The organism is Nonomuraea sp. NPDC049725, assembly GCF_040674795.1.
Lineage (GTDB): Bacteria > Actinomycetota > Actinomycetes > Streptosporangiales > Streptosporangiaceae > Nonomuraea > Nonomuraea ceibae.
This window is the reverse complement of record NZ_JBFANJ010000016.1, coordinates 161,649-209,790: the sequence shown is the minus strand read 5'-3', so window position 1 is coordinate 209,790 and position 48,142 is coordinate 161,649. Positions and strand designations below refer to the sequence as shown.

52 protein-coding genes and 3 pseudogenes (1 of these 55 running past the window's edge) are annotated in these 48,142 nt (G+C 73.7%); 29 read left to right on the top strand and 26 right to left on the bottom strand.

Annotated features, from left to right (window positions below; all coding sequences use genetic code 11):
* Positions 1-388 precede the first annotated feature (388 nt).
* A complete protein-coding gene (locus AB0J53_RS34825) occupies positions 389-1,249 on the top strand; it encodes a lytic polysaccharide monooxygenase (protein ID WP_219507713.1) in 861 nt (286 codons plus the stop codon).
* A 3-nt stretch (positions 1,250-1,252) separates the two neighbouring features.
* Positions 1,253-1,810 (top strand): DUF305 domain-containing protein, encoded by a 558-nt coding sequence (locus tag AB0J53_RS34820; RefSeq protein WP_357588026.1) that lies wholly within the window; start codon positions 1,253-1,255, stop codon positions 1,808-1,810.
* A 25-nt stretch (positions 1,811-1,835) separates the two neighbouring features.
* Here AB0J53_RS34820 and AB0J53_RS34815 read toward each other — a convergent pair whose 3' ends face one another.
* Positions 1,836-2,843 (bottom strand): TerC family protein, encoded by a 1,008-nt coding sequence (locus AB0J53_RS34815; RefSeq protein WP_219507710.1) that lies wholly within the window; start codon positions 2,841-2,843, stop codon positions 1,836-1,838.
* 342 nt (positions 2,844-3,185) lie between these two features.
* Between AB0J53_RS34815 and AB0J53_RS34810 the strand changes: the two genes are divergently transcribed.
* The 4 genes and pseudogenes from AB0J53_RS34810 (at position 3,186) to AB0J53_RS34795 (ending at position 5,929) form a co-directional block, all read left to right on the top strand.
* Positions 3,186-3,341, top strand: coding sequence for a hypothetical protein (locus AB0J53_RS34810; protein WP_364180205.1), 156 nt, complete (start codon positions 3,186-3,188; stop codon positions 3,339-3,341).
* 219 nt (positions 3,342-3,560) lie between these two features.
* Positions 3,561-4,643, top strand: coding sequence for a ribosome small subunit-dependent GTPase A (gene rsgA, locus AB0J53_RS34805; protein WP_364180203.1), 1,083 nt, complete (start codon positions 3,561-3,563; stop codon positions 4,641-4,643).
* Positions 4,640-5,197, top strand: a pseudogene (locus AB0J53_RS34800) (class I SAM-dependent methyltransferase); the annotation flags it as partial. The gene rsgA and the pseudogene AB0J53_RS34800, both read left to right, overlap by 4 nt.
* A 219-nt stretch (positions 5,198-5,416) precedes the next feature.
* On the top strand, positions 5,417-5,929 hold the full coding sequence (locus tag AB0J53_RS34795) for an N-acetyltransferase (protein ID WP_364180221.1): 513 nt from the start codon (positions 5,417-5,419) through the stop codon (positions 5,927-5,929).
* 132 nt (positions 5,930-6,061) lie between these two features.
* On the opposite strand, the pseudogene AB0J53_RS34790 reads toward AB0J53_RS34795, so the two are convergent.
* The 4 genes and pseudogenes from AB0J53_RS34790 to AB0J53_RS34775 form a co-directional block, all read right to left on the bottom strand.
* A pseudogene (locus AB0J53_RS34790) lies at positions 6,062-6,563 on the bottom strand (alcohol dehydrogenase catalytic domain-containing protein).
* Positions 6,564-6,681: 118 nt separating this feature from the next.
* Entirely contained in the window at positions 6,682-7,077 is a 396-nt protein-coding gene (locus AB0J53_RS34785; RefSeq protein WP_364180201.1) for a DUF6463 family protein, read from the bottom strand.
* Positions 7,074-7,631: a TetR/AcrR family transcriptional regulator gene (locus AB0J53_RS34780; protein ID WP_364180199.1), complete on the bottom strand. Its 558-nt coding sequence runs from the start codon at positions 7,629-7,631 to the stop codon at positions 7,074-7,076. The genes AB0J53_RS34785 and AB0J53_RS34780 overlap by 4 nt, the downstream gene beginning before the upstream one ends.
* Before the next feature lie 44 nt (positions 7,632-7,675).
* Positions 7,676-8,575, bottom strand: a complete 900-nt coding sequence (locus tag AB0J53_RS34775; RefSeq protein WP_364180197.1) for an alpha/beta hydrolase — start codon at positions 8,573-8,575, stop codon at positions 7,676-7,678.
* 77 nt (positions 8,576-8,652) lie between these two features.
* Between AB0J53_RS34775 and AB0J53_RS34770 the strand changes: the two genes are divergently transcribed.
* The 6 genes from AB0J53_RS34770 (at position 8,653) to AB0J53_RS34745 (ending at position 15,077) form a co-directional block, all read left to right on the top strand.
* Entirely contained in the window at positions 8,653-9,423 is a 771-nt protein-coding gene (locus tag AB0J53_RS34770; RefSeq protein ID WP_364180195.1) for a TetR family transcriptional regulator, read from the top strand.
* A gap of 97 nt (positions 9,424-9,520) precedes the next feature.
* Entirely contained in the window at positions 9,521-11,125 is a 1,605-nt protein-coding gene (locus AB0J53_RS34765) for an FAD-dependent oxidoreductase (RefSeq protein ID WP_364180193.1), read from the top strand.
* Between the two features lie 50 nt (positions 11,126-11,175).
* Positions 11,176-12,228: a pyridoxal-phosphate dependent enzyme gene (locus tag AB0J53_RS34760; RefSeq protein ID WP_364180191.1), complete on the top strand. Its 1,053-nt coding sequence runs from the start codon at positions 11,176-11,178 to the stop codon at positions 12,226-12,228.
* Positions 12,229-12,318: 90 nt separating this feature from the next.
* Complete coding sequence (locus tag AB0J53_RS34755; protein WP_219507699.1) at positions 12,319-12,834, top strand: DinB family protein; 516 nt, start codon at positions 12,319-12,321, stop codon at positions 12,832-12,834.
* Between the two features lie 117 nt (positions 12,835-12,951).
* Positions 12,952-14,280, top strand: a complete 1,329-nt coding sequence (locus tag AB0J53_RS34750; RefSeq protein WP_364180188.1) for a hypothetical protein — start codon at positions 12,952-12,954, stop codon at positions 14,278-14,280.
* On the top strand, positions 14,277-15,077 hold the full coding sequence (locus AB0J53_RS34745) for a transporter substrate-binding domain-containing protein (RefSeq protein ID WP_364180186.1): 801 nt from the start codon (positions 14,277-14,279) through the stop codon (positions 15,075-15,077). The genes AB0J53_RS34750 and AB0J53_RS34745 overlap by 4 nt, the downstream gene beginning before the upstream one ends.
* A 5-nt stretch (positions 15,078-15,082) precedes the next feature.
* Here AB0J53_RS34745 and AB0J53_RS34740 read toward each other — a convergent pair whose 3' ends face one another.
* Both AB0J53_RS34740 and AB0J53_RS34735 read right to left on the bottom strand, forming a co-directional pair.
* On the bottom strand, positions 15,083-16,093 hold the full coding sequence (locus AB0J53_RS34740; protein ID WP_364180184.1) for an ABC transporter substrate-binding protein: 1,011 nt from the start codon (positions 16,091-16,093) through the stop codon (positions 15,083-15,085).
* A gap of 80 nt (positions 16,094-16,173) precedes the next feature.
* Positions 16,174-16,506, bottom strand: coding sequence for a YnfA family protein (locus tag AB0J53_RS34735; RefSeq protein WP_219507693.1), 333 nt, complete (start codon positions 16,504-16,506; stop codon positions 16,174-16,176).
* A gap of 106 nt (positions 16,507-16,612) precedes the next feature.
* On the opposite strand from AB0J53_RS34735, the gene AB0J53_RS34730 reads away from it, so the two are divergent.
* Both AB0J53_RS34730 and AB0J53_RS34725 read left to right on the top strand, forming a co-directional pair.
* Positions 16,613-17,356, top strand: a complete 744-nt coding sequence (locus tag AB0J53_RS34730; protein WP_364180181.1) for a siderophore-interacting protein — start codon at positions 16,613-16,615, stop codon at positions 17,354-17,356.
* A 31-nt stretch (positions 17,357-17,387) separates the two neighbouring features.
* Positions 17,388-18,491: an FAD-dependent monooxygenase gene (locus AB0J53_RS34725; protein WP_364180179.1), complete on the top strand. Its 1,104-nt coding sequence runs from the start codon at positions 17,388-17,390 to the stop codon at positions 18,489-18,491.
* Here AB0J53_RS34725 and AB0J53_RS34720 read toward each other — a convergent pair.
* Positions 18,473-18,907: a DUF6463 family protein gene (locus AB0J53_RS34720; RefSeq protein WP_219507688.1), complete on the bottom strand. Its 435-nt coding sequence runs from the start codon at positions 18,905-18,907 to the stop codon at positions 18,473-18,475. The two genes, AB0J53_RS34725 and AB0J53_RS34720, sit on opposite strands and share 19 nt — an antisense overlap.
* Before the next feature lie 91 nt (positions 18,908-18,998).
* Here AB0J53_RS34720 and AB0J53_RS34715 point away from each other — a divergent pair, with 91 nt between their 5' ends.
* Positions 18,999-19,565 carry a TetR/AcrR family transcriptional regulator gene (locus AB0J53_RS34715; RefSeq protein WP_308125861.1) on the top strand — a complete coding sequence of 189 codons (567 nt, stop codon included), beginning with the start codon at positions 18,999-19,001 and terminating at the stop codon, positions 19,563-19,565.
* Between the two features lie 9 nt (positions 19,566-19,574).
* Here AB0J53_RS34715 and AB0J53_RS34710 read toward each other — a convergent pair whose 3' ends face one another.
* Entirely contained in the window at positions 19,575-20,213 is a 639-nt protein-coding gene (locus AB0J53_RS34710) for a TetR family transcriptional regulator (RefSeq protein WP_364180176.1), read from the bottom strand.
* 96 nt (positions 20,214-20,309) lie between these two features.
* Here AB0J53_RS34710 and AB0J53_RS34705 point away from each other — a divergent pair, with 96 nt between their 5' ends.
* The 5 genes from AB0J53_RS34705 to AB0J53_RS34685 all read left to right on the top strand — a co-directional run bounded on the left by AB0J53_RS34705 (position 20,310) and on the right by AB0J53_RS34685 (position 24,724).
* Positions 20,310-20,669: an SgcJ/EcaC family oxidoreductase gene (locus tag AB0J53_RS34705; RefSeq protein ID WP_364180174.1), complete on the top strand. Its 360-nt coding sequence runs from the start codon at positions 20,310-20,312 to the stop codon at positions 20,667-20,669.
* 78 nt (positions 20,670-20,747) lie between these two features.
* Complete coding sequence (locus AB0J53_RS34700) at positions 20,748-22,304, top strand: carboxylesterase family protein (RefSeq protein WP_364180172.1); 1,557 nt, start codon at positions 20,748-20,750, stop codon at positions 22,302-22,304.
* Between the two features lie 29 nt (positions 22,305-22,333).
* Positions 22,334-22,948: a hypothetical protein gene (locus tag AB0J53_RS34695; protein WP_364180170.1), complete on the top strand. Its 615-nt coding sequence runs from the start codon at positions 22,334-22,336 to the stop codon at positions 22,946-22,948.
* Positions 22,949-23,013: 65 nt separating this feature from the next.
* Positions 23,014-23,664 (top strand): HEAT repeat domain-containing protein, encoded by a 651-nt coding sequence (locus AB0J53_RS34690; RefSeq protein ID WP_364180168.1) that lies wholly within the window; start codon positions 23,014-23,016, stop codon positions 23,662-23,664.
* Between the two features lie 55 nt (positions 23,665-23,719).
* On the top strand, positions 23,720-24,724 hold the full coding sequence (locus AB0J53_RS34685; RefSeq protein WP_364180166.1) for a MerR family transcriptional regulator: 1,005 nt from the start codon (positions 23,720-23,722) through the stop codon (positions 24,722-24,724).
* A gap of 3 nt (positions 24,725-24,727) precedes the next feature.
* Here AB0J53_RS34685 and AB0J53_RS34680 read toward each other — a convergent pair whose 3' ends face one another.
* From AB0J53_RS34680 to AB0J53_RS34670, 3 genes are all read right to left on the bottom strand, one after another.
* On the bottom strand, positions 24,728-26,632 hold the full coding sequence (locus AB0J53_RS34680; protein ID WP_364180164.1) for a hypothetical protein: 1,905 nt from the start codon (positions 26,630-26,632) through the stop codon (positions 24,728-24,730).
* Positions 26,617-27,381 carry an ABC transporter ATP-binding protein gene (locus tag AB0J53_RS34675; RefSeq protein WP_357587994.1) on the bottom strand — a complete coding sequence of 255 codons (765 nt, stop codon included), beginning with the start codon at positions 27,379-27,381 and terminating at the stop codon, positions 26,617-26,619. The genes AB0J53_RS34680 and AB0J53_RS34675 overlap by 16 nt, the downstream gene beginning before the upstream one ends.
* Before the next feature lie 109 nt (positions 27,382-27,490).
* Complete coding sequence (locus AB0J53_RS34670) at positions 27,491-28,411, bottom strand: hypothetical protein (RefSeq protein WP_219507669.1); 921 nt, start codon at positions 28,409-28,411, stop codon at positions 27,491-27,493.
* Between the two features lie 101 nt (positions 28,412-28,512).
* Between AB0J53_RS34670 and AB0J53_RS34665 the strand changes: the two genes are divergently transcribed.
* The gene (locus AB0J53_RS34665) at positions 28,513-28,974 is read left to right on the top strand and encodes a TipAS antibiotic-recognition domain-containing protein (protein ID WP_357587992.1); all 462 of its coding nucleotides are present in this window, start codon (positions 28,513-28,515) and stop codon (positions 28,972-28,974) included.
* Here AB0J53_RS34665 and AB0J53_RS34660 read toward each other — a convergent pair.
* Positions 28,961-29,551 (bottom strand): TetR/AcrR family transcriptional regulator, encoded by a 591-nt coding sequence (locus AB0J53_RS34660; protein ID WP_219507666.1) that lies wholly within the window; start codon positions 29,549-29,551, stop codon positions 28,961-28,963. The two genes, AB0J53_RS34665 and AB0J53_RS34660, sit on opposite strands and share 14 nt — an antisense overlap.
* A 47-nt stretch (positions 29,552-29,598) precedes the next feature.
* Between AB0J53_RS34660 and AB0J53_RS34655 the strand changes: the two genes are divergently transcribed.
* Positions 29,599-30,402 (top strand): class I SAM-dependent methyltransferase, encoded by an 804-nt coding sequence (locus AB0J53_RS34655; RefSeq protein WP_364180157.1) that lies wholly within the window; start codon positions 29,599-29,601, stop codon positions 30,400-30,402.
* A 9-nt stretch (positions 30,403-30,411) separates the two neighbouring features.
* On the opposite strand, the gene AB0J53_RS34650 is transcribed toward AB0J53_RS34655, so the two are convergent.
* The 3 genes from AB0J53_RS34650 to AB0J53_RS34640 all read right to left on the bottom strand — a co-directional run bounded on the left by AB0J53_RS34650 (position 30,412) and on the right by AB0J53_RS34640 (position 33,696).
* Positions 30,412-31,554 carry a DUF6596 domain-containing protein gene (locus tag AB0J53_RS34650; RefSeq protein ID WP_364180220.1) on the bottom strand — a complete coding sequence of 381 codons (1,143 nt, stop codon included), beginning with the start codon at positions 31,552-31,554 and terminating at the stop codon, positions 30,412-30,414.
* Between the two features lie 6 nt (positions 31,555-31,560).
* Positions 31,561-31,968 (bottom strand): YciI family protein, encoded by a 408-nt coding sequence (locus AB0J53_RS34645; protein WP_364180218.1) that lies wholly within the window; start codon positions 31,966-31,968, stop codon positions 31,561-31,563.
* A 123-nt stretch (positions 31,969-32,091) separates the two neighbouring features.
* A complete protein-coding gene (locus AB0J53_RS34640) occupies positions 32,092-33,696 on the bottom strand; it encodes a ubiquinol-cytochrome c reductase cytochrome b subunit (RefSeq protein ID WP_364180155.1) in 1,605 nt (534 codons plus the stop codon).
* A 162-nt stretch (positions 33,697-33,858) separates the two neighbouring features.
* Here AB0J53_RS34640 and AB0J53_RS34635 point away from each other — a divergent pair, with 162 nt between their 5' ends.
* The gene (locus AB0J53_RS34635; RefSeq protein ID WP_364180153.1) at positions 33,859-34,299 is read left to right on the top strand and encodes a hypothetical protein; all 441 of its coding nucleotides are present in this window, start codon (positions 33,859-33,861) and stop codon (positions 34,297-34,299) included.
* Between the two features lie 13 nt (positions 34,300-34,312).
* Here the strand turns inward: AB0J53_RS34635 and AB0J53_RS34630 are convergent, their stop codons facing one another.
* Positions 34,313-35,053, bottom strand: a complete 741-nt coding sequence (locus tag AB0J53_RS34630; RefSeq protein ID WP_364180151.1) for an SDR family NAD(P)-dependent oxidoreductase — start codon at positions 35,051-35,053, stop codon at positions 34,313-34,315.
* Between the two features lie 150 nt (positions 35,054-35,203).
* Between AB0J53_RS34630 and AB0J53_RS34625 the strand changes: the two genes are divergently transcribed.
* Positions 35,204-36,094 carry an RNA polymerase sigma-70 factor gene (locus AB0J53_RS34625; RefSeq protein WP_364180149.1) on the top strand — a complete coding sequence of 297 codons (891 nt, stop codon included), beginning with the start codon at positions 35,204-35,206 and terminating at the stop codon, positions 36,092-36,094.
* Positions 36,095-36,106: 12 nt separating this feature from the next.
* Here AB0J53_RS34625 and AB0J53_RS34620 read toward each other — a convergent pair whose 3' ends face one another.
* The 3 genes from AB0J53_RS34620 to AB0J53_RS34610 are packed head-to-tail and all read right to left on the bottom strand — an operon-like array spanning position 36,107 to position 39,017.
* The gene (locus AB0J53_RS34620) at positions 36,107-36,865 is read right to left on the bottom strand and encodes an ABC transporter permease (RefSeq protein WP_364180147.1); all 759 of its coding nucleotides are present in this window, start codon (positions 36,863-36,865) and stop codon (positions 36,107-36,109) included.
* Positions 36,862-37,794, bottom strand: coding sequence for an ATP-binding cassette domain-containing protein (locus AB0J53_RS34615; protein WP_364180145.1), 933 nt, complete (start codon positions 37,792-37,794; stop codon positions 36,862-36,864). Before AB0J53_RS34615 ends, AB0J53_RS34620 begins: the two co-directional genes overlap by 4 nt.
* A 5-nt stretch (positions 37,795-37,799) precedes the next feature.
* Positions 37,800-39,017, bottom strand: a complete 1,218-nt coding sequence (locus AB0J53_RS34610) for a cytochrome P450 (protein WP_364180143.1) — start codon at positions 39,015-39,017, stop codon at positions 37,800-37,802.
* Between the two features lie 117 nt (positions 39,018-39,134).
* On the opposite strand from AB0J53_RS34610, the pseudogene AB0J53_RS34605 reads away from it, so the two are divergent.
* Positions 39,135-39,362, top strand: a pseudogene (locus AB0J53_RS34605) (helix-turn-helix domain-containing protein); the annotation flags it as partial.
* An 84-nt stretch (positions 39,363-39,446) separates the two neighbouring features.
* Complete coding sequence (locus AB0J53_RS34600; RefSeq protein WP_364180216.1) at positions 39,447-39,857, top strand: helix-turn-helix domain-containing protein; 411 nt, start codon at positions 39,447-39,449, stop codon at positions 39,855-39,857.
* 23 nt (positions 39,858-39,880) lie between these two features.
* Here AB0J53_RS34600 and AB0J53_RS34595 read toward each other — a convergent pair whose 3' ends face one another.
* The 5 genes from AB0J53_RS34595 to AB0J53_RS34575 are packed head-to-tail and all read right to left on the bottom strand — an operon-like array spanning position 39,881 to position 44,760.
* Positions 39,881-41,008 carry an alpha/beta hydrolase gene (locus AB0J53_RS34595; protein ID WP_364180141.1) on the bottom strand — a complete coding sequence of 376 codons (1,128 nt, stop codon included), beginning with the start codon at positions 41,006-41,008 and terminating at the stop codon, positions 39,881-39,883.
* The gene (locus AB0J53_RS34590; RefSeq protein WP_364180139.1) at positions 41,005-42,438 is read right to left on the bottom strand and encodes a S41 family peptidase; all 1,434 of its coding nucleotides are present in this window, start codon (positions 42,436-42,438) and stop codon (positions 41,005-41,007) included. The genes AB0J53_RS34595 and AB0J53_RS34590 overlap by 4 nt, the downstream gene beginning before the upstream one ends.
* A complete protein-coding gene (locus AB0J53_RS34585; RefSeq protein ID WP_364180137.1) occupies positions 42,435-43,484 on the bottom strand; it encodes an ABC transporter permease in 1,050 nt (349 codons plus the stop codon). The genes AB0J53_RS34590 and AB0J53_RS34585 overlap by 4 nt, the downstream gene beginning before the upstream one ends.
* Positions 43,481-44,371, bottom strand: a complete 891-nt coding sequence (locus AB0J53_RS34580) for an ABC transporter ATP-binding protein (protein WP_364180135.1) — start codon at positions 44,369-44,371, stop codon at positions 43,481-43,483. The genes AB0J53_RS34585 and AB0J53_RS34580 overlap by 4 nt, the downstream gene beginning before the upstream one ends.
* Positions 44,368-44,760 carry a GntR family transcriptional regulator gene (locus AB0J53_RS34575; RefSeq protein WP_357587968.1) on the bottom strand — a complete coding sequence of 131 codons (393 nt, stop codon included), beginning with the start codon at positions 44,758-44,760 and terminating at the stop codon, positions 44,368-44,370. The genes AB0J53_RS34580 and AB0J53_RS34575 overlap by 4 nt, the downstream gene beginning before the upstream one ends.
* Before the next feature lie 174 nt (positions 44,761-44,934).
* On the opposite strand from AB0J53_RS34575, the gene AB0J53_RS34570 reads away from it, so the two are divergent.
* Genes AB0J53_RS34570 through AB0J53_RS34560 form a run of 3 tightly spaced genes read left to right on the top strand, consistent with a single transcriptional unit; the run spans position 44,935 to position 47,569 of the window.
* Complete coding sequence (locus AB0J53_RS34570) at positions 44,935-45,792, top strand: hypothetical protein (protein ID WP_364180133.1); 858 nt, start codon at positions 44,935-44,937, stop codon at positions 45,790-45,792.
* Positions 45,789-46,727 carry an ABC transporter ATP-binding protein gene (locus AB0J53_RS34565; protein WP_364180131.1) on the top strand — a complete coding sequence of 313 codons (939 nt, stop codon included), beginning with the start codon at positions 45,789-45,791 and terminating at the stop codon, positions 46,725-46,727. Before AB0J53_RS34570 ends, AB0J53_RS34565 begins: the two co-directional genes overlap by 4 nt.
* Positions 46,724-47,569 carry an ABC transporter permease subunit gene (locus AB0J53_RS34560; protein WP_364180129.1) on the top strand — a complete coding sequence of 282 codons (846 nt, stop codon included), beginning with the start codon at positions 46,724-46,726 and terminating at the stop codon, positions 47,567-47,569. The genes AB0J53_RS34565 and AB0J53_RS34560 overlap by 4 nt, the downstream gene beginning before the upstream one ends.
* Positions 47,570-47,716: 147 nt before the next feature.
* Here the strand turns inward: AB0J53_RS34560 and AB0J53_RS34555 are convergent, their stop codons facing one another.
* On the bottom strand, positions 47,717-48,142 hold the final stretch of the coding sequence (locus AB0J53_RS34555; protein ID WP_364180127.1) for a SpoIIE family protein phosphatase. It continues 1,644 nt past the right edge of the window; only the last 426 of its 2,070 coding nucleotides appear in the window; the start codon falls outside the window, past its right edge — the gene reads right to left on this strand; it ends in the stop codon at positions 47,717-47,719.

The following is a 48,142-nucleotide window of genomic DNA, read 5'->3' as shown; positions in this document are numbered from 1 at the left end:
TTCGAGGGGCTCCTGGATGCGCGAAAAAGAGACGCGACGGGGACCGGCGGGTACGGCGGAGGCGTTGCGCGAGGCTGCCAACAGATGTCCTTCCGGAAGGCACGGACGGAATCGGACTGCGCGCATGCCGAACGCCCCGGCAGGAGCCAGGGCGTGGAAGGGCAGCGCGAGGGAGCAGCATAACGCAAACAGGAAACGAATGTCCACACGTACTATAAGCGTCAACCTCGGTGCCGCCTTCAGGATGACACAGCGGGGTGAACTCGTCAACTTTCCCGCCGATCCGAAGCCCCGCGCCTTGACCTGGACAGGTTGCCTGCCCGTCAAATATCGTTAACTCTTAGGAAGGTTTCCTTTTTATTCCTGTCTCATCCCCCCAGGAGCACAGGTGCGCAAGAGCACAGTCGCCGCCATGACCGCCGCCACAGGAATGCTGGTCCTGCTGCCGGCCTCCGCGGCCCACGCCCACGGAACCATGTCCAACCCGCCCAGCCGCGTCTACGTCTGCAAGAACGAAGGCCCCGAGGCGCCGAAGTCCGACGCCTGCAAGGCCGCCGTGGCCGCCAGCGGGCCCCAGGCGTTCTACGACTGGAACGAGGTCTCGCTGCTCGAAGCGGGCGGGCGGCACCGCCAGCTCATCCCCGACGGCAAGCTCTGCAGCGCGGGCCGCGAGAAGTATCGCGGGCTCGACCTGCAGCGCGCCGACTGGCCCGCGACCCAGGTGCGGCCGGGCAACTTCACGCTGACCTACCACGCGTCCGCGCCGCACGGCAACAGCAACTTCGAGTTCTACATCACGCGCGACGGCTGGAACCCGACCATGCCGCTCAAGTGGTCGGACCTCGTCCACATCAAGACGTTCAACGGCCAGAACCCGACCACGTTCACGAACTGGACCATCAACCTGCCCCAGCGCAGCGGCAGGCACATCCTCTACTCGATCTGGCAGCGCGTGGTCGGCAGCAACGAGGCCTTCTACACCTGCTCGGACGTCGACTTCGGCGGCGGCAGCACGCCCACCCCCACCCCGACGCCCACGCCGACCCCCACGCCCACCCCGACCCCGACCCCGACTCCCACCCCCACGCCGACGTCGACGCAGCCCGGCGGCACGTGGAGCGCGGGCACGGCCTACCGGACGGGTGACCGGGTCACCTACGGCGGCGCGACCTACGAGTGCCTGCAGCCGCACACCGCCCTCACCGGCTGGGAGCCGCCGAACGTGGCCGCCCTCTGGAAGCGGATCTAGGAATTGGCCGGAACAGCGGCACGCTGGACCGCCACAGTCCTGAGTCTGCTGCTGGTCGTCGCCTGCGGACCCACCCGGTCCGCAGGCGATCCGGTCAACGCCGAGGACGTGATGTTCGTCCAGATGATGGTCCAGCATCATCGCCAGGGCATCGAGATCGCCGAAGTGGGCGCCGCCAGGGCGAAGACGCCGGAGCTGAAGACGCTGGCGTCGGCCATCGCGCTCACCCAGCAGGACGAGGTCGAGATGATGCTGCGCTGGCTGCACGCCTGGTCGCAGCCCCTGACCGCCGCCTCGGACTCCCACGACCACCACGGCGGCATGCCGGAGACCGACCGGAAGCAGATCGCCGACCTGAAGAAGTCCAAGAGCTTCGAACGTGACTTCCTCAACTTGCTGATCGCCCACCAGGACGACGCCGTCCAGATGGCCGGCGCCGAAACGGCAGGCGGCGCCAACCCGGAGGTGAAGCAGTGGGCGACCCGCGTCGAGGCGTCCCGCAAGGAGCAGATCCAGCAGATGCTGGCCCTGCTCAAGCGCGAACCCGCCAAGCGGACCTAGCCGGCGAACGGACCTGACCGGCAGGTCACCTCTCCACGGGTGGGGCGGTGACGCGCCGGTTGGCGTACAGGCTGGTGAGCGTGACGGTCGTCAGGACCGCGACGATCACCCCCAGCGAGGCGAGCGTGGGGATCTCCGGCACCGCCGGCCAGATGCCGTGCGCCCAGTGCAGCACGAGCTTGAGGCCGATGAAGCCGAGGATGACGCCGAGCCCGTGGTTCAGGTGCCGCAGCTTCTCCAGCACGCCCTGCAGCACGAAGTACAGTGCGCGCAGCCCCAGCAGGGCGAAGGCGTTGGTGACGAAGACCAGGAACGGGTCCTCGGTCACGCCGTACACCGCGGGCACCGAGTCGACGGCGAAGACGATGTCCGTGGCGAAGACGGCCACGATGGCGAGCGCGAGCGGGGTCAGGGCGCGCCGGCCCCCCTCGCGGACCGTCAGGCGGGAGCCCCGGTAGTCGCCGGTGACCGGCATGAACCGCCGCAGCAGGCGCACCGAGCGCATCGAGTCGATGTCGACCTGCTGCTCCCGGCCGCTCAGCGCCTCCTTGAGGATTTTCCAGGCGGTGACGACCAGGATGCCGCCGAACAGCAGGAACGCCCACGTGCCGCTCTGCAGCACCGCGGCGCCCAGCGCGATGAACACCGCGCGCAACACCAGCGCCCCGATGATCCCGTACAGCAGCACCCGCTGGGCCAGCTCACGCGGCACCGCGAACGCGGACAGCAGCAGCATGAACACGAACAGGTTGTCCACCGACAGCGACTTCTCCACCACGTAGCCGGTGTAGAACTCCACCGCCACGCCGCCGCCGAACGCGCTCCACACGTAGACGCCGAACAGCAGCGGGAGCGCCAGGTAGAACACCGACCAGCCGACCGCCTCGCGCATCCGCACCTCGTGCGGGCGCCGCGTCAGGACGAAGTCGACGCCCAGCAGCAGGACCAGGCCGGCGATCGTGACCGCCCACAGGCCGGGTGAGCCGATCGTCTCCAGCTGGGCAGCCGTCATCGAACCGGGTGGAGCGAGCATGGAACCTCCTCGAACGAGAGCCGTTCGAGGTCTCCTTCACCCGCGGCGCGCGGGCGGCCGCCCGGGGACGAGGTCACGTCCGTACTGACCGGGCCGGCGCTTGGGAAGTACTCCCCTCGCCCCCCAAGGGTAGGCGAACCCGCCGGTACGAGCCACCGCAGGGAGACCGATTGACCGGTGCGGGGCCCCGGGACGATAGTGGAGGAAGCACGGAGGGGAGTACCCGCCGTCCGACGTCCCGGCCGTCATCACGGCCTCCGCAGGCCCGGCGGGACGGCCCTTCCCGGCGCGGGAGGGTGCGGGAAGACCTTCGTCCTCGCAGTCGAGGCCGAAGGAGTCCTCATGTTCTTCGAAATTCTGCTGGGCGCCCTGCTGATCCTCTCCGCGCTGGTCGCTGCCGCCGTGCTGTGGGTGGGGCCGCCGCGTTCCTCCGCCGAGCGCCGGCACCGGACGACCCCCGTCGAGGATCGGCCGGACTGGCCGGGACGGCGGGGCTGACGAACCTGGTAAGCTACGTGCCGTTGGTTCGGATTCGGCTGGAGGGAGGTGAGGTTTGATGACCGCGGTGAAGACCGCTGCCCTGCGCAGCGCCCGGACAATCCTCACGTCCCGGGCCCCGGTCTGACCCACTTCCACCCCTTGCCGTAAGCCGTCGGGCTTGCGTGGCGGGGTGATGCCTGCGTCTCGTCGGGGCCCCTTCCCGCAAGGTGTCTCACGTTGCCACAACTTTTCACCGATCCATCCGACGACGGTCTGACCCGATACGGGTGGACCGACGCGCTCGACGAAGACTTCGCCCCTCACCGCGCGGCCGGTCTGGTGCCGGCCCGAATCGTGCGCGTCGACCGCGGCCGCTGTGACGCGGTCACCGAGACCGGCCCCGTACGCGCCGGTCTCGCGGCGCTGCACTCCCCCGATCCGCTCCTGGCGCCCTGCACCGGAGACTGGGCCGCGCTGCGGCCCGGCCCCGAGCCGGAGCTGGTCGCGCTGCTGCCCCGCAGCAGCGCGATCGTCCGCTCGTCGGCGTCCGGCACCTCCCACGGGCAGGTGCTGGCCGCCAACGTCGACGTCGTCGCCATCGCGCTCTCGCTCGCGGCCCCGCTGGACGGGGCCCGGCTCGAACGCATGCTGGCCCTGGCCTGGGAGAGCGGGGCCCGGCCGCTGGTCGTGCTCACCAAGGCCGACCTGGCCGCCGACGCCGAAGCCGCCCGCGCCGAGGCGGCCACGCTCGCACCGGGCGTCGACATCCTGGTCACCAGCGTCACCACCGGCCAGAACATCGACGTCCTCACCGCGTCGCTGAGCGGCACCACGGTGCTGCTCGGCTCGTCCGGGGCGGGCAAGTCCAGCCTCGGCAACGCGCTGCTCGGCGACGACCTGCTCGCCATCGGCGCGGTGCGGGAGCGTGACGGCAAGGGCCGCCACACCACCGTCCGGCGCGAGCTCGTCCCGCTGCCGTCCGGAGGCGTCCTCATCGACACCCCCGGCCTGCGCGGGATCAGCCTGTACGACGCCGCGGACGGACTGGAGCGGACCTTCGCCGAGATCGAGGCGCTGGCCCGCGACTGCCGCTTCGGCGACTGCGCCCACGACACCGAGCCAGGCTGCGCGGTGCAGGCCGCCATCGAGGCGGGCGAGCTGACCGAACGCCGCCTGAACAGCTACCGCAAGCTGCAGCGCGAGAACGCGTGGGCCGCCGCGCGGACCGACGCCCGGCTGCGCGGCGAGCGCACCGACAGGCAGAAGGCCATCACCAGCCATCTGCGTGCCACCTACAAGTTCAGGGACCAGCAGTCATGAGCGCCGACACGCCGCCCGCGGCGGCCGATCCGGTCGTGACCGCGTTCTTCGCCCTGCACGACGGCCTGCGCCGGGAAGGCCCCGGCTCCGACGCGACCACCCGCCGCCTGCTCGACCTGGCGGGGCCGCTGCCGGCGCGCCCACGCGTGCTGGACGCCGGCTGCGGCCGGGGCCCGGCCGCGCTGCTGCTCGCCCGGGAGGCCGGCGCCGAGGTGACCGCGGTCGACCTGCACCAGCCGTTCCTCGACGACCTGGACCTCGCCGCCCGCGAGGCCGGGCTGCCCGTCCGCACGCTGCGGGCGTCGATGGCCGAGCTGCCCTTCCCTGACGGGAGCTTCGACCTGATCTGGGCCGAAGGCTCCGTCTACCACATCGGCTTCGACACGGCGCTGCGCGTGTGGCGGCGGCTGCTCGCCCCCGGCGGCACGCTGGTCGTCACCGAGTGCGAGTGGAGCACCGGCTCCCCCTCGCCCGAGGCACGCGCGTTCTGGGACGGCCACTACCGGCTGCGCACCCACGAGCAGAACGCCGCCGCCGCCCGCGCCGCCGGCTACGACGTCGTCGCGGTGCACCCGCTCCCCGACGGCGACTGGTTCGACGAGTACTACACGCCGCTCGCCGAACGGGCCCGCGCCGCCGACCCGACCGTGCCCGGGATGCGCGAGGCCGTCGAAGCCACCCTCCAAGAGATCGCCATGCGCCGCGACCACGGCGCCGAATACCAGTACACCGGCTACGTCCTGCGCCCGCAGGCCACCACGGAAACGGACACCATGACCACCTCCTGGATCACCCGCCCCGAGACCACCGCCGACCTCGCCCGCATCCGCGAGGTCAACCTCGCCGCCTTCCCCAGCGCGCACGAGGCCGACCTGGTCGAGGCGCTGCGGGCCGACCCCGAGGCGTGGCTGCCCGGCCTGTCGTGGGTCGCCGAGACGGCCGACGGCGAGCTGGCCGGGTTCGCGCTGCTGACCCGCTGCCACGTCGACGGTGAGCCCGCGCTCACCCTGGGCCCGTGCGCGGTCTCGCCCGAGCACCAGCGGACGGGCGCCGGCTCGGCCGCCATCGAAGGAGCCCTGCGCGCCGCCCGCGAGCAGGGCGAGAACCTCGTGCTGGTGCTCGGCCACGCCGAGTACTACCCGCGCTTCGGCTTCACCCCGGCGTCCGGCTTCGGCGTCCGGCCGCCGTTCGAGGTCGAGGACAAGTACATGATGGCGCTGGCCCTCGACCCGGCCCGCCCGGTGCCGACCGGCACGATCCGCTACCCGGCGGCGTTCGGGGTCTGACGGACGCGCGTGGACGGCGGCCGGGCAGTCCGGCCGCCGTCCACCACCCGGGCGTGATGCCGACCACGCCGTCCGCATTCGTCGTCACTGATCCCGGCGTCCAGGGCGCCGCGCACGCCCTGGACGCCGGGATCAGGGCTGCAGGAGGACCTTGACGGCGCGGCGCTCGTCCATCGCCCGATAGCCCTCGGCGACCCGCTCCAGGGGCAGCGTGAGGTCGAAGACCCTGCCGGGGTCGATCGCGCGGTCGCCGATCAGCTCGACGAGCTCGGGCAGGTACTGGCGCACCGGGGCGGGGCCGCCGTGCAGGTGCACGAGGGAGAAGAACAGCTCGTCGCCGGGCAGCGCGACGTCGTGGCTGACGCCGACGTAGCCGACGTGGCCGCCGGGCCGGGTGGAGCGGATGGCCTGCATCATCGACTGCTGGGTGCCGACCTCCTCCACCACCCCGACGTACTCGTGCCCCATCGGGGCGGGCCCGTCCACCTGCTCCACGCCCCGGTACGGCCACAGGTCCGAGCCGCAGACGCAGGTGGCCGTCAGCCGGATGACCGCCGGTCGGCTCGATGATCGCCGGGTCCGGGCGGTCCTTGACACGGACGTCACCCGGGGCGTACAGCACTGCTCCACGCATGAGTGGATCTCCTGCAGACGGCAGCGGATGCCCGTCCTCTTACCGGGAACGGGCCGGGCGGTCCGCGTCCGGGGACAAGATGGCCGTCCCCAGGCCGATGCTTTGCCCCGCTGTGCGCCTACCGCTCCGCCGGCTGGGGAGCGCGGTGGGAGGCGACGAGGCTGAGCACGCCGATGACGAGCACCGGCCAGCCGCCCGTGACCGGGAAGTAGAGGACGCACAGCCCGAGGCCGAGGACGAGCAGGTACCAGCCGAGCTGCGCGGGCAGCCGCCCGGTCGTGCGGAGGATGTGCGCCGCCATCGTGCCCATGGCCAGCAGCGCGACCCCGGCGACCATGAACCACACGCTCGTCTCGCGGGCGTAGTAGTCGGGGACGCTGTCGTCGGCGAGGCTGCGGTAGAAGCCGTCGGCGACGATCGCGCCCCACGCGTTGGGCTGGACGAACGCCCAGGCGAAGTGGAGCAGCGCCGTGGCGATGACGAGCCGGGGGATCCAGCGGGTCAGCGTGTTCATGCGGGCTCTGCCTCCTTCTGCGGGGCCAGCCGCAGCGCGCGCTGGTAGATGTCGCGCAGCTGGGGCGCGGGGACGGCCGGGATGATCTGCTGGGCGCCGATGAGGACCAGGTAGAGCAGGTGGGCCATGGGGTCCACGTCGCTCTCCGGGCCGCCGAGGTCGCGCCACAGCACTCGCAGGTAGTCGATGCGGGTGCGGTCGACGCGCTCCTGCACGGCGCGCACCTCGGCGTCCTGAAGCGCCCAGGCGCGTACCGCCGAGTCCAGGCCCTCGCTGACGCTCTCGTCGTCGAGGACGAGGTCGACCAGGGCGCGTAGCCGGGCGTCGGCGGTCCCCTCCGCCTCCTCCACCGCCGAGATGAAGCGTGCGGTGTGCTCGGCCTCGAAGTGCGCGAGCAGGTCGGTCTTGAAGCCCGCCATGCCTTTGAAGTGGTGGTAGAAGGAGCCCTTGGTGAGGTCGAGCTCCCCGCACAGCCGTTCGATGGTCAGCGCCCGGGCACCGTCCTCGGTGAGGACGCGGAGCCCGGTGCGCAGCCAGTCGCGTTTTGACGCCATGCCAGCGACCATACCGTACCGTATGGTGCTGGGAGGTGAGGGGGTCAGCCGACCTCCGCGAGCACCCTGCGCAAGAAGGCGACCTGGTCGACGGCCACGCGTTCGCGCAGCTCGGGGTCGGTGTAGAAGGTGAAGTGGGTGCCGGGGAAGACGCGCAGCTCGCCGTGCGGCGCCCGGTCCGCGAGCTCCCGGCTCGTCTCCAGCGGCGTCTCGTGGTCGTCGGCGGCGGCGCAGACGAGCAGCGGGCAGCGCAGCCGCGCCGCGGCCTCGGCGGGACGGTAGCGCATCATGTCCAGCAGGGCCCGGGGGGCGATGCTGTTGCGCCACAGCGTCTTCGTGTTCCCGCCGGTCAGCGTGCGGATGTGCGCGTCGGCCTCGGGGGTGGCCGTGACCGCCCGCTCGCCGGGCCGGCCCACCATGGGGATGTAGTGCGGGCTCAGCCCGAGCCTGCCGCGCACCGCGTCCCACACGATGGAGCTCATCAGCCGCAGGGTCTGGGAGGTGTCGCGGTTCTCGACCCCTTTCGGGAACCCGTTGAACGGGATCTGCGCGACCACGGCGGCGACCTCGGGATCGTCGGCGGCCACGACGATGGCGTGCGCGCCGCCGAGCGAGTTGCCCCAGAGCACCACCCGCGCCGGGTCGACCCGCTCGTGGGCGCGGGCGAAGGCGAGCGCCGCGCGCAGGTCGTCGCGCTGCCCGGCGAGGTCGGGAAGCTGCCGGGGCTCACCGCCGCTCTCGCCGAAGCTCCGGTAGTCGAACACGAGCGCGCCGAACCCCTCCCCGGCGAACCCCTCCGCGTACGGGAACAGGCGGTCCATCGTGCCGCTGAAGCCGTGGCACAGCACCACGCAGGGCACCCGCCCGGCGCCCGCGGGCAGGTAGAGGTAGCCGGCGCACCGGACGCCGCCGACGGTGAAGGACACCTGGGTCCGCTCGAACATACGGATCACCTCGAAGCCGTAGACTGACTGTCGGTAAGCACTCTAGCCCCGGAACTGACCATAGGTAAGTGAGATCCATGACACCCCAGCGGATCCTCGCCGCCGCCAGGACCCTGTTCGCCGCCCGCGGCTACCGGGCGACGTCCATGCAGTCCATCGCCGACCGGGTCGGCATCACCAAGGCCGCCCTCTACTACCACTTCGACTCCAAGGAGGAGATCCTCCACCAGCTCACGCTGCCCCTGCTCGACGAGCTGGAGGCGGTGCTCGCCGAGGCCGAGGCGTGCGGCGACCCCGGCGAGGTGCGGTGGCGGGCCGTCGAGGGCTACGTGGACGTGCACCTGCGCCACCGCGAGACGCTCACCATGCTGGTCAAGGACATGACGCTGCTGGTCCAGGCGCCGGTGGCCGAGCGGTTCCGCGCCGCGATCGCGCTGGCCAACGAGCTGGTGGCGGGGCCCGGCGGCGGGCTGGAGCAGCGGGTGCGGGCCTCGCAGGCGGTCGCCGGGCTGGCCGACCCGGTGGTCCTGTTCCGCGACGTGCCCGCCGACCGGCTCAGGGCCCTCATCCTGGACGGCGCCCGCGCGCTCCTCGGCGAACCGCCCCGCCCATCCGAGCCGCCACGCCCGCCCGAGCCGCCCGGTTCCCCGGAGGCGTCCCGCCCGGCGGAGGTGCCCGCCGGGCGGGGGCGCGCACGGGGCAGGAGCGGCGGGCGGCCGGCCGCGCTGACCCCGGAGCAGACCGCGCGGGCCCGCGAGATGCACGCCGAGGGGCGCTCCGCCGAGGAGATCGCCACCGCGTTCGGCGTCTCAAGAGCGACCGTCTACCGCAGTCTCAAAAACAAATGATTATGAGACTTTGATTTCGAGACAAGCGGGTGGAGGCGTGTTGCTGTTTTAGCAAGAATGTTTGCCAGGATGGCGGAGGCTGACGCACCATCACGCCATGATGAAGACGCAGTATGACGTGATCGTCGTCGGAGGCGGCGCCGCCGGACTGAGCGGCGCCCTGACGCTGGCGCGGGCGCGCCGCTCGGTGCTCGTGATCGACTCCGGCCTGCCGCGCAACGCCCCGGCGTCCGGAATGCACAACTACCTGGGACGCGAAGGCATCGCGCCGTCGGAGTTCCTGGCCATCGGCCGCGAGGAGGCGGCCTCGTACGGCGCCGAGATCGTCACCGGCGTGGCCGTGACCGCCGAACGACTGGACGGCGGCGGGTTCCGCGTGGAGCTGGAGGACGGCACCACCCGCACCGCCGCGCGCCTGCTGGTGACCACCGGGCTGGTCGACGAGCTGCCCGAGGTGGCCGGGGTCGCCGAACGCTGGGGCCGCGAGGTGCTGCACTGCCCCTACTGCCACGGCTACGAGGTGCGCGACCGGCGCATCGGCGTGCTGGCGAGCGGCCCCATGGCCGTGCGGCAGGCGCTGCTGTGGCGGCAGTGGAGCGACCGCGTGACGCTGTTCCTCAACGACGTGCCGTCGCCGTCCGGCGAGGACCTCGAACAGCTCGCGGCCCGCGACATCGCCGTGGTCGGCGGCAAGGTCACCGGCCTGGAGGTGACGGACGACGCGCTCACCGGGGTGAACCTGGCCGACGGGCGGGCCGTCCCCGTCGAGGCCGTGGTCGTGGCGCCGCGCTTCACCGCGCGGGCGGGCGTCCTGGCCGGGCTCGGCCTGGAGCCGGTCGACCACGAGATGGCCGGGCACGTGCTCGGCTCGCACATCGCCGCCGACCCGACCGGAGCCACCGAGGTGCCCGGCGTCTGGGTCGCCGGCAACGTCGCCAACGTCGCCGAGGTCGTCATCGGCTCGGTCGCGGCGGGCGTGAAGGCCGCCGGCGCGATCAACGCCGACCTCGTCGCCGAGGAGACCCGCGAAGCCGTCGCCGCCCGCCGCACCCACCCCGCCGAGCACGGCGGCAACCACGTCCTCGGCGGGGAGGAGTTCTGGGACGCCCGCTACAGCGAGAGTGACCGCGTCTGGAGCGGCAACCCGAACGACATCCTGGTCCGCGAGGCCGCCGACCTGCCGCCCGGCACCGCGCTCGACCTGGGATGCGGCGAGGGCGCCGACGCCATCTGGTTGGCCGGGCGCGGCTGGCGCGTCACGGCCGTGGACGTCTCCGGCGTGGCCCTGGAACGCGCCGCCCGCCAGGCGGCCGAGGCAGGCGTCGCCGACCGCGTCGACTGGCAGCGGCACGACCTCGGCCGGTCCTTCCCGGAAGGCGTCTACGACCTGGTCTCGGCGCACTTCCTGCACTCCTACGCCGAGCTGCCCCGCGAGCGCGTCCTGCGCCGGGCCGCCGAGGCCGTCGCCCCGGGCGGGGTGCTGCTGATCGTCGGGCACGCCGGGTTCCCCTCCTGGGAGGAGAACCCGCACCCCGACGTGCACTTCCCCACCCCGCAGGAGGTCCTGCGCAGCCTGGAGCTCCGCGACGGCGCCTGGCAGGTGGAGCTCGCCGAGGAGCACGAGCGCGTCCAGACGCGCCCCGACGGCACTCCCGGCACCCGTACGGACAACGTGCTCAGACTGCGGCGCCGCACCGGTTGAGCGGCGATGACGCTGGACGGGACGCGGGCGCGGCGGGCAACGTGGGGCGGGTGCACCACGAAACCTGGTACGACCGCCCCGCCGCCCGCCGCTGGACCTGCGAGCCCGCCCCCGCCGGGGTGCGGGAGTTCCACGCCGGCCTGGTGGGATACGCGCCCACGCCGCTGACCGAGGTCCCCGGCCTGGCCTGGCCGCTCGGGGTGGGGCGGCTCCTGGTCAAGGACGAGTCGAACCGGCTGGGCCTGCCCGCGTTCAAGGCCCTGGGCGCCTCCTGGGCGATCCACCGGATCCTGGCCGCCCGCCCCGGGAACGATCCCGTACGGCTGGTCACCGCCACCGACGGCAACCACGGCCGGGCGGTGGCGCGGATGGCGCGGCGGTTCGGGCAGCGGGCGCACGTGTTCGTGCCGGAGGGCGTGCATCCGGCGGCGGTGGCGGCCATCGCGGCCGAGGAGGCGCGGGTCACCGAGGTCGCCGGCGACTACGACGAGGCGGTGCGCCGGGCCGCCGAGGCGGCGGAGGAGCCGGGCTCGGTGCTCGTCCAGGACACCGCGTGGCCCGGCTACGAGGAGACGCCCGGGTGGATCGTGGCGGGTTACTCGACGCTGTTCGCCGAGATCGACGAGCAGCTGGGCACCCCGGACCTGGTGGTGGTCCCGGCGGGCGTGGGGTCGCTCGCCCAGGCGGCGGTGATCCACTACCGCTCCGGCTCCATCCCTGTGGCGCTGATGACGGTGGAGCCCGACTCGGCCGCCTGCGTGCTGGCCAGTCTCCGGCGGGGCGCGCCCGTCAGCGTCGGGACCGGCGACACGATCATGTCGGGGCTCAACTGCGGCACCCCGTCCAGCCTGGCGTGGCCGTACCTGAGAGACGGCCTGGACGCGGCGGTCGCGATCGGCGACGACGACAGCGCCGCCGCCGCGCGGGAGCTGGCCGGGCACGGGGTCGCGGCGGGCCCGTGCGGCGCGGCCTCGCTGGCGGGCGCCCGCGCGGCCCTGACCGGCGACGGCGCCGCCGCCCGCCGCGCGGCTCTGGGCCTGGGCCCGGACGCCACGGTCGTCCTGCTCAGCACCGAGGGCCCGGACGCCAACCCCGCCCTCTGACCGAGCGGCGTACGGTCCCCCGCCCAGGTCCCGTGACCTGGGCGATATCAGGATGCGCCGGGCGATGCGGACGCAGTAGCGTCCAGACCCATGACACCCTCACGCACCAGGCCCCCCTTCGTCGCGGACGAGCGCACCCAGCTCGTCGGCTGGCTCGACATGCAGCGCGCCATCGTCCACTGGAAGTGCGAGGGCCTCTCCGAGGAGGACGCGCACCGCCCGGTCCTGCCGGACTCGCCGCTGATGACCGTGGCCGGTCTGGTGTCGCACCTGCGCTGGGTCGAGCACTGCTGGTTCGAGGTGCTGTTCATGGGCGGCCCGGCCGTCGGCCCGCAGTTCGACGAGGACGGTCCCGAGGACGCCGACATGATGGTCGACGACGTCCCGCTGGCCCGCCTGCTGGAGGAGTACGAGCGGCAGTGCGCCGTGTCGAACGAGATCATCGCCGCGCACTCCCTGGACGACGTGGGCAAGCATCCCGACTTCCGCTCCGCCGCCGCCAGCCTGCGCTGGATGCTCATCCACATGGTCGAGGAGACCGCCCGCCACGCCGGCCACCTCGACACCGTCCGCGAGCTCGTCGACGGGACCAAGGGCTACTACTGACGCGGACGCCTCTTGCGGACCGGCGGCGCGCGCGTTCATGCTCGACTGGCAGCACGAGCCGATCCCGGGAGGCGCGGTGCACGGCCAGGTTCCTGACGACGCCCGCCGGAGCCGCCCATGACGGTGACGGTGACGCCGCCGGTCCGGCGCGCGGTGGCGGTCCCCAGGCGGGTGCGCACCCTCGCCGGCCTGTCGCTGCTGTCGCTGGCGCTGCTGCTGACCGCGATCCTGGCCGGCGCGGCCAGCACGGGCGCCAGCCTGCGCACGATCGGGCATGACGCCGGGCCGCAGGTTCTCGCCACCACCGGCCTGTATCGGCAGATGTCCGAGATGGACGCGCTGGTGGCCGAGACGCTGCTGCTGGGCAGGGAGTACGGCCCGCAGCAGCAGGCCGACCTGACCGCCTACGACCAGCGGCGGCTGGAGATCTCCGAAAGCCTGCTCAAGGCCTACCGGCTGGCCCTGGACAACCCCACCGAGCAGCGTACGGTCGAGGCGCTGATCGAGGGGCTGGGCCGCTACGAACGGCTGGCGGCCGAGGCCCGGCTGCTCGACCGGCAGTCCGGGCACACCGCTGGTCAGCCGCCCGCCCCCGTGGTCGCCGCCTACCAGCGGGCCACCGACCTCATGCACCGCGAGCTGCTGCCCAAGGCGTACAACCTGACCTTGGAGACGGGCACGATCGTGCGGCGGGCGCACGACGCCGAGCGGTCGGCCACCGCGCTGGCCCGCACCGCGGTCGTCGTCACCGGGCTGCTCGCGCTCGCCTGCCTGGTGGGCCTGCAGACCTACCTGACGCGCAGGTTCCGCAGGGTGTTCGCGCCGGCCCTGGTGGTCGCGACCGTGCTGGGCGCGGCCGGGCTGGTGACCGGCGCCGTCCTGATCGAGCGGCAGGGCCGGGCGCTGGAGGAGGCCAAGCGCGGCGGGTTCGACGCGGTCCTGACGCTGACCAGGGCGCGGGCGATCAGCAGGAGCATGCACGGCGACCAGAGCCGCTACCTGCTCGACCCCGGGCGCAAGGACACCTACGAGCACACCTTCCTCGACAAGGCGCGGGCGATCGCCGCCGTCGAGTCCACGAGCCTGCCCGACTACCAGAGCAGGCTCGGCCCGGGCTTCCAGGGCCTGCTCGGCGGCGTGACCGGCGCGGACCGGACCAGGCTGTTCACCGCCTACCAGAGGTTCCAGCAGGCCGACGCGCGGATGCGCGGCATGTCGGGCGCGGCGGCGATCAAGTTCTGGGACGGCGAGCTCACCCAGGCGTACGAGGGCTACGACAAGGTGCTGGAGGAACTGGTCCGGCGGCACGAGTCCGACTTCGAGCGGGCCATCGACAGCGGCGACGGGGCGCTGGAGACGCTGTGGCGGCTGGTCCCCGCCGGGCTGGCCGCCGGCGCCCTGCTCGTCCTGGCCGGCGTGTGGCCACGACTCAGGGAGTACCGGTGAGACGACTGCTGATCTGCCTGCTCCTGCTCCTCACCGCCTGCGGCACGGCGCGGCCGGAATCGCTCGTGGACAAGGACGAGGTGGTCGTCGCCATCCGCTCCGACGTGCCGCTGATCAGCTTCAAGGGGCCGGACGGCGCCTACCACGGCTTCAACATCGACGTGGCCGAGGACCTGGTCTCCCGGCTGGGCAAGCGGATCCGCTGGCTGGAGATCACCGCGGGCGACCAGCTCACCGTGCTGACCGGTGGCCGCGCCGACCTGGTCTTCGCCCACATGTCGGTCACCCCGGAGCGCAAGAAGGTGATCGACTTCGCCGGGCCGTACCACGTCGACTTCCAGGACATCGCGGTCCGCCCCGCCGACAAGGACGCCATCCGCGACGTACGGGACCTGGAGGGGCGCAGGATCTGCTGGGTGCGCGGCACGAACATCGCCCAGCGGATCGTCGGCGAGCGCCGGGTCCGGGCGATCCCCGTCGAGGCGCCCGACTACAACGTCTGCCTGGACATGATCGAGGACGGCCGGATCGACGCCATCTCCACCAACGCCCAGATCCTGGCGGGGCTGCTCACCAAGCCGGGCGTCGACCTGCACCTGGTGGGCGCGACGTTCAACGAGCAGCGCACCTCGATCGGCGTGCGCAAGGGCGACGTCGACGGCTGCGAGGAGCTCAACCGGGCGATCACCCAGATGTACCAGGACGGCACCGCCCACATGCTGCTGGACAAGTGGTTCGGCAGGTCGGGCATCGACCTGTCGGTGATCGCCGTCCCCCAGTTCGAGGGCTGCTCCTAGCCGGTTCAGGCGGGTGGCTCGGCGACCTCGGCGCCGAACCTGGCGACGAGTGACTGCTTGGCGCGGCCGGCGGCTTCGACGTCGTAGGGGACGAGCTTGACGGCCGCCGGGTCCGCGGCCTTGGAGTGGGCGGGCACCTCGGTGTTGGTGGGCAGCGCGTAGAACCGCACGAGCGGTCCGAGCCGCTGGGAGGCGCCGCTGAGCGCCCAGTCGACGTACGCGCGCGCGCCAGCGGGGTTGTGCGCCCCGGCCAGCACGGCCAGGCCGCCGAGCTCGTAGCCGGTGCCCTCCTGGGGGAAGGTCACCTCCAGGTTCGGGTAGCCCTGCTCCTGGGCGGCGACGCAGTCGTGGGAGAAGACGACGCCGACCGCCGCCTCCTCCTTGGCCGCCTGCACGGCCGCCGCGCTGCCGGAGGCGTTGTAGCGCAGCACGTTCGGGTGGAGCCGGCGCATGTAGGCGAGCGCGGCGTCCTGGTCGCCGCCGTTGAGCAGCGCCTGGGTCCACAGGGCGGTGTAGGCGGTGCCGGAGGTGGCCGGGTGGGCGATGGCGACGCCGCCGCGCAGCCGCTCGTCCAGCAGGTCCGTCCAGGAGCGGACCGGCTTCAGGCCGCGCCTGGCCAGCTCCTCGGTGTTGTTGCAGAAGGCGAGCACGCCGGCGTAGACGCCGCTCCAGGCGTGCTCGGGGTCGACCCACCCGTCCCGAATTTCTGCGGATTTTTCGGACTTGTACGGCTCCAGTAATCCCTCACCCTTGGCCGCCACGTACGAGTCCGCCGGACCGCCGTGCCACACGTCGAACTCCTGCCGCGCCCGGGCCGACCGGATCCGCTCCAGCGCCTCCCCGCTCGACAGCCGGACGAAGTCGGCCTCCACGCCGGTGGCGTCGGAGAACCGCTTGACCATCATCGAGCACCACCGCTCGCTCGCCCCGCACGCGACCGTGATCTTGTCCCGGCGCTGCGCCGAGCACCCGGCGGCCAGCAGGACCGCCACCAGGGCGATGGCCAACGGCCTCATCGCGTCTCCCCACGGTTCGCCGGTGTTGCGCGGGTGCCGCTCCCATTCGACACTCCGCGGCGAGCCCCGCGCAACCGGTCTCAGCCACGCGGCGCGTACATGATCACCAGGACGCCCGCCAGGCAGACGAGCGCGCCGATGACGTCCCACCGGTCGGGCCGGAAGCCGTCGACGGCCATCCCCCACGCGAGCGACCCGGCGACGAAGACGCCGCCGTACGCGGCGAGGATGCGGCCGAAGTTCGCGTCCGGCTGCAACGTCGCGACGAACCCGTACAGGCCGAGCGCGACGACGCCGGCCCCGATCCACAGCAGGCCCCGCTGCTCGCGCACGCCCTGCCAGATCAGCCAGGCCCCGCCGATCTCGGCGAGGGCGGCCAGGGCGAACAGCAACAGAGAACGCGCGACGGTCATGCGGGCCAGTAGACCGCATCGTCGGCACCGCGTTGACATTCTAGGGCATCTATGTTTCCTTAATGACTCTAAGCAAATTTACGGGCTCTCCAGGAGGACTCCTGACATGCCGCGCAACCCTCTGGCCGCCGTCTTCGGCAAGTACGCCACGGAGGCGACCGTCGCCGTCGCCGAGCACGTCACGCCCACGATGCGGCGCGTGCGCCTCGAGACCGACCGGCCCGTGGACTTCCCCTACACCCCTGGCCAGCACGTCAGGATCCAGCTCAAGGACCCGCTCTCCGTGGCGGGGATCATGCGCCCGGCCGACACGCTGCGCACGTACACGATCTGGGAGCTCTCCCCCGGCCGCCGCGCCCTGGAACTGCGGATCCACCTGTACGACGGCGACGGCATCGGCCTGGAGTGGGCCCGGGCGGTCCGGCCGGGCGACCGGGTGACGTTCTGGTGGCCGCAGGGCGACTTCTTCACCCGCGAGGCGGACTTCCACGTGTTCGTCGGCGACGAGACGGCCGGCGCCGCCTTCGGGCCGATGATCGCCGGGCTGGACGGCTCGGCCGCGGTGTTCGGCGTGCTGGAGAGCGAAGGCCCCGAGCACGACCTGCCGATGCCGGGCGACCCGCCGCTGCGCCGCGTCCACCGGCACGGCGCGCCGGCCGCCTCCTCCCGCGTGCTGCTCGCGGCCGTGGCGGAGCTGGACCTGCCGGGCGACGCCGGGGCCGCCTACGTGGCCGGTGAGGCCAGGACCTGCCAGATGGTGCGCGACCACCTGGTCCGCGAGCGTGGCTGGCCGCGCACCTCGATCAAGGTCAAACCGTTCTGGGCCCCCGGCAAACGGGGCCTGCACTGACCCTTACCGACCTCGACGTCAAGGAGAGACCATGAAAGTGATCATCGTGGGTGGCGGCATCGGCGGCCTCACCGCCGCCGTGGCGTTCCACCAGCGCGGCTGGCAGGTGGAGGTCCTCGAACGCGCCCCCGCGTTCACCGAGGTCGGCGCGGGGCTGTCGATCCAGCCCAACGGCCTGCGCGCGCTGGACGTGCTCGGCCTGGGAGACACGCTGCGCGCCGGCGGCCAGGCCGAACCCCTCGCCGGCGTGCGGCACGCGAGCGGGAGCTGGCTGATCCGCAACGACACCGCCGACCTGAAGCGCAGGTTCGGCCAGTGGGTGATCGTGCACCGCGCCGACCTGGTCGCCCTGCTGTGCTCCGCCCTGCCGGGCGAGGCGCTGCGCGCCGGGGTCGACGTGCGGCACGTCGGGCCCGACGGCACGGTGGCCCACAGCGGCGGCGCCTCCACGGCGGACCTGGTCGTGGGCGCCGACGGCGTGCGCAGCGTCACCCGGCGCTCCCTCTGGCCGCGCCTGCGCGGGCCGCGTTACGTCGGATACACCACCTGGCGGCTCATCGTCGCGCCCCGGCCCATCGAGGGCAGCGTGGAGACGTGGGGCGAGGGGCAGCGGTTCGGGCACCAGCCGATGCCCGACGGCAGCGTCTACTGCTACCTGATGGCCAACGCCCCGGCCAGCTCCCGTCACGGCCTCGACCACCTGCGCGAGCGCTTCGCCGGCTGGCACGACCCCATCCCCGCCCTGCTGGCCGACGCCGACCCGGAGACCGTGCTGCAGCACGACACCTACGAGCTGCCCGGCCTCCCCTCCTACGTCCAGGGCCGGGCCGCGCTCCTCGGCGACGCGGCGCACGCCATGGCGCCCAACCTCGGCCAGGGCGCCTGCCAGGCGCTGGAGGACGCGGTCACGCTCGCCGCCGCCGTCGACACCCGGGGCGTACGCGCCGGGCTGGCGGAGTACGACCGGGTCCGCAGGCCGCGCACCCAGAAGATCGTCCGCCTCTCGCGCCAGGCCGGGGCGCCCGCGCACTGGACCTCCGGTCCCCTGACGGCCCTGCGTGACCTGGCGCTCCCGCGCCTGCCCGACGCGTTCTTCGAGCGCTCGATCGTGCCGACCTACACGTGGACGCCGTGACGCGCGCCCTTGCGCGCCGCCACGACGACGAGGAGCCCGGCGACGACCCCCGCGACGTACGGCGACGGCACGAGCAGGATCCCGCCCACCGCGCACCAGGCGGCGAGTCCCCAGCCGGCCCAGGCGGGCACGGGCACGCCGCGTCCGGCCAGGCGCCAGATCAGGCAGCCGAGCAGGATCAGCGGGACGCTGAAGCTGCCGGGGCCCGCCCAGAAGGTGACCTCGTTCTGCAGTGACCCGACGGTCGGGGCGGCGCCGCCGCCGGTGAGCGCGAGCGGGACGGCCGCCCACAGCCCCCGGCTCGCCCAGCCGGTGATGTCGTCCCACGCGATGAGCGCCAGCAGCGTCAGGTGCCCCGCGCCCAGCACGACCATGATCCCGCTCGCCCAGCGGAGCAGCGGCTTCGTGGAGTCCATCGTGACGTCCCCTTCCGGTGGCCGTGATCTATACGGAGCCGTACAGAACGATGTGTACGGTAACGTACAAACCCGGACGCGATCAACGGAGGTGGCTGCGATCCCCGCCACACCACGCACGACCCGGGCCCGCTGGATCGAGGCGGGCCTCGAAGCGCTCGCCCGCGGCGGCCCCGACGCGGTGCGCGTCGAGACGCTGGCCGCCACGCTCGGCGTGACCAAGGGCGGGTTCTACGGCTACTTCGACGGCCGGCCCGCGCTGCTGGCGGAGATGCTGGACGAGTGGGAGCGCAGCTGCACCCGCGAGCTCATCGCCCAGGCCGAAGCCGAGGGCGGCGACCCGGCCGACCGCATCCGCCGGGTCGGCCAGCTCACCTTCACGGACGACTTCCACCGGGTCGATCTCGCGGTCCGGGCCTGGGCGCGGCATGACGAGGCCGTCGCCGCGCGGCTGCGGCGCGTGGACAACGAGCGCATGGACTTCCTGCGCGAGATGTTCGGGGCCTTCGTCGCCGACCCCAGGGAGGTCGAGGCGCGCAGCATCCTGGCGTTCTCGCTGGCGATCGGGCGCTACTTCATGGCCGTGGACCACCCCGGTTACAGCACGCTCGAAGCCGTCCACCTGGCCGGCGAGCACCTGCTGCGCCCGCCGTCGTGAGCGTGACGGTCAGGCCCAGCGGCCCGTGAACAGCTCCTCGCCCGGCGGGTCGCCGGGCAGGCCGCCGGGGGCGCCGGGGCGCAGCCCGTCGAGCGCGATCGCGACCAGGCGGGCGCGGGCCCGGACGGCGGCGGGAAGCAGGTCGTCCCTGCCCTGCTTGCGGAGCTGATCCACCAGCGGGGAGCGGCCGAGCTGCTCGATCAGCAGGGCGACGTCGACTGCGGCGACGTCAGGGCGCAGCACCCCGGCGTCCTGGGCGCGCCGCACCAGGGCGTCGAGCAGGTCGTCGCCGCGGCGCGACGCGGCGTCCATCTCGTCGCTCACCTCGACGGCTCCGGCGATCGGGGCCAGCGTGCCCTGGCCGAACTCCACGCACGCGGTGACGAATCCGGCCAGCCCCGCCCACGGGTCGGGATCGGCCAGGCCCTCTTCGGCGGCCTCGTTCCAGTGCTCCAGTGACAGCACGGCGAGCCGCTGGAACAGCTCCTCCTTGGTCCGGTAGCGCCGGTAGAGGCTGCCGATGCCGACGCCCGCCCGGGCGGCGATGGCGGCGACGGAGGCGTGCGCGCCGTCCTCGGCCAGGACGGCGCGGGCGGCTTCGAGAAGCGCCCGGTCGTTGCGCGCGGCGCGATCGGTGCGGCTGGTCACCGCTGTGATCCTAGCAGACTTGCGGAGCGATTCACTCCGGTGTAACGTCGCGGTCGAACCGGAGCGAATCGCTCCGCCATTGCTGAGGAGACGGACATGAACACCGAGAGGGCCGCGATCGAGCAGGTCGTCCGCGACGCCGAGAAGCTGCAGAACGACGTGGACGGCTTCACCGGACTGCTGACCGAGGACGTGTCGCTCGTCAACTTCACCGGCATCCGGCTGCGGGGCCGCGAGCAGGTGCGCGAGGTCATGGCCAAGGCGCTGCGCAGCCCGCTGAAGGACGTCCTCACGACGAACGAGCTGCTGGACGTCACCTTCCTGCGGGAGGACGTGGCGCTGGCCAACCTGGTCAAGCACGTCAACGACGGCAGGCGTGGCGCGCTGACGTTCGTGCTGGTCAAGGAGGACGGCCGGTGGCTGATCGCGCTGGCCCAGACGACACCGATCGTCTAGCTCCCGGCCTTGTGGTTCGATCGCACCATAAACCCTGTTATGGTTCGATCGAACCACGAAACAAGGGGAGACACGTCCATGAAGCACGTCGCAGCGCTGGCCGTCGGCCTGCTGCCCCTCGTCCTCGGGCCACAGGCCGCCGCGGCCTCCCCGGCCGCGCCCACCGCCCCCGCCCCCGTCGCCGTGACGGTGACGGGCGCGGTGCGGGGCACGGCCCAGGACGGGGTCCGCCGCTTCCGCGGCATCCCGTACGCCGCCCCGCCCGTCGGCGACCGGCGCTGGCGGCCACCGGCGCCGGCGAGCCCCTGGCCCGGCGTCCGCGACGCGACGACAGCCGGACCGGCGTGCCCGCAGCCCTCCGCGCCCGACATGCCGGAAGGCGTCCCGCAGAGCGAGGACTGCCTGACCGTGGAGGTGACCGCACCGGCCCGCCCCGGGAAGAACCGGCCCGTCATGGTCTGGCTGCCCGGCGGGGGGTTCGTCACCGGCGCCGGCTCCATCTACGACCCGGCCCGGCTGGTCACGACCGGCGACCTCGTGGTCGTGACCGTCAACTACCGGCTCGGCGTGTTCGGCTTCTTCGCCCACCCCGAGCTCGGCAGGACCGGCAACTTCGGCCTCCAGGACCAGGTGGCGGCGCTGCGCTGGGTGCGGGCCAACATCGCCGCGTTCGGCGGCGACCCCGGCGCGGTCACCCTCGCCGGCGCCTCGGCCGGGGGCATGAGCGCGTGCACCCTCATGACCTCACCGGCCGCCCGCGGCCTGTTCCACCGGGCGATCGTCCAGAGCGGCTCGTGCCGCACCGAGCACCCCGCCGGAGCGATGGGCGAGGGCATGCCCGCGATCTCCTCCTGGCACCCGATCGAGACGATCCAGTCCGCCGGGCAGGCCCTGGCCGGGGAGCTGGGCTGCGCCGACATGGCCTGCCTGCGCCGCAGGAGCACCGCCGAGCTGCTGCCGCACACCGCCCGCTTCCCGCTGCTCGCGTACGGGACCCGCCTCGTCCCGCGCGAGCCCGCCCGGGTGTTCTCCGCGGGCGGGCAGGCGGCCGTGCCGCTGCTGCAGGGCAACACCCTTGACGAACACGTCGAGTTCACCCTGGCCACCCGCCCGGGAGGCGTCACCGCCCGCCAGTACCCGGCCCTGCTCAGGACCGCCTTCGCCGACGCCGCGCCCCGGGTCGAACGGCGCTACCCGCTGCGCCGCTTCCCCTCCCCCACGGCGGCGACCGCCCGCGTGTTCAGCGACAGCGGCTGGATCTGCCCGTCGTGGAAGTCGGGCCGCGAGCACGCGAGAAAGGCGCCTGCCTGGGCGTACGTCTTCGCCGACCCCTCGGCCCCCACGCCCGGCGGCAACCCACTGCCCGACCACGTCCGCCCCGCCACGGCGCACGGCGCGGAGACCTTCTACCTGTTCGACTTTCCCGACTCCCCGCGGCTCAGCCCCGGGCAGCGGCGCCTGGCCGACCGGCTCGTCGGCTACTGGGCCGGGTTCGTCAGGACCGGCGACCCCAACGGGCCGGGCAGCCCGCGCTGGCCCCGCCTGGACGCCGCCGACCGTGCGCTCCGCCTCGCCCCCGGCGCGGTACGGCCGTTCAACCTGAAGAACGCCCACCACTGCGGCCTCTGGTCTTGACGGAACAGGGTGCCGCCCGTGCTCACGACGTGACCCGGCCGCGACAAGCTCCGGCGCAGGGGCGCGTCAAGGCCCTGGACGTCGCTGCCACCGGCGGCGAGCACGGTCCCGAGCGGGCTATCGGCTTCAACCACCGCATCGGCGGCACCAGCTACCGTTCCGGCGGTCTTGTGGGGAAGTGGCTGAAGAAGGGCACGACCTGGTGGAAGGACCGCCACCAGACGCACCTCTGGCACACCGAGCTGCTGGGGTATGACGAGCAGCTCGTCAACCCGGGCGAGCCCGCGACGCTGGCCGCCCTGCTGAGGAACGGGGTGCGGAGCGGCGACACCGTCACCGGCGCGATCACGTTCAAGGAGCTCGAGCGGGTCTCCCGGTGGGCGGAGCACGCCTCGCACATCGGCTGGGACGGGGACACGAGGGTCTCCTACACTCTCACGCTGAGCCCTTCGGGCCTGGTCAGCGGTGTGCGGAGCACGTTCACGCTTGCCGCCGGCCTCGACGAGCTGGTGGGGAAGATTGTCCACGTCGACACCCGCTACGAGCGGTGGGGCGGCATGGTGCCGATCAAGGCGCCGGACCCCCGGAAGACGACCTCCGAGCTGTGTGTCGAGAAGCTGTGCAAGTGGCGCCTGCCCGGCTGAGGGCTTGATCCCGGTTGACCTTGACACCGTGACAAGGTCTTCACTGGGGCCGAGGAGGTGGCCCCATGCCGCTGCAGGAAACGGTTACGGTTCAGGTCGTGCGAGGGCTGGCGGACGACGGTGCGTCGGTGCGCCTGCGGGCCGCGATGGCGGCCGGCACGACGCCTGAGCCGGGGTTCGTCGGCGCGCTCGTCGAGCGGTGCGCGGTCGAGCCCGACTTCCAGGTGCGGGAGATGCTGACGTGGGCGCTCACGCGCCATCCGGCGTCGCTGACGGTCCCGGTGCTGGTCGAGGAAGTACGCTCGGAGCGGGCGCAGGCACGCAGCCAGGCGCTGCACACCCTGTCCAAGATCGGGGATCGGCGGGCCTGGCCGGCGATCACGCCGCGGGTGCTGGCCGACGCCGACGACGAGGTGGCGCGGAGCGCCTGGCGGGCGGCGGTCGCGCTCGCGCCCGAGGACGAGTGTCCGGAGCTGGCCGTGGCGCTGGCCGCGCAGCTCGGGCGGGGCGGGCGTGAGGTGCAGCTGAGCCTCAGCCGGGCGCTGGTGGCGCTCGGCGAGGTGATCGAGCCGGCCCTGCGCGCCGCCGCGGCGGACCCCGACCCTCGGGTGCGCACGCACGCGGCGGCCACCGAGCTGCTGCTGCGCGACCCCGACGCCGGGTTCGAGTTCGCGATCGAGGAGGCCAAGCGCGCCGTGGCGCTCGGCGTGGAGTGACAGCCTGGAGTGAGAGGGTGAGCAGGAGCGACAGGGTGAGGAGGAGCCGCAGGCGGTGTTGATCGGTGAGGTGGCGCGACGGTCCGGGGTCAGCGCGCGCATGCTCAGGCACTACGACGCGCTCGGCCTGGTGCGGCCGACGGGCCGCACCAGCGGCGGCTACCGGGAGTACTCCGCCGAGGACATCCGGCGGATCTTCCACATCGAGAGCCTGCGCTCGCTGGGGCTGTCGCTGCGTGACGTCGGCCGCGCGCTCGACGATCCCGACTTCACCCCGGACGCGCTCGTCGACGACCTCATCCGCCGGACCCAGGAGCGCATCGCGGCCGAGACGGAGCTGCTGACGCGGCTGCGCCGGATCGGCGCGGCGGAGCCGGAGGGGTGGGAGGACGTCCTCCAGGCCGTCGCGCTCCTCCAGGCGCTGGGCTCGAAGAGCGCCGGGAGGCGGCAGCACGCGGCCCTGTCGTCGGTCCAGGAGGCGGCGGTGCCGGTGGAGGCGCTGGCCGAGGCGGTGCTCAGCGAGTCGAACCCGCACGTCGCGGGCGCGCTGCGCTGGGCGCTGGCGCGCTCGGGCGGCGACGGGCCGGCGCTGCTGGCCGAGGGTCTGTCCTCGCCGGCGGCCGAGGTGCGCGAGCGCGCCGTCCGGTCCCTCGCCGAGCTTCCCGGCGAGGAGGCGGCCGCGCCGCTGCGTGACGCCCTGGCGAGCCCGGACCCGGTGGTCCGCAGGCACGCGGCCCTGGCCCTGGGGCCGCGTGGGGTGGCCGACGCGGTCCCGACGCTCGTCGACATGGTCGTCGAGGGGACGAAGGACGTCGAGGCGGCCGACGCGCTGAGCGCGCTGGCGGCCGATCCCGCGCTGGCCGACCGGATCGCCACCATGCTCGCCGATCGCCTCGCCCCCGCGGGAGTCGATCCGACGGCACGCCGGCGGCTGCCTCAGGCGCTCGCCGACATCCCGGGCGCCGTGGCCTCCCGGACCCTGACGGAGCTGTCCCAGGACGGAGACCGCGCCGTCGCGCTCACCGCGTCCTACGTCCTCGGCCTGCGCGACGCCCCCTGACGGTCATCCCGCGGCGCGGACCCGGGACTTGGCCAGGTAGTACAGCCCCGTCGCCAGCCCGGTGACCAGCAGCACGAGCCCCAGCGCGATCATCACCGCGATGACCGGCCAGCGCAGCCCGTCGGGCACGTGCAGCGCCAGGAACCAGGACCGCTCGGCCGCGCCGCCGGACAGCATGAGCGCGGGGACGACGCCCTGCGCCACCAGCGGCACCCAGCACAGCGTCAGGCTGACGATCACGTACGCGCGCCGCCCGGCCGGGGCCAGGTCGAGCCCGAGCCGTTCCAGCCAGGCGTCGGGCCGCTGCGGCCGGACCCGGTGGGCCGCCGTCACCCGGGGCGGGACCAGGGGCAGGGACGGCCGGCGGCGGGCGGGCCGGGAGCCGGTGCGCAGCAGGTGGAGGAGCTCCGGCGCGGTGCGGCCCAGGACGGCCGCGGCGACCCGGCCGAGCAGCCAGGCCAGCGCCGCGCCGCTCACCACGCCCACCACGGGTCCCGCCCACACGGGACCGAAGCGTACGGCGAAGAAGGCGGGCACGGCACAGGCCGCGGTGAGGATCAGCACCAGCAGCACCTGGGTGAAGTCGGTGCCGTTGTCCAGCAGGTTGCCGCCGCGCCGGTGCGGGTCGGCCATCGGCACCGGGCGCAGCACCGAGACGAGCACGGTCACGCCGGCGCCGCCGCCCAGCAGCGCGGGGACGAGCGCGGCCGGCCACGGCCACAGCGCGTACTGCCCGGAGAGCGCCGTGAAGGCGATCGTCAGGACGAGGGTGGGCGGCGCGGCGACCAGCAGCCAGCCGAGCTGGCGGCCCCGGACGTCGTGCCGGGCGGCGCCGGGAATCATCAGCTTGCCCCACAGCTCGGTGCCGTCCTCGCCGTAGAGGTTGGCCGACACGGCGGCCGTCCACAGCGCGAACAGCAGCCCGGTCCACGGCAGGAAGACGGGCGCGCCGACGGCCAGCGGCAGCAGGCAGAACACCATCGCGTAGCCGAGCGCGAAGCACGCGAGGTGGAAGCGCAGCAGGTCACGGGTCCAGGTGCGCAGCTCGCGGGCGGCGACGGCGGTGACCGGGCCGCGTACCCACCGGTCGGCGGAGGCGCGCACGGGCCGCCCGCTCGCCCGGCGCGTGGTCAGCCGGCGGCGCAGCAGCACCGACCAGCCGGCCAGGCAGGCGACGCCGAGCGCCGCCAGTCCGGCGAGGGCCGCGGCCGTGGTGAGCCAGTCGCCGCGCCCGGCCGCCCGGACGGCGGTCAGGCCCCACCCGGACGGCAGGGCATGCACCCAGGCGGAGAACGCCGGGGGGAACCCGGTGCGCAGCGCCTCCCCCACCAGCGGCGACAGCACCCAGCCCGAGTGCGTCCCGGCCAGGAGGGCGGCGCTGACGAACCCGGCCAGCGCCGCTCCGGTGCGCGACCGCATGACCTGGCCGAGCAGCGCGGTGACCAGCTTGGACGCCAGGACCGTGCCGCCGAGCTGCAGCACGGCGGCGAGCACGCCGACGGCGACGGCCGCCGGGCCGAGCCCGGCCGTGACGCCCGCGACCACGAGCGCGGCGAGCGCCACCAGCGTGACCACGGGGGCGACGCCGACGAACGCGGTCGCGGCCAGCCCCGTCGCCAGCGCGCGGTGCGTGAACGAGTGCAGCGCGAAGTGCTCCGGGCGCAGCGTCTCGTCGCCGCCGCCGAACAGCGCCGGGCCCAGCAGCCAGCCCGCCGTCCACACGGCCAGCGCGGCGGCGACGAGGTCGAACCGCAGCTCGGCGACGGGGTAGTGCTGTCCGGCCAGCAGCAGGACGCCCGCGGCCAGCGCGAGCCCCACCAGCCCGCCGGTGATCATCTGGGCCGCGCGCGGGCCGGTCATGGAGTTGCGCAGGACGGCCAGCTTCATCCGGATCAGGACGCCAGCCACGCCAGCTCCCCCACCTCAGGCAGCTGGCCGCCGACCAGGCTGACGAACCGCTCCTCCAGGCTCAGACCGCCGCGCACCGCCGCCAGCGGCCCGGCGGCCACGACCCGGCCGGACGCGATCACGGCCACGTGGTCGCAGAGCTGCTCCACCACGGCCATGACGTGGCTGGACAGCACGACCGTCCCGCCGCCCTCGACGTAGCGGCGCAGGATGACCTTGATCGTCGCCGCCGAGACGGGGTCGACCGCCTCCAGCGGCTCGTCCAGCACCAGCAGCCTCGGCGCGTGCAGCAGCGCGGTGGCCAGGCCGATCTTCTTGCGCATGCCGGTCGAGTACTCCATCACCAGCGTGCGGCCGGCGCCGTCCAGGTCCAGGACGGCCAGCAGCTCGTCCGCGCGCCGGTCGACGTCGGCGCGGTCCATGCCGCGCAGCAGCCCGGTGAAGCGCAGCAGCTCGCGGCCGGTCAGCCGTTCGGGCAGGGCGAGCCCGTCGGGCAGGACGCCGATGAGGCGCTTGGCGGCGGGCGCGTCGGCCCACACGTCGACGCCGAAGATCTCGGCGCGGCCCGCGTCCGGCCGCAGCAGGCCGATCGCCATGGACAAGGAGGTGGTCTTGCCCGCCCCGTTGGGCCCGACGAGGCCGAAGAACGACCCGTCGGGCACCTCCAGGTCGAGGGCGTCGACCGCGCGCTTGGGCCCGAACGTCTTGGACAGGCCGGCGAGCCGCAGCGCCGGCGGATGGCCACGCATGACTTCCCCTTCAAGCTCTGAACGGCACGTGTCGTACCGTTTCGAGGGCAAGTGTGCGGGCGGCGTTCCGCTCGTGTCAATACGGCACGTGCCGTGCCATCCACCGTGGTCAGCGGTTGCGCAGCTCCGCCGCCACCGCGCGTTCGCGCAGCCGCTCGGCCTCCGCCCGGGACGCCTCCAGCTCGGCCCGCAGATCTTCCAGCCGCGCCCGCTCCAGCCGCAGGTCGAGCAGCACCTGGTCGCGCTCGCGCCCGGCCGCCGCCGTCTCCTCCCGGGCGCGCTCGCTCTCCCGCCGCGCCCGCTCGGCCTCCTCGGCGGCCTGTACGGCCTGCGCCCGGGCCTCCTCGGTACGCGCCTGGGCCGCCTCGACGCGCTCGGCCAGCTCCTGAACGGCCTGATCCCTGGCCCGCTCGACCAGCTCGACGTGCCGCGCCGCCTCCTCGGCCCGCCGCTCGGCCGCCTCCGCGCGCCGCCCCGCCTCCTCGGCGGCCTGCAACGCCTGCCGCTCGGTGCTGGCCGCCTCCCGCAGCGCGGCGAGCGCCTGCTCCCTGGCCCGTTCGGCGTCGGCCAGCGCGGTGTCACGCTCGGCCTCGGCCTCCTCCAGCCGCACCCGCATGTCGGCCGTCTGCCGCCGGGCGTGCTCGGTGGCCTCGCGGGCCAGTCGTACCTGCTCGAATGCCTGCTCGCGCTCGGTGCGCGCGATCGCCACCCGCGTGTAGGCCTCCGCCTGCACGGCGCTGAGCCGGGCCTCGACCCCGGCGGGGCTCAGCTCCTCGGCCAGCGCCCGCGCCAGCGGCTCGATGGCCGCCGCGAGCCCGCTCTCCATCCGCTCGTAGAGCTGCTCGGCCCTGGCCAGCGCCCCTTCCAGGCCCGGCGTGGCCCGCCGCAGCTCCCGCTCGCGCTTGGCCGTGGCCTGGCAGTCGCGGCCCGGACAGTATTCCTTGGGCCGGCCCCGGCCCCGCTTCTGCTCGATCGCCGCTCCGCACTGCTTGCACGGGGTCACGGTGACGGCGTCGTCCGGGGCGGTCATTGGCGCACTCTAGCATTTCTGTTTTCCAGAAATTGAAATTCAGAAATTAGGTCACACGACGGCTTGACTCTCACGTGACGTGAGTCCGTACGGTCACCGGCATGGCGAAGAAGAAGATGACGTCCCCCCTCACCGCCGAGGAGAAGCGTGAGGTCTGGGGCGAGTGGGCCGACCGGGAAGAGGAGTACCTGGACGAGGTCGAGCAGCGGTGGGGCGACTCCGAGGCGTACGCGCAGTCGGCGAAGCGGGTCGCGACCTACGGCAAGGAGGACTGGGAGCGGATCAAGAGCGACAACGCGGCGATCGAGGCGCGCATCCGGGAGCTGATGGACGCGGGCGCCGACCCGGCCGGCGAGGCGGCCATGGACGTGGCCGAGGCGCAGCGGCAGCACATCTCCCGCTGGTTCTACGACACCACGCACGACTTCCACGTGCTGAAGGGCGAGCTGTACGTGGACGACCCGCGCTTCCGGGCGGGCATCGAGGCCGGCACGCGGCCGGGCGCGGCCGAGTGGCTGCGCGAGGCGATCCGCGCCAACGCCGAGCGGTTCAGCCGCGCGTGACGCCGCCGACGACCGTGGTCACCATCCGGTGCACGGCGTCCGGCTCGGGCCGGGCGCCGGTGCGGTCGGCGTAGAGCAGGTGGCCGGCGCCGATCAGCGTGGCGCCGAGCGTGTCGACGTCGGCGTCGGCGGCGACGCGGCCCAGCTCGCGTTCGGCGGCGAGGTAGGCGGCCAGCATGGTCGCGGCCTCCGTCAGGACCGGGATGCCGACGGGCCACGTCTCGCGCAGCCGGGCGCGCAGTTCGTCGCGGAAGACGACGAGCGCGACGATCGCCACCGCGACCGACTCGAACAGGGCCGACAGCGCGGCCGTGAGGTTGCCGGCGACGGTCCCGGTGCCCGCGGCCTCGCGCAGGGCGGTGATCTGCGGGGCCATCCGGTGGACGCGGTCGAGCACGAACTCGGCGAGGAAGGCGTCGAAGTCGGCGAAGTGCCGGTGCAGGACGCCCTTGGCGCAGCCCGCCTCGGTGGTCACCGCCCGGCTGGTCAGCGCGTTGGGCCCGTCGCGGAGCAGGATGCGCTCGGCCGCGTCGAACAGCTGATCGCGCACGTCGCGAATGGCCACACCGGTCGGCATCGTGCGTCCCCCTTGTTGAGTGGGCGGTTGCCCACTATGGTGGGCGCATGCCCACTATACCGTTGGGGGCCTCCGAGCCCCATCATGCCCGGCAGGTCGCCGAGGGGTTCGGCGCGGACGCGACCCTCTACGACCGGACCCGCCCCCGCTATCCCGGCGCCCTGATCGAGCGGATCGTCGCGAGCAGTCCCGGAGCCGACCTGCTCGACGTCGGCAGCGGGACCGGGATCGAGGCCCGGCAGTTCCAGGAGGCGGGCTGCCGCGTGCTCGGCGTCGAGCCCGACGAGCGGATGGCCGCCTTCGCCCGCCGCACCGGGGTCGAGACCGAGGTGGCGGCCTTCGAGACCTGGGACCGCGCCGGCCGGACCTTCGACGCGGTCGTCTCCGGGCAGGCCTGGCACTGGGTGGACCCGGTCGCGGGCGCCGCCAGGGCCGCGGAGGCGCTGCGGCCCGGCGGCCGGCTGGCGCTGTTCTGGAACGCGTTCCAGCCCCCGGCCGACTTCGCGGAAGCCTGCGCGGAGGTCTACCGCAGGGTGCTGCCCGAGCTGCCGATCTTCAGCCGTACGGTGCCCGACGTGGAGACGTACACCGCGCTGCTGGACAGAGCCGAGGACGGCATCCGGAAGGCGGACGCGTTCGACGAGCCGGAGCGGTGGCGCTTCGACTGGGAACGGCGCTACACCCGGGACGAGTGGCTGGAACAGATTCCGACGTTCGGCGGCCACAACCAGCTACCGCCCGGCAAGCTCCGCGACGTCCTGGCGGGCGTCGGCGCCGCCGTCGACGCCTTGGGAGGCGCCTTCACGATGGGGTACGCCGCGGTCGTGGTCGCCGCGCGGCGTCGCCCGTGACGTGAACGGCTATCCGGCCCTCTCCCGCAGCCGGGCGGCCTGGCGGGTCAGGTGGTCGCGCTCGGCCGGGTTCGGCGCCTCCCCGGCGGCCTCCGCGTAGAGCCGTGCCGCCGTCACCAGGTCGCCCGCCCGCTCGTGCAGATACGCGGCGGCGGCGGTGTGGCGCGGCAGGGCCGGGTCCAGCTCCGCCAGGGCCGCCAGCCCTGCCCGGGGGCCGTCGGCCTCGCCCAGGGCGACCGCCCGGTTGAGCCGCGCCACCGGGCTGCCGGTGAGCCGCACGAGCTCGTCGTACCACTCGACGATCTGCACCCAGTCGGTCTCCTCGGCCTTCCTGGCGTCGGCGTGCAGCGCGGCGATGGCCGCCTGGGCCTGGAACTCGCCCAGGCGGTCGCGGGCCAGCGCCGCCTGGAGGATGTCGACGCCCTCGGCGATCAGGCGGGTGTCCCACAGGCCGCGGTCCTGCTCGGCGAGCGGCACCAGGCTGCCGTCGGCGGCCGTGCGCGCCGGGCGCCGCGCGTGGTGCAGCAGCATGAGCGCGAGCAGCCCCGCGACCTCCTCGTGACTGGTCATGGCCGCGAGCCGGCGGGTGAGCCGGATCGCCTCGGCGGCCAGGTCGACGTCACCCGAGTAGCCCTCGTTGAACACCAGGTAGAGCACCCGCAGCACGGTCGCGAGGTCGCCCGGCCGGTCGAACCGGACCCCTGAGACGATCCGCTTGGCCCGGCTGATCCGCTGGGCCATCGTCGCCTCCGGCACCAGGTACGCCTGGGCGATCTGCCGCGTCGTCAGGCCGCCCACCGCGCGCAGCGTGAGCGCCACCGCCGAGGCGGGCGTCAGCGACGGGTGCGCGCACAGGAAGTAGAGCTGGAGCGTGTCGTCCACCGCCGGGCCGGGGACCGGCGGCGGCTCCTCCTCGACCCGGGCTTCGCGGTGCCGCCGGGAGGCGTCGGCTCGGGCGGCGTCGAGGAACCGGCGCCACGCCACGGTGATCAGCCAGCCCTTGGGGTCGCGCGGCGGGTCGTCCGGCCACACGCGCACGGCCTCGGCCAGCGCCTCCTGGACGGCGTCCTCGGCCCCGGCGAAGTCGGCTCCGCGACGGACGAGGACGCCGATCACCTCGGGGGTGAGGATCCGCAGCAGGGAGTTGTCCACCACCCGTCACTCCGCGTCGGCCGGCGCGTCGCTCAGCAGCGGGCGGACCTCCAGCCACTCGCGGACCGGCTCGCCGCCCGCGCCCGGGGCCGCCGACAGCTCGGCGGCCAGGTCGAGCGCCCGGTCGTAGCTCTCGACGTCGATGAGCATCCAGCCGGCGATCAGGTCCTTGGTCTCGGCGAACGGGCCGTCGGTGACCGGCGGCCGGCCCTCCCCGTCGTAGCGGACGAACGTGCCCTCCGGCGAGAGCGCCCGGCTGTCGACGTACTCGCCGGACTCCACCAGCCGGTCGGCGAAGTCCCGCATGTACTGCACGTGGGCCGCCAGCTCCTCCGGCGTCCACCGGTCCATCGGCACGTCGTTGACCGCGGCCGGCGCGCCCCGGTAGTGCTTGAGCAGCAGGTACTTGGCCATCGTGTTCTCCTTCAGGCGGGCGGCCTCAAGGTGCGCCGAGGTCGCCCGTGGGTCCATGAGTTCCTTCCCCATCGGTGTCATCCTGCCCTCGATCGCCGCCCGCCGTACGGGACGCCCTCGACCTCAGCGCGTGAGCGACCGCTCGTGCTCCTCCTCGTCCAGGGGAACCTTCTCTCCGCCGTACGCGAGCGACATCCGGGCGCGCAGCCGGCCGAGCGGGCCGCGCAGCCGGGCGGGCGGGACCTCGGAGGCGGCGGGGGCGGCGTCGGCGAGCATCGGCACGGGCTCCTTGCCGCGCAGGTGCGCCTCCATGTCCTCGGCCAGCGGCGCGTGCACCTCGGTGAACGCGCCGCCGGGCAGCCGCTTGACCACGCCGGTCGGCAGGCCGTGCCCGACGAGCTCGGCGTCGGAGCGCTGCAGGCCCAGGCAGATCCGGTACGTGATGATGTACGCGAGCACGGGTCCGGCGATCACCAGCACGCGACCGGCGTAGGTGGTGGTGTTCAGGCTGATGTGGAAGGTGGCGGAGAGTTCGTCGTTGGCCCCCAGCAGCCACAGCACGCCGTAGAAGACGACGGTGGTCATGCCGATCGCGGTGCGGTGCGGGTTGTTGCGCGGCCGGTCGAGGACGTGGTGCTCGCGCTGGTCGCCGGTGATCCAGCGTTCCAGGAACGGGTAGAGCACCATGCCCGTGAGCACGAGGCCGAGCGGCACCAGCGCCGGGACGACGACGCTCAGCGGCACCGTGCCCGCCTGGCCGGTGCCGAACAGGTTGACCTCCCAGGCGGGCATCAGGCGCAGCGCGCCCTCCAGGAAGCCCAGGTAGAAGTCGGGCTGGGAGCCGGCCGAGATGTCGGCCGGGGTGTAGGGCCCGTACAGCCACACGGGGTTGATCTGCGCGAAGCTGGCGAGCCCGGCCACCGAGCCGAGCGTGAACAGGAAGAACGCGCCGGTCTTGGCCATGAACGACGGGTAGAGCGGGGCGCCCACGACGTTCTTGCGGGTGCGGCCCTTGCCCGGCATCTGCGTGTGCTTCTGCACCCACATCAGCACCAGGTGCACCGAGACGAGCGCCAGCAGGATGCCCGGGATGAGCAGGATGTGCAGCGCGTAGAAGCGGGAGACGACGTCCTCGCCCGGATACTCGCCGCCGAAGAGCAGGAAGGTCGCGTACGTGCCGACCACCGGCAGCGACATGAGCACGCCCTGGGTCACCCGCAGGCCGGCGCCCGACAGCAGGTCGTCGGGGAGCGAGTAGCCCGTCAGGCCCTCCAGCAGGGCCAGCGCGAGCATCGTGACGCCGATGACCCAGGTGAGCTCGCGCGGCTTGCGGTAGGCGCCGGTGAAGAACACACGCAGCGCGTGGACCATCATGCCGCCGATGAACAGCAGGGCGGACCAGTGGTGGATCTGCCGGATGAGCAGCCCGCCGCGCACCTCGAAGCTGATCTTCAGAGTGGAGGCGTACGCCTCCGACATCTGCACGCCCTTCAGCGGGGCGTACACGCCGTCGTAGACCACGTGGCTCATGCTCGGCTTGAACCAGAACGTCAGGAACGTGCCGGTGAGCAGCAGGATGACGAAGGAGTAGAGCGCGATCTCGCCCAGCAGGAAGGACCAGTGGTCAGGGAAGATCTTGCGCAGGTTGCGGTTCAGGAAGCGGGCCGCTCCCAGGCGTTCGTCGAGGAACGACGATGTCCGGGCGACGCCGCCGGGGACCGTTTCCATGCGTGCTACTTCCTTTCTGTCCACGTTCACCACTAAGACGCCGCAGGGCCAGGAAATGTGACATCGGCGACGTCGCACGGGGTGCACCCCGATGTCACAATCGGCGCGCCTGCGGCGTCTTATGGGCGACTGACGCACGTTCGAGACACGGCGAGGTGAGCCATGGCGATCCCTTCACACACCGGCCCCGGCTCGTGGCACATCGTCCTGGAGGCGACCGAGGCGAAGCTGACGGCGCGCGGCCTGAAGGGGCCCCGGCTCCTGTTCGCGCCCACGCGCCTCGACGGCGCCTTCTACCTGCGGCCCGACGCCGCCCTGGCGGGCTTCGCGCTGGAGCTGCCCCTGACCTCGCACCGGGCCGAGCCGCCGGTGCTGCGCTGGGAGTCGGCCGAGCTCGACCGCGACGGGCACGCCTGGCTGCGCTTCGGCAGCCAGGCGGTGCGCTCCCCCGTCACGGTCATGTGCGCGGAGATCCCCGGTGAGCGGCCCTACGTGAAGATCGTCCTGGAGACCGTGTTCTCCTCGCGGAACCTGCGGCTGCCCGCCTGGTTCCTGCCGCGGACGGTCACGCTGCGGCTGTTCACCGAGCTCCGCCCCTGGTGACCGGGGGCGGTCCTCACCACGAGATCGGGCCGAGCCGGTCGCTGAAGGTCCCGGTCGGCCCGTCCGCGCCGATCGTCGCGAGCCTGACGATCGAGTCGGTGCCCTCGGTGACGGTCAGCGTCCCGGTGTGGTGGTTCATGTCGGTGGCGGCGTAGGTGCGGTTCACGACCTCGCCGGGCGTGATGGCGTTGAACTTGATCTCCGGGAGCGCCTGCGCGTAACGGACGGTGAGCATGTTCAGCGCGGCCTTGGACGAGGCGTAGGCGAGCTCGTGCATCGACGCGGAGGGCTGGTCCGGGTCGGTGATCACCGCGAAGGAGCCGGCGCCGCTCGACACCATCACCACCCGCGGGCACTCGGCCTCGCGCAGCAGGGGCAGGAACGCGTGCGTGACCCTGACCGGCCCGTACACGTTCGTGTCGTAGACGGCGTGGATCTCCTCCGCCGTCGCGTTGGCGGGCGGGACGCCCCTGCCGGACGCGCCGGCGTTGTTGATCAGCACGTCCAGCCGGTCGGTGTGCTCCCGGACGAGCGTGACGGCGGCGGCCACCGACTCCTCCGACGTCACGTCCAGCGGCACCAGGACCACGCGTGCGCCGCCCGCGGCCAGCTTGCCGGCCGCCTCCCGCCCCCGGCCCTCGTCACGCGAGCCGAGAAAGATCGTCCACCCCAGCTCGCCGAGCCGCCGGGCGGCCTCCAGGCCCAGCCCCTTGTTGCCCCCGGTGATCAGCGCCGACGTCGTACGGACTGCCATGTCCACTCCCCATGTCATGTGCGGGTCGTTCATTCGGTCGGCCATGAAGATGCCGGTGACCCGGCCTTTGTGACGTCGAGATGTCACAGATTCAGGGGAAGTGGCATCTTGTGCACGAAACCGATGGCGCACGACCAGTCAGGAGCACTCATGTCCAGCGGCGCGGATCCCGCCACCGAGGCGTTCGTCGCCCACCGCAACCTGCTGTTCACGGTCGCGTACGAGATGCTCGGCTCCGCCGCCGACGCCGAGGACGTGCTGCAGGAGACCTGGATGCGCTGGGCGGGCGTCGACCTCGGGGTCGTGCAGGACCCGCGCGCCTACCTGGTCAAGATCACCACCCGGCAGGCGCTGATGCGGCTGCGCGCCCTGGGCCGGCGCAAGGAGTCCTACGTCGGGCCGTGGCTGCCCGAGCCGTTGCTGACCGCGCCCGACGTGGCCGAGGACGTCGAGCTGGCCGACAGCGTGTCGATGGCGATGCTGCTGGTGCTGGAGACGCTCACGCCGACCGAACGGGCGGTGTTCGTGCTGCGCGAGGTGTTCGACCTGGGCTACGACGAGATCGCCGACGCCGTGGGCAAGAACGCGGCCGCCGTCCGCCAGATCGCCCATCGGGCCCGCTCCCACGTCGCCGCCCGACGCCCGCGCGGCGACGCCTCCCCCGCCGAGATCCGGGGCGCGCTGGAGGCGTTCCGGCGCGCGGTCGAGACGGGCGACCTGCAGGGGCTGCTCGACATCCTCGCCCCCGACGTCGTCGTCCTGAGCGACGGCGGCGGCGTCAAGCAGGCGCTGCTGCGGCCCGTGCGCGGCGCCGAGCGGGTCGTCCGCGTCTTCGCCACCGGCCTGAAGAGGTTCGGCGCCGCGATGTCGCTCGAACCGGCGCAGGTCAACGGCGGCCCCGCGATGCTGATCCGGCTCGACGGCGAGCTCGACGGCGTCCTGGCCGTGCGGGTCGAGCACGGCCTGGTCACCGGCCTGTACTACGTGCGCAACCCCGAGAAGCTGTCGCGCGTGACGAGCGAGACCGCCATCCACCTGTGACCCGCGCGCGGGCTAGCGGTTGTAGAGCCGCCGCGCCAGCAGGTAGCCGGTCAGCGCGATGACCGCGCTCCACACCGCCGCCTGCGCCAGGCTCGTCCCCGGCGCGCGCCCGTCCAGCAGCGCGCGCAGGGACTCGATCACCGGCGTGAACGGCTGGTTCTCGGCGAACCAGCGCAGCCCGGCCGGCATCGACTCCGGCGGGACGAAGCCGCTGCCCAGGAACGGCAGCATCATCAGCGGCATCGGCAGGTTGCTGGCCGTGGCGACGCTCTTGGACATCAGCGCGAGCGCCACCGCCAGCCAGGTGATCGCGAAGGTGAACATCGCCAGCACCGCGGCCACGCCGAGCCAGTCCAGCACCGAGGCGGCCGGGCGGAAGCCGATCAGCAGCGCCGCCAGCAGCACCACCGCCATCGCGATGGACGTCTGCACCATCGCGCCGAGCACGTGCCCGGTCAGGACCGAGACCCGGGCGATGGCCATCGTCTTGAACCTGGCGATGATGCCCTCGGTCATGTCGGTGGCCACCGAGATCGCGGTCCCCTGCGCGGCCGCCGCGACCGTCATGATCAAGATGCCGGGGGTGAGGTAGCCGGTGTAGGCGGCCCGGTCGCCGCCGATGCCCACGCCCATCGTCCCGCCCAGGACGAAGACGAACAGCAGCAGGAACACCACGGGCACGGCCGCGAACGTGATGATCAGCGTCGGGTAGCGCCAGATGTGCTTGACCTGGCGGCGCAGCATCGTGACCGAGTCGATGACCGCGTTCATCGGGCGGGCTCCTTGGTGAGGGTGAGGAAGACGTCGTCCAGGTCCGGGCTGTGCACGGTCAGCTCGGCGACCTCGACGGCCTGACCGTCCAGCCAGTCGAGCAGCTTCTTCAGCGTCCTGACGCCGCCCTCGTTGGGGATCTGGGCGGTCAGCGTCGCGTCGTTGCGCGAGGTGGCGCCCAGGTGCGGGACCACCCTGCGGTAGCCGTCGGCGTCGGCGAAACGCACGACCACGCGACCGCCCGGCACCAGCCGCTTGAGCTCGTCCGGGGTGCCCTCGGCGACCAGCCCGCCCTGGCTGAGCAGGGCGATGCGGCCGGCCAGCTCGTCGGCCTCCTCCAGGTACTGCGTGGTCAGGAAGATGGTGACGCCGTCCTGCTCGACCAGGTCGCGGACGATCTGCCACATCGTGCGGCGGCTGCGCGGGTCCAGGCCGGTGGTCGGCTCGTCGAGGAAGATGAGCCGGGGCGTGCCGACCATCGTCATCGCCAGGTCGAGCCTGCGCCGCATGCCGCCCGAGTAGGTGGCCGCCGGCTTGCCCGCGGCCTCCGTGAGGTCGAAGCGCTTCAGCAGGTCGCGGGCGCGGGCCCGGCCCCGGGCGCGGCCGAGGTGGAGCAGGTCGGCCATGAGCCGCAGGTTCTCCTCGCCGGTGAGGAAGCCGTCCACGGCCGAGAACTGGCCGGTGACGCCGATCGCGGCACGCACCTTGTCGGGCTCCGCGGCCAGGTCGTGCCCGGCCACCCGGATCTCGCCCGCGTCGGCCTTGATCAGCGTGGACAGGATCTGCACCGTGGTGGTCTTGCCCGCGCCGTTGGGGCCGAGCAGGGAGAAGATCGTGCCCTGCGGGATGGTGAGGTCGATGCCGTCCAGGACGCGGTGCGGCCCGTACGCCTTGCGCAGCCCGGTCACCGAGATGGCGGCGTCCGCCACCGCGCTCACCTCCGGTCCCAGGTGACGGGCAGGCTGATGACGCCCTGCACCTGCGTGGGGTCGGTGCGCGTCCGCACCTCGTGCTCCGGCACGGCCAGGCGCAGGCCCGGGAAGCGGGCGAGCAGCGCGGGGAAGGCGACGCGCATCTCGACGCGGGCGAGCTGCTGGCCGAGGCACTGGTGCACGCCGTGGCCGAACGCCAGGTGCCCGGCGGTGGCGCGGCGCAGGTCGAGCAGGTCGGGGTCGGGGAACTTGGCCGGGTCCCGGTTGGCGACGTCGAGCGCGACGACGACCGTGTCGCCCGCCTTGAGCTGGACGCCGTCGAGCTCGACGTCCTCCCGCACGCCGCGCATGCCGAGGGCGGCGATGGACAGGTAGCGCAGCAGCTCCTCGACGGCGCCGCCGATCAGGCCGGGGTCGGCGCGCAGGGCGGCGAGCTGCGCGGGGTTGCGCAGCAGGGCGTAGGTGCCGAGCGCGAGCATGTTGGCGGTGGTGTCGAGCCCGGCGCTGAGCAGGAAGGCGGCCACGCCGCCGAGCTCGTCGTCGTCCAGCTCGCCGCCCTGCGCCAGGTCGCTGAGCAGGTCGTCGGTCGGCTGGGCGCGCTTGGCGAGCGCGAGCTCCCGCAGGTACACGCCGAGCTCGGCGAACGCGGTGTACTGGGCCTCGGCGGCCTCCGCCGTCCCGGCGTCGGCGAGCGTCCGCGTCTGGTCCTGGAACCGGTCGCGGTCCTCGTACGGGACGCCGAGCAGCTCGCAGATCATGAGCGCGGGGACGGGCCGGGCGAAGACGTCGAGCAGGTCGGCGGGCGGCCCCTGCCGTTCCATGACGTCGAGCCGCTCGCGGGTGATCTCGGTGACCCGTTCGGTGAGCAGGTTCATCCGGCGGACGGTGAACCGGCCCGTGAGCAGCTTGCGGAAGCGGGTGTGCTCGGGGGCGTCCATGCCGGTCAGGTCGCCGACGGGGGCCGGCGGCAGGTGCCCGCCCATCAGCGGGTGGTACAGGGTCTCGTAGCGGGAGCTGAAGCGCGGGTCGGCGAGGATCTGCCGGACCGCCCCGTAGCCGGTGGCCAGCCAGACGCCGGGCGCGTCCTCGGGCGTGGCCAGGCGGGCGATCGGCCGTTCGGCGCGCAGGGCGGTGAGCGCTGGGGCGGGATCGAAGGGGCAGCCGGGCGCGCGGTCCAGCGACGGGGCGACCGGCTCATCGCGATAGTACGTGTTCGACATACGTTGAAAGCTACGTTGCGTTCGGAAAAACTGTCAATCAATCGAATTGTGTTTCCGCACGTCAGAGCCGCGAAACTGGTGCAATGACGATGGACGCGAACGCACCGGCTTGTTGCAATGGATGGTGGCGAACGCAATACTGACGGCATGCCTGGAGGACGCTTGACCCAGCGGGACCGGCAGCGCATCTCGGCCGGGCTCGCCCAAGGGCTGCCCTATGCCGAGATCGCCCGGCGGCTCGACCGGCCGACCTCGACGATCAGCCGGGAGATCGCCCGCAACGGCGGTCCCGCCGCCTACCGGCCCGAGCAGGCCCACCGGGCGACCGAGCGGCGGGCCCGCCGCGGCCCCCACGCCGCTCCCCGGTCCGCCGGATCGGCCGCCGGCGACGCCGGCCGGGCCGCCGAGGCCGAGGACACCGTCGTCGAGATGGCGGTCGCGATGGGGCTGCCCAGGATGATGGCCCGCGTCCTCATCGCCCTGTGGCTGAGCGACGAGGGCAGGCTCACCTCGGCCGGGCTGTCCGACCGGCTCAAGGTCAGCCCCGCCTCGGTCTCCCTGGCCGTCGGCTACCTGGTCCAGCAGGGGCTGATCAGGCGCGAGCGCGACCCGCAACGCCGCCGCGACGTCTACGTGGTCGACGACGACGCCTGGTACCAGGCGATCGTGACCAGCGCGTGGCAGACGCTCCACGCGGCGGAGACCGCCAAGCAGGCGGGCGAGAGCTTCGGCCCCGAGACTCCCGTCGGCCGTCGCCTCGCCCACGGCGGCGCCTTCCTGGAGCGGATCAGCCTCGACGTCCTGGAGTCCGCCGAACGCTGGCGCCACCTGCTGCCGTGACCCGCGCCTGGACAGGTCCGGCCCTAGGCGCGTTCCTTGCCGAACGTGACCTCGGGGTGTCGCGGCGACGGCCCGTCCAGCAGCGGCTGCCGCGTGCCCCTCAGGTGCTGGTCGAGGAAGGCCGCCACGTACGTGCGGGTGAGCTCCACGGCGCGCCCCGCCGCCATGATCCCGGCGGCGGGTTTGACGCCGAAGGCGGCCGTCAGCACCGGCCCGTCGGTGAACGACTGGTGCTCCGCGCCGGCCACGACGAGCCGGCGCTTCCATCCGGTCAGCAGCTTCCAGTCCCGGTCCCACGAGCCGTCGCCGCCGCCGGGCCCGTGCTGCGGGGTGCCGACGAACATGAACGGCCGCGCGAGCCCGCCCCGGGGGATCCTGGCGTAGGTGCTGCCGTCCAGGTCGATCCCGGCGCGCACCCGGGGGTCCGTCACCATGGCCGCCAGCGCGGCGGCCCCGCCGATCGACTGGCCCGCCATCGCGATCCTGCCCGGATCGACCAGCCCGGTGTCCGCCAGCCGGTCCAGGACGAACGACACGTCGGCCGCCCGGCCGCGCACCACGCGGGCGCCGAAGCCGGGGTCGGTGTCGCTGTCGCAGGCCAGGCACTCCGCGACCGTCCCGTCCCGCCACGTGGTCGCGTAGCTCTCGTGGGTGTGGTCGATCCCCGCCACCGCGTACCCCCGGCTGGCCAGGTCCTCGGCCAGCGACGTGAGCAGGCTGACCGGCTTGGTGAAGCCGGGCGACAGCACCACCAGCGGCAGCTCGCGCCCCGCCGGCTCGGCGTCCTTGACCGCGTGCGTCCGCGTCCGGCTCAGCAGGTCGTACGGGACGCCCGCGATCCGGCCGCCCTTCAGGTTGAGCTCCGACTCCTTCGGCGTCATGTACGGGGCCCGCTCCCCGTCCCGCCGCTCGGCCGGGTACCACAGCGTGACCTTGAGCCGCCGGGTCCGGGCGTCGGGGTCCCAGGGGTCGGGGCGGGAGTCGTCCTCCACGTACATGGTCCTGGTGCCGACGCGGTGCGGGCCGGTGGGGGCGGGCAGCGTGGCGGGACCGGCCGGCGGGGCCGGGGCGGCGGCCGTCCGGGGCGGGGCGGGCGCGCCGCACGCGGTCGCCAGCGCGACGACGGCGAGCGCCGCCAGGATCGCTCTCATGAGGCCTCCCTCAGCAGGCGCAGGCCCTGCGCCAGCGCGGGATCGCGCCCGGCGGCGGCGTCGCGCGGGGTCAGGGGCGCGTAGTAGTCGGGCGGCACGCCGATCCGGTCGATCACCTCGCGGCGCGGCCCGAGATGGCGCTTGCCCGGCAGGCTCAGCGTGGTGTGGTTGCCGAGCCGGTACGCCTGCGCCGGGCCGGAGATCACCCCGGCGGTCCTGGTGCCGACCAGCCGCCCCGCGCCCAGGGCCTTGACGGCGGAGCTGAAGTGCTCGCACGCCGAGGCGCAGCTGCGGTCGACGAGCACGACCAGCGGCAGGCCGACCAGCTCGACGGTGTCGTCGGTGCGCGACGTCTCGCACCGGCCGTCGCCCGCGCACTGGTAGGCGGTGACCTGGCCGTGCGCGAACGCGCTCACCAGCCGCACCGCCTCGTCCGGGCTGCCGCCGCCGTTGCCGCGCAGGTCCAGCACGACACCGGCGAGCGTCCGGCCCGCGCGCAGCCGCGCGATCGCCCTGAGCGCCCGGTTCGCCGAGTCGGGCGCGAACCCGGCCACCCGTACGTAGGCGACGTCGTCGTCCACCAGCCTCGACCGCACCACCTGCAGCTCGTCCAGGTCCCGCTGGTAGAGGCCGGGTCTGAGCGTCACGCTCCAGCGGCGGCCGGTGCTCTCCCGCAGCAGGCTCAGCCGGACCGGCCGGGCCCGGGGGTAGGGCTCGTACAGGGCGGCGATCGCGGCCGTGGCCTTCCCGCCGATGAACGGGGCCGATCCGTCGATCGACTCGATCACGTCGCCGGGCCGCAGCCCGGCGGCCCGCGCCGCGCCGCCGTGCACGGCCGTGACGAACAGCGGGGGCACGGCGGCGGCGGGGTTGCCGTGCACCTGCGGGCCGTCGGCGCTCGCCTGGAGGCCCAGGCCGTAGCCGTCGCCGTCGTAGTGGCCCGGCGGCCGGGCGAGGCCGTGCGTCCAGCGGGCGTGGTTGTCGCCGAGGCTCGCCACGATGGCCTCCAGGGTGACGACGGCCGGCTGGTCGCCCAGCCCGGGGACCTGGCCGGTGATCTTCCGGAAGGCGGTCTCGAACGCGGCCCAGTCGGCCTTCCGGTCGCCGGTCAGCGCGGGCATCGTGGCTTCGGGCAGGTCGCGGCCGTGGCGGTCGAGCTCCCGCGTCAGCGCGGCGAACCCGGCGGTCAGCAGCGAGCGGGCGTCCAGGGCGGCGCCGCCGTAGTAGGAGCCGAGGATGCAGAAGTACGCCTGCTCGATGACGTCGATCGTGGTGGCCGTCTCGGCGGCGGGCGGGCCCGCGGGGCGCTCGCAGGCGGTCCCGGCCGCTGTGCCGCCCGTGCCGCCCTGGCCGCGCGGCGGCGCGGGCGCCGTGCACGCGGTGGCGGCCAGGAGCAGGGCGAGCCCGGCGGCCGCTGTCCTGGCCGTCATGACAGGCGCCTCCGCACCCACCGGAAGGACAACCCCGTCAGGGCGGCGGTGAGCAGCGCGTAGATGCCGGTCTCCATCCACTGCAGGGCCCAGAAGCGGTCGAGCGGCTGGTAGGTGGCCCGCTGCCGGTAGCCGAGCCGGCTGAGCTCGGCCAGGCAGGCCTCCGGGCCCTGCCGCGCCTGCTGTGTCCCGCAGGGCCCGGACGTGACGGAGACGCCGTGGACGACCGCCTCGTCACCGCTCGCGGCCAGCGTGCGGCCCGAACCGTCGATGAGCTCGCTCGACAGCACCCACGCCCCCGTGTGCCCGGGGATCGCCTGGGTCAGGGTCACCGTGGTCAGCCCGTCGCGGCGCACGCCGAACATGTCGACGTTCTCCTGGGCGAGGTCGAACGTCGAGGTGACGGGCGGCATCAGGTGCGGCCTGACCAGCAGCGGCATGGCGACCTGGACCGCGGTGAAGACGAGCAGCGTGAGCGCCATCGCGGGCAGCGTCCGCTTGACGAGCATGCCGATGCTCACGCCGAGGACGAAGGCGAAGGCCGCGAACCCGAGCGGAAGGATGCCGCGCGCGCTGAACACCAGCGGGTCCATGAGCGCGAAGCCCTCCGGCGCCGACTGGTCGAGCGGGCCCGACCACCAGGTGACCGCGAGCCCGCTGACCCCGGCGGCGGCGGCCGCGACCAGGCCGGTGAGGGCCAGCTTGACCGCCAGCCAGCGCCTGCGGGTGATGCCCTGGTTCCACACCAGCAGGTGGGTGCCGGCCTCCAGCTCGCGGGTGATCAGCGGCGCCCCCCAGAAGAGGCCGACGAGAGCGGGCAGGATCAGGACCACGAGGGTGCCGGCCAGGAACGGCATCCGGTACGCGTCGAAGAACCGGTCGTAGAAGTGCAGGCACTCCGCGCCGGGCGCGCAGGCGGCGAGCCCGGCCGCGTAGTCGGCGGCCAGCCGCGAGCCGGTCGGCGCCAGGACGGCGGCGAGCGCCACGAGCAGGGCGGACGTCATCAGGGCCGCGCCGCGGAACTGCCGCCAGGTGAGCCAGATCATCGCCGCACCTCCAGGGCGGGCCGCGGGTCGGCGGCGGTGGAATCGTCCATGTACGCCAGGACCAGGTCCTCCAGCGTGAGCCGGCTGACCGTCCACGCCGGGTCGAGGATCGGCTGGTCGGTGCGGACGACGTACGTGCTCTGCCGGTCGGTGTGCCGGGCGGAGACGACGTGCTGGTCGGCGGGCAGCGTGCCGGGGTCGCGGCGCGGGCCGGTGAGGCGGTGGTGGGTGGCCAGCAGCCGCTCGGCCTCCCCCGCGATCCGGACCCGGGAGTCGACCAGCACGATCAGGTAGTCGCACGTCCGTTCCAGGTCGGAGACCAGGTGGGAGGAGAGCACGACGCTGAGCTCGTGCTCGACCGTCGCCTCCATCAGCCCTTGCAGGAACTCGCGGCGGGCCAGCGGGTCGAGCGAGGCGACCGGTTCGTCCAGGATCAGCAGCTCGGGCCGCTTGGCCAGGCCGAGGGTGAGGGCGAGCTGGGCGCGCTGGCCGCCGGACAGCCGGCCGGCGCGCTGGGCGGGGTCGAGGCCGAGCCGGGCGATCCGCTCGCGCGCCATCGCGGCGTCCCAGCCGGTGTTGAGCCGGGCGCCCAGCCGCAGGTGCTCGGCGACGCTCAGCCCGGCGTAGACGGGGGTGTCCTGGGCGACGAAGCCGACCTTGGCCAGTTGCGCGGGCCCGGCGGCGGGCCGGCCGCCCAGCACCGAGAGCCCGCCGGTCGTCGGCTGAAGCTGGCCGCCGGCCAGCTTCAGCAGCGTGGTCTTGCCGGCTCCGTTGGGCCCGACCAGCCCGACGACGTGCCCGTCGGGGATGTCGATGGTGCACTCGCGTAACGCCCAGCGTCTGCCGTATCGCTTGCCCAGCCCGCGGGCCTCCAAGACGGAACTCACGCGATGTCCTCCTGTGCGGCGGTCCTGAATGTGGTCATGAAGAGGGCCTCGATGCTCTCGTCGTCGAGCCCGGCCCGGCGCGCCTTGGCCAGCCAGTGCCGCAGCTCCAGCCGCAGCGGGCCGTGCGCGGCCAGCGACGTGCCGGCGAGCGTCGCCGTCACGAACGTCCCGACGCCCGGCCGGGCGGCGACCAGGCCCTCGTGCTCGAGCTCCCGGTACGCCTTGAGGACGGTGTTGGCGTTGATCGCCAACTGCGCCACGACCTCCTTGAGGGTCGGGAGCTGGTCGCCCTCGTGGAGCAGCCCCAGCCGGAGCGCGTGCCGTACCTGCTGGACGATCTGCTGGTAGGGCGCGAGGCCGGACTTGGCGTCCAGGTAGAACTCGATCACCACTTCTCCATTTATCTAGTGTTCTAGGACATTAGATAGTTGCAGATATGGCCAGGGTTAACTACTCCGTAAGCGCGCACGACCTGCACAGGACCCGCACACAGGCTGCGCGGCGCCCGCAAACCCGTCTGCTTTGATGACGCCGTGCCCGAGGGGACAAGGAGCCGAACCGTCATGCGTCATCCCACAGAACACCTGCCCCGGCGCGCCGTCCGGGCCGTCCTGCGCAGCCCCCTGGCCGCCGCGCTCGCCGTCGCCGTCGTCCTGGCGGGCGCGGGCACGGCCGCCGCCAACGACTGGGTGCCGATCTTCCGGACCGAGCGGATCGAGCCGGTCGGCGTCGGCGCCGCCGACCTCGTCGCCCTGCCCGACCTGAGCGCGTACGGCGACGTCGTCGTGACCGGCGGCGACGGGCCGCGCGAGGTCCCGGACGCGGCGGCCGCCAAGGCGCGCACCGGGCTCGACGTGCCCGTGGTGCGCACGCTGCCGCGCGGCGTCGCCGGCGAGCCCGTCCACCAGGTCGTGGACGAGATGACCGCGACGTTCACGTTCTCCGCGGACCGGGCCGGCAAGGCCGCCGCCGAGGCCGGGCAGCCGCTGCCGCCGCCCCCGCCGGGGCTGGACGGGCAGCGGGTGCGCCTGGTCGCCGGGCCCGGCGTGGCCGGGATCTGGTCGCAGCCCGCCGGGGTGCCCGCCCTCGTCGTCGGCCGCGCCGTCGCGCCCCGCGCGCTGTCGTCCGGCGTCCCGTACGCGAGCGTGCGCGACTACCTGCTGACGCTGCCCGGCCTGCCGGACGAGGCCGCCGCGCTGCTGCGCGCGTTCGGCTCGGAGCGGGGCTCCCTGCCGCTGCCCGTGCCGGCCGGGCGGTTCACCACCTCCCGGGCGAACGTGCACGGGGTGCCGGCCACGGTGATCGCCACCCGCGACCGGACGCTGGCGGCCGTCGTGTGGGTGGACGGCGGCGTGGTGACCGCCGTGGCGGGCGCGCTGGACGCCGCCGAGGTGCTGGCGGTCGCCCGGGACCTCCGATGACCGGCGGCACGCCGCCGAGCCCGCCCGCCGTACGGTGCTCGGGCCTGCGCAGGCGCTACGGCAGGCGGCCCGCCGTCGAGGACGTGTCGCTGGAGGTGGGCCGCGGCGAGGTGGTCGGGCTGCTCGGCCCGAACGGCGCCGGCAAGTCCACGGTGATCAAGATGCTGCTCGGCCTGGTCCGCCCCGACGCGGGCGAGGCGGCGCTGCTCGGCCGGCCCGCGGGCGATCCCGCCTCCCGCGCCCGCGTCGGCTACCTGCCGGAGCTCTTCCGCTACCAGCCCTGGCTGAGCGCGGCCGAGGTGCTGGCCCTCCACGTCAGGCTGGCGGGCGTCACCGTGCCCGCGCCGGAGCGGCACGAGTGCCTGTCCCTCGTCGGGCTGGGCGAGCGCGCCGCCGACCGCGTGGGCGGCTTCTCCAAGGGGATGCAGCAGCGGCTCGGCCTGGCGGTCGCCCTGGTGGCCCGGCCCGAGCTGGTGATCCTGGACGAGCCGACCAGCGCGCTGGACCCGCTCGGCCGCGCCGACGTGCGCGACATCGTCCTGGCGCTGAAGGCGCGCGGCGTCGCCGTGCTGCTCAACTCGCACCTCATCGGCGAGGTCGAACGGGTCTGCGACCGTGTCGTCATCCTCGACCGGGGCCGGGTCGCCGCGTCCGGGACCCTCGGCGAGCTGCTCGGGCGGCGCGAGCTGCGGCTGCGCCTGACGGACCTCTCCCCCGAGGCGCAGGCGCGGCTGGCCGCGACCGGGGACGTGCGGCGGGACGGCGACGGGTTCACCGTGGCGCTGCCGGCCGGCGACGACGAGGCGGCCGTCCCCGAGCTGGTGCGCGACCTGGTCGCGCTCGGCGTGCGCGTGCACGCGGTCGAGCCGGCGCGCATCAGCCTGGAGGAGCGCCTGCTCGGCATCCTGCGGGCCGGTCAGGAGGACGCCGCATGACGGTCCTCACCGTCGCCGCGCTCACCCTGCGCGAAGCCTCCCGGCGGCGCGCGCTGCTGGCCGTCGTCGTGCTCACGGCCGCGCTGCTCCTGCTGAGCGGCTGGGGGTTCTCCCGGCTCGCGGCGGAGAGCGGCCTCGGCACGCTCACCAGCGGCCAGGCCAGGCTGGCGGCCTCCCAGCTGCTCAACCTGGTGATGTTCGGCCTCAGCCTGATCGCGGCGCTCGGCACCGCCTTCCTCGCCGGGCCCACGCTGTCGGGCGAGACCGAGTCGGGCATCGCGCTCGCGGTGCTGGCCCGGCCGGTCCGCCGCTCGGCGGTGCTGCTGGGCAAGTGGCTGGGGCTGGCCGCGTTCGGCAGCGGCTTCGTCGTGCTCGCCGGGCTGGCGCAGTGCCTCGTCGTCCTGGCGACGGTCGGCTACTGGCCGCCGCGACCGGCGACCGCCCTGGCGCTGCTCGCCGGGCAGACGGTCGTGCTGCTCACGCTGGGCCTGCTGCTGGCCACGGTCGTCTCGCCGATGGCCTCCGGCGTCGTCGCGGTGGGGCTGTTCGGCGCCACCTGGGTCGCCGGGGTGGTGGGCGGCATCGGCCAGGCGCTCGGCAACGACGGCGTCGCGCGCGTCGGCGCCATCTCGCGGATGCTGCTGCCCACCGACGGGCTGTGGCGCGGCGCCATGCACGCCTTGCAGGACCCGGTCGTCCTGGCGCGGTTCGGCGCCGAGTTCGACGGCTTCCCGTTCCTGGGCGAGGCGCCGCTCACGCCCGCCTACCTCGGGTGGGCGGCGGCGTGGGTGGCGATGATGTGGGCGCTCACCGCGGTGTCCTTCCAGCACAGGGATCTGTGACTGGTACGGGCCTTCGCCCCGCTTTTGCGATCGGACGGTGGAGATCCTCCCGTACGTGCTCGCGGCCGGAGGCCTCACCGTGGTCGTCATCGGCCTCCTCGGCCTGACCGAGCGGCTACCCCGCAACGGCGACGCCCGACCGTCCCGCTAGCCGGGGCCGGGCATGCGCAGCGCGATCATGGCGACGTCGTCCTGCCCGGAGACCGGCATGCGGCTCAGCACCTCGTCGCAGAACTGCTCCAGCGGCGCCCGCGCCAGCTCGCCCGCGTGCTCGCTCAGCCGGGCCAGGCCGTCGTCGAGGTTCTCCCCCGGCCGCTCCACCAGGCCGTCGGTGTAGAGGAGCAGCGTCGCCCCCGGCGGCAGCGGCTCGCGCGCCGAGACGTACTCGCGGGGGTAGGGCACGCCGAGCAGGGGATTGGCCCCCGCCGTCAGGAAACGCCCCTCGCCCGCGTACGTGACCAGCAGCGGCGGCGGGTGGCCGGCGACCGCGTAGTTGAGCCGGTGGCCGCCGTCGTGCGGCTCGATCCTGGCCAGCACGCAGGTCGCCGTCTCGTCGCCGTACAGCGTCTCGGT

What these genes read in the sequence shown, in the direction of transcription:
- AB0J53_RS34630 (WP_364180151.1), bottom strand. Translation starts at nt 35,053, where the DNA reads ATGGCAGTCCGTACGACGTCGGCGCTGATCACCGGGGGCAACAAGGGG.
- AB0J53_RS34815 (WP_219507710.1), bottom strand. Translation starts at nt 2,843, where the DNA reads ATGCTCGCTCCACCCGGTTCGATGACGGCTGCCCAGCTGGAGACGATC.
- AB0J53_RS34780 (WP_364180199.1), bottom strand. Translation starts at nt 7,631, where the DNA reads ATGGCGTCAAAACGCGACTGGCTGCGCACCGGGCTCCGCGTCCTCACC.
- AB0J53_RS34645 (WP_364180218.1), bottom strand. Translation starts at nt 31,968, where the DNA reads ATGGCCAAGTACCTGCTGCTCAAGCACTACCGGGGCGCGCCGGCCGCG.
- AB0J53_RS34665 (WP_357587992.1), top strand. Translation starts at nt 28,513, where the DNA reads ATGGCGAAGAAGAAGATGACGTCCCCCCTCACCGCCGAGGAGAAGCGT.
- AB0J53_RS34585 (WP_364180137.1), bottom strand. Translation starts at nt 43,484, where the DNA reads ATGATCTGGCTCACCTGGCGGCAGTTCCGCGGCGCGGCCCTGATGACG.
- AB0J53_RS34700 (WP_364180172.1), top strand. Translation starts at nt 20,748, where the DNA reads ATGAAGCACGTCGCAGCGCTGGCCGTCGGCCTGCTGCCCCTCGTCCTC.
- AB0J53_RS34660 (WP_219507666.1), bottom strand. Translation starts at nt 29,551, where the DNA reads ATGCCGACCGGTGTGGCCATTCGCGACGTGCGCGATCAGCTGTTCGAC.
- AB0J53_RS34600 (WP_364180216.1), top strand. Translation starts at nt 39,447, where the DNA reads ATGGCGGTCGCGATGGGGCTGCCCAGGATGATGGCCCGCGTCCTCATC.
- AB0J53_RS34765 (WP_364180193.1), top strand. Translation starts at nt 9,521, where the DNA reads ATGATGAAGACGCAGTATGACGTGATCGTCGTCGGAGGCGGCGCCGCC.
- AB0J53_RS34690 (WP_364180168.1), top strand. Translation starts at nt 23,014, where the DNA reads ATGCCGCTGCAGGAAACGGTTACGGTTCAGGTCGTGCGAGGGCTGGCG.
- AB0J53_RS34775 (WP_364180197.1), bottom strand. Translation starts at nt 8,575, where the DNA reads ATGTTCGAGCGGACCCAGGTGTCCTTCACCGTCGGCGGCGTCCGGTGC.
- AB0J53_RS34720 (WP_219507688.1), bottom strand. Translation starts at nt 18,907, where the DNA reads ATGGACTCCACGAAGCCGCTGCTCCGCTGGGCGAGCGGGATCATGGTC.
- AB0J53_RS34675 (WP_357587994.1), bottom strand. Translation starts at nt 27,381, where the DNA reads ATGCGTGGCCATCCGCCGGCGCTGCGGCTCGCCGGCCTGTCCAAGACG.
- AB0J53_RS34725 (WP_364180179.1), top strand. Translation starts at nt 17,388, where the DNA reads ATGAAAGTGATCATCGTGGGTGGCGGCATCGGCGGCCTCACCGCCGCC.
- AB0J53_RS34595 (WP_364180141.1), bottom strand. Translation starts at nt 41,008, where the DNA reads ATGAGAGCGATCCTGGCGGCGCTCGCCGTCGTCGCGCTGGCGACCGCG.
- AB0J53_RS34735 (WP_219507693.1), bottom strand. Translation starts at nt 16,506, where the DNA reads ATGACCGTCGCGCGTTCTCTGTTGCTGTTCGCCCTGGCCGCCCTCGCC.
- AB0J53_RS34810 (WP_364180205.1), top strand. Translation starts at nt 3,186, where the DNA reads ATGTTCTTCGAAATTCTGCTGGGCGCCCTGCTGATCCTCTCCGCGCTG.
- AB0J53_RS34740 (WP_364180184.1), bottom strand. Translation starts at nt 16,093, where the DNA reads ATGAGGCCGTTGGCCATCGCCCTGGTGGCGGTCCTGCTGGCCGCCGGG.
- AB0J53_RS34670 (WP_219507669.1), bottom strand. Translation starts at nt 28,411, where the DNA reads ATGACCGCCCCGGACGACGCCGTCACCGTGACCCCGTGCAAGCAGTGC.
- AB0J53_RS34795 (WP_364180221.1), top strand. Translation starts at nt 5,417, where the DNA reads ATGACCACCTCCTGGATCACCCGCCCCGAGACCACCGCCGACCTCGCC.
- AB0J53_RS34565 (WP_364180131.1), top strand. Translation starts at nt 45,789, where the DNA reads ATGACCGGCGGCACGCCGCCGAGCCCGCCCGCCGTACGGTGCTCGGGC.
- AB0J53_RS34625 (WP_364180149.1), top strand. Translation starts at nt 35,204, where the DNA reads ATGTCCAGCGGCGCGGATCCCGCCACCGAGGCGTTCGTCGCCCACCGC.
- AB0J53_RS34590 (WP_364180139.1), bottom strand. Translation starts at nt 42,438, where the DNA reads ATGACGGCCAGGACAGCGGCCGCCGGGCTCGCCCTGCTCCTGGCCGCC.
- AB0J53_RS34730 (WP_364180181.1), top strand. Translation starts at nt 16,613, where the DNA reads ATGCCGCGCAACCCTCTGGCCGCCGTCTTCGGCAAGTACGCCACGGAG.
- AB0J53_RS34610 (WP_364180143.1), bottom strand. Translation starts at nt 39,017, where the DNA reads ATGTCGAACACGTACTATCGCGATGAGCCGGTCGCCCCGTCGCTGGAC.
- AB0J53_RS34705 (WP_364180174.1), top strand. Translation starts at nt 20,310, where the DNA reads ATGAACACCGAGAGGGCCGCGATCGAGCAGGTCGTCCGCGACGCCGAG.
- AB0J53_RS34570 (WP_364180133.1), top strand. Translation starts at nt 44,935, where the DNA reads ATGCGTCATCCCACAGAACACCTGCCCCGGCGCGCCGTCCGGGCCGTC.
- AB0J53_RS34785 (WP_364180201.1), bottom strand. Translation starts at nt 7,077, where the DNA reads ATGAACACGCTGACCCGCTGGATCCCCCGGCTCGTCATCGCCACGGCG.
- AB0J53_RS34750 (WP_364180188.1), top strand. Translation starts at nt 12,952, where the DNA reads ATGACGGTGACGGTGACGCCGCCGGTCCGGCGCGCGGTGGCGGTCCCC.
- AB0J53_RS34655 (WP_364180157.1), top strand. Translation starts at nt 29,599, where the DNA reads ATGCCCACTATACCGTTGGGGGCCTCCGAGCCCCATCATGCCCGGCAG.
- AB0J53_RS34640 (WP_364180155.1), bottom strand. Translation starts at nt 33,696, where the DNA reads ATGGAAACGGTCCCCGGCGGCGTCGCCCGGACATCGTCGTTCCTCGAC.
- AB0J53_RS34620 (WP_364180147.1), bottom strand. Translation starts at nt 36,865, where the DNA reads ATGAACGCGGTCATCGACTCGGTCACGATGCTGCGCCGCCAGGTCAAG.
- AB0J53_RS34635 (WP_364180153.1), top strand. Translation starts at nt 33,859, where the DNA reads ATGGCGATCCCTTCACACACCGGCCCCGGCTCGTGGCACATCGTCCTG.
- AB0J53_RS34560 (WP_364180129.1), top strand. Translation starts at nt 46,724, where the DNA reads ATGACGGTCCTCACCGTCGCCGCGCTCACCCTGCGCGAAGCCTCCCGG.
- AB0J53_RS34770 (WP_364180195.1), top strand. Translation starts at nt 8,653, where the DNA reads ATGACACCCCAGCGGATCCTCGCCGCCGCCAGGACCCTGTTCGCCGCC.
- AB0J53_RS34755 (WP_219507699.1), top strand. Translation starts at nt 12,319, where the DNA reads ATGACACCCTCACGCACCAGGCCCCCCTTCGTCGCGGACGAGCGCACC.